Consider the following 56555-nt stretch of genomic DNA (forward strand, 5'->3'; position numbering starts at 1 on the left):
CATGTCACCGAGCTGCTCAACCCCGCCGATTTCCTGGAGGGCGGCGAGCTGGTACTGACGACCGGCATGCCGCATCCCGAGGACGCCTCCGAGCTGCGCGGCTACGTCGACCAGCTCGCGGACGTCGGCGCGGCCGGCCTGATCGTGGAGCTCGGTTACCGGTACGAGAAGGTGCCCCACGAGCTGGTGGCGGCGTGCCGCGCCCGTGACGTGCCGCTGGTCGAGCTGGCCCGTGGCGTCCGGTTCATCGACGTCACGCAGACGGTGCACGCGCTCATCCTCGACGCCCAGGGGGCCCTGTTGCGCCGGGGGAGGGACATCCAGGACATCTTCACGGCCCTGACGCTGCGGGGCGCGGACCCCGAGGAACTGGTACACACCACCGCGGAGCTCACCGGAGCCCCCGTGGTGCTGGAGGATCTCACCCACCGGGTCCTGATGTGCGAGCTGCTCGGCCGGCCGTACGAGCCGGTGGTGTCGGCCTGGTCGCGGCGTTCGCGGGCCGCCCCGACGCCGGAGAGGATCGCGCCGAGCGGCCCGGAGGGGTGGCTGATCGCGCCGGTGCAGGACCACCACGGCCCGTGGGGGCGGCTGGTCCTGCTGGAGGACCGGCTGAGCGCCGAGCCCGACCCGGAACACGTCCTGGTGCTGGAGCGTGCGGCGGTCGCGCTGACCATGGCGCGACTGGCGGGGCAGGCCTGGTGGGAGCGCCGGGCCCACCGCTCCGTACTGCGAGACCTGTACGAACGGCGTTTCCGCTCCCCCGCGGACGCCCGCGCCCGCGCCGAGGCACTAGGGCTGCCCACCCTCGGGCACCGCCTCTTCGCCGTGGTCATCCGCCACCCGTACACCGGCACCGAGGGAGAGCACCACGACGAACGGATCGCGAAGGCGCTGACGCACACCGGTGTCCGCGCCCTGGTCGGCGAGACGGCCCCGGGCCGCATCGGTGTACTCATGGCTCTGGCACAGGCGAGCGCCTGGCAGCCGGTCGCCGAGCGGATCGGCCGCCTGACCCGGGAAGAGCTCGGGCCGCGGGCAGTCGTCGCCGTCGGCCCCGGAGTGACCGACCTCGGCGGGATCGCCCGGTCGTGGCAGGACGCGGAGCAGACGTCCGAGGCCATCACACTGGCCTCCCCGGAGCGGTGGTTCTACGTCCCCGCCGACGTCCGGCTGCCGGAGTTGCTGGGCGTCCTTCGGGAGGACACCCGTCTTCAGCGGTACGCGGAACGGCAACTGACCCGCCTCATCGAACACGACGGCCGCAACGGCGGCGATCTGCTCCCGGCACTGCGCGCCTATCTGGCGGCGGCCGGGAACAAGTCGGTCGCGGCGAAACGCGCCGGCATGTCCCGGCAGGCGTACTACCAGCGCCTGCACACCATCGAGCGGCTCCTCGGCTGCGACCTGGAATCAGGTCTGCAGCGCACGTCCCTACACGTCGCAGTGCTGGTCCTGGACGCGGGAGAAGGAGCTCTTCCCGGCGTGTGACGGGGCGCGTCGGCCGTCACACGCGTCGCCTTCGGCGACCGATGCCATCGTGTCCGACCCCGCGTTCACGTCATGGCCGGGGGCGCTCGAGCGGACTGAGCGACACCGTGACAGCTCTGTGAGACGCATCGCGTCCCCGACCGCTTGCGCGGCGGTCATGGTCCGGCCGTCGCGGCGCGCTCGCGATGGGCACGGATCTCGTCGTGGTGGTCGGCGGCCCAGCCGATCAGCGAGGTGACGATCTCGTGCAGGCCGCGGCCCAGCGGGGCGAGGGTGTACTCGACGCGCGGAGGGACCTCGGCGTAGGCGGTGCGGATGATCAGGCCGTCCTGCTGGAGCCGGCGAAGGGTGAGGCTGAGCATGCGCTGGGAAATGCCGGGGACCTGGCGCTGCAGGTCGGTGTAGCGCAGCGGTCCGGACTCCAGGACCGCGATGATCAGCATGCTCCACTTGTCGCCGACGCGGTCGAGGGTCTGGCGGATGAAGTCCATGTGCTCGGCAGGAATGGCCGCGCAGGGCCCGATCGCCGTCGCTCCTGCCGTCACCTCTGCTCCGTCGGCCGTCTCCATGGCGCACATTCCTCTCCGGCACGCACACCGGTGTGCCTTTTGTACCGCCTTCCATGCTGGTCCATCATGGCGTTACGCACAAGTAGTAAGAAATGGAGGTGCGTGATGAAGGTGGACATTTGACCGAGGTGACCTGCCCCCTGGGACGCGATCTCCGCAACCCACTTCGGCAAGGCCGAGCCGGTCTTCTCCCTGGACGACCTACTGGGGCTCTGCGACGAACTCGGCCTGGACCGCGAGCAGACCCGCCAGGCCCTCACCGACCGCCCCGGTCGTCCATCGCGACCCGGCCGCGACCCCCGTGCCGCACCTGAGCGCGGCCGGCATCACCGCGCGCACCACCGACCCGACCGCCCGCACCCCCGAACAGGTGGGCCGACGCCTCACGCCTGAGCTGACCATGGCCCCGTACGTGCCGATGCTGGCCCCGCTGCTTCCGATGCGCGAGGCGTCCATGACCAAGTCGCACGACGAGGCCCGCCGCCCGGGCTCTGCCCTGACCGGCCGGCCGGCCGCCTGATCCACCCCTGAACTGCCCGAAAGGCATTTGATCACCATGAGCAACCTCCTTGTCCTCGGCGGCAGCGGCCGCACCGGCGCCCACGTCCTGGAGCACGCGGCCCGGCGCGGCCACCACGTCCGCACCCTCGTCCGCAATCCCGACAAGGTGCAGGCACCGGCCGGCGTCGAGCTGATCCAGGGCACCCCCGCGAACATCGACGACATCCGCCGGGCCGCCGAAGGCACCGAGGGGGTGATCAGCGTGCTGAACAACGGCCGCGCCTCCGACAACCCGTGGGCCAAGCCGGTCAGCCCGCCGATGTTCATGACCGACGCCGCCCGCCACACTCTCACCGTCATGGGCGAGCAGGGCATCCGCCGCATCGTGCTGACGTCCACGCAGGGCGCGGGCGCGGACTGGGCCCGGCTCAACCCGCTGGTCAAGGCGTTCATCAAGCTGTCGAACATCAAGGCAGGCTTCGAGGACCACACCGGCGTCGACCAGGTCATCCGCGTCTCGTCCGGCATCGACTGGACCCTGGCCCGTGCCGTCACCCTGACCGACAAGCCCGCCGGTGGCCCCGTGTGGGCCGCCGCGGCCGGCACCGAAAAGCCCGGCACACGGATCAACCGCGCCGACCTCGCCCAGTTCCTCGTCCAGACGATCGAGGACGACGCATGGATCCGCAAAGCGCCCCTGGTCTGGAACACCCGCGGCTGACCCGTCCCGCCAGGCCGCGGGTGGTTTCCCTCATCAGCAGGAATCGTCCGACTCACCTCCTGGCCACTGCTCACCGCCGCCCCGCACGGGACCGACGGGGACCTCCTCCAGCACATCGGGGGAAGCGGCCTTCCCGCGCGAAGGGCTTGACCACGAGCAAGAATCTCCGGGCCGCCGGCCCATCGCGCGGGGAGTGCGGGGCCGGGCGGCACCGGTCGGCGGTCAGGCTCCGGGGTGCAGTCCGAGCCAGCCCGGTGAGGGGTCTCCCCTCACCTCACCGAAGTACAGGGCGAAGGTCTGCTTCCAGCGCTCGATCGCCGCGCGGTCGGCCATGAAGCGAGGGAAGCCGTCGAGGTTCTTGAAGCCGTTGCGGATCCCGTCCGCCTGGGTGGAGACATCGCCGCCGGCGTAGATCACGAGCTTGCCGCCTTCCGCGAGGGCGGCCTGGTAGAGCTCGTCGAGAGTCCGGTTCTCCTCGGCGCCGCCCGTGCCACGCGGCCCGTGGAGGCTTGGCCGGTGGCGGCCTGAGCGGGGGTGACGGAGGCAGCGGCGCCACCGAGTCCGAGAGCGGCGCCCGCTCCGGTGGCAAGCAGGCGGCGGCTGGGAAGGCTGCTCATGGTGGGGGTGAGCCTCTCTGTCCGTTCTGTTCGGTTGTCTGTGTGGTGCGGCTGGAGTCTGTGTGGTGCGGCTGGACCACGGCAGCGGAGCAGCAGGGCGCCCGGGTACGGCACGGGTGCCGTGCTACGGCTGTGGGGTCAGAACATGGGGTTGTCGTTGGCGCTCTTCTCGGGCATCTCCTGGATCACGTCCCAGTGCTCGACGATCTTTCCGTCGGCGACACGCCAGAAGTCCGCGACGGCCATGCCCCGGTCGCCGGGCTTGAGGTGCAGGCTGCTGTGGGTGACCACGAAGTCCGCTTCGGCGATCACGCGCTTGATGTCCAGGCGCAGGTCGGGGAACTGCCCGTGCAGCCAGTGGACATAGCCGACGAAGACACCCGGGCCGTCCTGTGCCTCGGGGTTGTGCTGGGTGTAGCTCTCGCCGAGGTGTGTGGTGGCGGCCGCCTCCGGCTGGTAGTCGTTGAATGCCTGCTCGTAGAAGGCGGTCACGAGTGCCTTGTTGTCCGCAGCGGACATGTCTGTCTCCTGTCTCGCGGTGGGTGCGGTACGACTCAGTCGGTCATGGCGTCGCGGACGAGCGCCGTGTCGACGAACTGTTCGAAGCGGACGATGAGTCCGCCGCGTACGACGAAGTGGTGGGCGACGCGGACGTCGATCGGCTTGCCCGTGGCCTTGTTGGTCGCGGTGTAACGGGCGAGGACGACGACGTTCTCGCCGTCGACGACGTAAGTGTCGTCGTGGGCTGCCCAGCCGTCCCACTCCTTGCCCAGCTGCTCCATGACATTCGAGGTGACGCCCTCGGGCGTGCGATAGGTCCCGGCCAGCGGGAAGCCGGCCGTCTCCGTCCACTCCACGTCGGGGGCGAGGGTGGCGCGCAGGGCGTCCAGGTCGCCGGCGGCCGAGGCCAGGTACTGACGCCGTACGACGTCGGCGGGAGCGGCAGAGGTGGCGAACTCGCTCATGGTCAGCCCCACTTCACCTCGCCCTTGGCGACCTTCGAGCCGATCTGGGCGGCGATCAGCATGCCGACCGACGAGCCGCACTCGCCGTACTGACCGACGAGGGCGGTCAGGCGCTCGACCACGCGCTGACCGCCCACGTCTCCCACCTGCGCAACCACCTCGCCGGACCACTCTCAGCCGAGGACCGCCGCCACCTCGAGCGCATCCTGCGCACGCTCCGCGACGCGAACGCGTAAGTTCCCGTCCTTGATCCGGATCACCGTCGCGGGCTTCGGACGCCGCTCAGAGCCTGCCTCTGACTCCCAGTGACGGTCGTCGGCTCGGTAGACGCCAGGGCGGGTGAGTGGTGGGCGGCGCCGTCCCTCCCGCCCGCCGAGAGGGAAACGGCTCAGAGCAGCTCGATCAGCATGTCGGTGAACTCGGCGGTGGTCGCGGTTCCGCCCAGGTCGCGGGTGCGGGTATCGGTCTTGGCCAGGACCGAAACGATCGCGTCCGTGACGTCCCTGGCCGCGGCGGGATGGCCGAGGTGGTCGAGCATCATGGCCGCGGACCAGATCGCACCCAGCGGGTTGGCGATGCCCTGGCCCGCGATGTCGGGCGCGGAGCCGTGCACCGGCTCGAACATCGAGGGGAAGTCCCGCTCGGGGTTGAGGTTGGCCGCCGGGGCGATGCCGATGGATCCGGCGACCGCGGCCGCGAGGTCGCTGAGGATGTCACCGAAGAGGTTGGAGGCGACGACGACGTCGAAGCGTGCGGGGTCGAGGACGAACTTGGCCGCCAGCGCGTCGATGTGCTCCTGGTCCCAGGCGACGCCGGGGTGCTCGGCGGCCCGCTCGGCGATCAGCTCGTCCCAGAACGGCATGGTGTGGATGATGCCGTTGGACTTGGTGGCGGAGGTGACCTTCCCCCGGCGGCGGGCGGCGAGCGAGAACGCGTAGTCGGCGACACGGGTGACCCCGGCCCGGGTGAACACCGCCTCCTGGACGGCCAGTTCCTCGGACGTGCCCTGGTTCAGCCGTCCGCCGATCTCGCTGTACTCGCCCTCGGCGTTCTCCCGCACGACGACGATGTCGACCTCGCCCGGCCGTGCGCCGCGCACCGGACTGTCGATGCCTTCGAAAACACGGACGGGCCGGAGGTTGACGTACTGGCGGAAGCTGCGCCGGATCGGGATCAGCAGCCCCCACAGCGAGACATGGTCGGGCACCCCCGGATATCCCACGGCGCCCAGCAGGATGGCGTCCTTGTCGCGCAGCTGATCGAGCCCGTCGGCGGGCATCATGGCGCCCTCCCGCAGGTACCGCTCGCACGACCAGTCGTACGACGTGTAGGACAGGCTGAAGCCGTGGCGGCGGCCTAGAACATCGAGCACCTGCTGTGCTGGGGGCAGTACCTCGGCGCCGATGCCGTCGCCGGGGATCAGGGCAATGCGGTGGTTCGTCATGCCGTCGATTGCAGCAAGGCGGTCCGCGGGGCGTCCAAGACGCAAAGCGGATCTGCCTCATAAGCAGTCCCTATCAGCCGTCGGCGGCCGACGTGGCCGCCGTCACGAACGCGGCGGCGGCCGGCGACAGGCTGCCGCGGCGGCTGACGAGGGCGATGTCCAAGGTGGTCTCCGGCTCGATGTCCAGGACGCGGGCGCCCAGCCGCCGGGCGACGTCCCGCCAGGAATCCGTCACCACCGCGAGCCCGACCCCGGCCAGTACCAGAGGCATGAGCGACACACGGTGCTCGGTCTCTGCTGCGACGGCGAACTCGATGCCCTGATCCCGCAGCGCGTCGACATAGGCGCGCATCCCCGTACCCGGCTGCCCGACGATCAGCCGCTGTCCCGCGAGCTCCCGGCACTCCACCGCCGTCCGGCCGGCGAACGGGCCGTCGGCCGGCACCATCAGCACAAAGCGCTGCCGCCCCAGCGCATGGGAGACGACCTCCTTGTCGGAGAGGGGACCGGCAGACGCCAAAAGCCCCAGCTCCACGGCACCCGTGCGCACCATGTCGATCACATCACGCGAGGTGAACGCCGCTTTGATCGCCACGGAGACGCCCGGATACCGGTGGCTGAAGGCACTCACCAGACTCGTCAGCGGCTCCACCGCCTGCGACGGCATCGATGCCACATCCAGGCGCCCCTCACGCAGCTCATGCACCGCCGCCACACTCGCCCGCGCCGTCTCCAGACTCCGCACGGCCTCCCGGGCAGGCTCGATCAAGGCTCTTCCGGCCTCCGTCAGGACCGCCCTGCGCCCGATGCGGTGGAACAGCTCGGAACCCAGATCACGCTCCAGCGCCCGCACGGCCTGAGACAGCGACGGCTGCGACACATACAGAGCGGAGGCCGCGCGGTTGAAACCCCCACGATCAACGATCGCCAGGAAGTACTCCAGCTGCCGAACATCCATTTCGCGTCCTCTGCCCCTCAACAAATCAGCCGACGACTCGATGGGACCCGACCATGGTTGCGTGAAGGACAGCCTCGACGAAGGACGGACCACCGTTGCACTGACCGTAGTCGTCACCGAAACGCGGTCACAGCTGACAGAGGCGCTCAACGGCCGGCTGAGGCGCGCGCAGGCCCCTGCCCGCCCCGTGGCCCCCCGGTACCGGGACGTCACGGCCGGCTGGCGATCGATCCGCGCCATGTCCCGATTCCCCAGATGGTGAAAACCGCAGGTGAGAGGACCTTCCTCCGATGCCGGAACGGCCTTCGCCGGGCCGGAGCGTCAGATGAGCGTCACACCCCCCTGACAACGTCGTTCGCACACTCCGCCCCGGACCACTTCGGCTGCCGTTCGCGATCGAAGTCCTCCCAAGCCGACCGCCGAGGCAGACGGTCTGCCTACTGCCCTTGATCAGCCTGCGTGGTCAAGGCCGCGTGCGCGGCGGCGAGGATCTCTCCGGAGAGCGGGGAGCCCTTGGTGGCCCGGGACAGGACCAGCGCACCGAACAGGGTGCAGAGCCGGACGATGCCGTCCTGGTCGTCACCGGCCAGGAAATCGGCGAAGTCGGCCACCCCCTCGGCGTAGACGCGACGGGCCTCCCTCCCCCCGCCCTCGCGCGCGATGTCGGTGGCGAGCGCGGCGACCGGGCAGCCGTCCGCCGGGTCGTCGCGGTGCTCGACGGAGAGGTAGGCGTCGATCAGCGCCTGCTGGGCGGCGGCGCGCTGCCCGTCGCACCGCTCCAGCCCGGCGCTGTAGCGTCGGGCGAGCTCGGCGAAGGCGTGGGCGGTGGCCTCGTCGACAAGCGCCTCCTTGGAGGCGAACTGCTTGTAGAAGGCGCCGTGAGTCAGACCTGCCTCCTTCATCAGGTCGGCGACGCTGACCTGCATGCCCTGCTCGCGGAACAGCCGGGACGCGGTGCCCACCACCCGCCTGCGATTCTCCTCCGCCTGCGCCTGCGATACGCGGCCCATGGCCACCTCTCATTTGGATGTCGACTGGCATCTATCATAGAGCCGTGTTTAGATTGCGCTCATAATCTAATTGGTGCGGGGGCCGACGGCACCCGCCATGACCAGGAGCGAGCATGGAACTGAAGAACGCGGTCGCGGTAGTCACCGGCGCCAACCGGGGCTTCGGGCGGCACCTGGCCGCCCAGCTCGTCGAGCACGGCGCGAAGGTGTACGGCGCGGCCCGACACCCCGAGACGGTCGACGTGCCGGGCGTCATCCCGCTGCGGCTGGACCTCACGGACGAGGCGTCGATACGAGAGGCCGCGCGCGTGGCGTCCGACGCGACGCTGCTGATCAACAACGCGGGCATCTCCACCGGCGCGTCGCTGATCGGAGGTGACGTGGCTGAGGTGCGCCGGGAGATGGAGACCAACTTCTTCGGCCCGCTCGCCGCGATGCGATCCTTCGCACCCGTCATCGAGGGCAACGGCGGCGGCGCCGTACTCAACGTCCTGTCCGCCCTGTCCTGGTTCCACCCGGCAGGACTCGGCTCCTACGCCGCGTCCAAGGCCGCCGCGTGGGCGCTGACCGATGCCACCCGCGACGAGCTGGCACCCCGCGGCATCGCCGTCTCGGCGCTGCACGTCGGGTACATGGACACCGACATGGCCGCCGCTGTGCCGGCCGATCAGAAGGTCTCCGCCGCCGACGTCGCGGCGCAGGCCCTGTACGGCATCGAGACCGGCATGCCCGAGATCCTCGCCGACGAGACCAGCCGGTACGTCAAGCAGAGCCTGTCCGCGGCACCCCAGCCGAACGCGGACTGACACTCACCCCTCCGCCCCGGCGCGACCACCTCACCCCCCTTCGTGCAAGGACATCTCATGCGTTACACGACCTTCGGCCACCGGACCGGACTGCGCATCTCCGAGTACGCGCTCGGCACCGCGAACTTCGGCACCGGCTGGGGCGCAGGCGCCGAGCCGGACGAGGCACGCCGGATCTTCGACCGGTTCGCCGAGGCCGGCGGCACCTTCCTCGACAGCGCGGACACCTACCAGTTCGGCGAGTCGGAGGAACTGACCGGAAAGCTGATCACCGCCGACCGCGACCACTTCGTCCTGGCCACGAAGTTCGCCCTCGGCGCCGCCCCGCAGCCGGACATCTCCAGGACCGGCAACAGCCGCAAGAACATGGTCGCCTCGGTCGAGGCCAGCCTGAAGCGCCTGAGCACCGACTACATCGACCTGCTGTGGGTGCACTTCCCCGACGAGCTCACGCCGATGGAGGAACTCCTGCGCGGACTCGACGACCTGGTGAGCGCCGGCAAGATCCACCACGCCGCGCTGTCCAACTTCCCCGCCTGGCGCGTCTCGCGCGCGGTGACCCTCGCGGACCTGAAGAACTGGGCCCCGATCGTGGGCATCCAGCACGAGTACAGCCTCGTCGAGCGCACCGCCGACCGTGAGCTCCTGCCCATGGCCGAGAGCCTCGGGCTCGGCGCCGCCCTGTGGTCCCCGCTCGGCGGCGGACTGCTCACCGGCAAATATCGCAGCTCCGCCCAGGGGCGCCTGAGCGACCTGGGCATGGTCATCCACACCGAGAACACGGGCCAGAAGAGTGCCGTCGTCGACACCGTTCTGGCGATCGCCGAGGAGACCGGCACGACGCCCGCCCAGGTGGCGGTGGCCTGGGTGCGCGAGCGCGCCGCCCGTTCCGTGGCCACGCTCGTCCCGATCATCGGCCCGCGCAATCTCTCCCAGCTCGACAGCTACCTCGGCGCCCTCGACGTCCAACTGACCGATGAGCAGTACATCCGCCTGGCCGAGGTCAGCGCGGTGCCGCTCGGTACGCCCCACGAGGGGATCGCCACCTCCCGGGACCGCCTCCAGGGAGGCGCCGCCGACCGCCTCACCGCTCCGGTCGTGCCGGTGGCCTGATGGGTGAACGCGGCTGAGGACGCGGTGCGCCCGCGGGCGGCCAGAGAAACGACACGAACCACCTTGCACTGGGAAAAGCCCGGGGCAAACGGAGACTCCGACCTTCACCGACGGGAAACGGAACGGAGATTGACGATGAAGGCCTTCACGGTCGAGAGATACGGCGACCAAGCCGGGATGCGCGCCGCCGACATACCCGACCCCCAGGTACGTGCCGACGACGTCCTGGTCAAGATCCACGCGGCGAGCGTCAACCCGCTGGACTTCAGGATCCGCAACGGAGACTTCAAGGCGTTCATGCCCTACCGTCTCCCGCTCGTCCTGGGCAACGACCTCGCGGGGACGGTCGTCCGGGTCGGCCCGTCCGTCACCCGCTTCGCGGTGGGCGACGAGGTCTACGCCCGGCCCGACAAGGACCGCATCGGCACCTTCGCCGAACTCATCGCCGTCCACCAGGACGACCTGGCACCCAAACCGGCCACCCTCACCATGGCCGAGGCCGCCTCCCTTCCCCTGGTCGCCCTGACCGCATGGCAGGCACTGGTCGAGCGGGCACGCGTGCAGCCGGGCCAGAAGGTCCTCATCCACGCGGGCGCCGGCGGCCTCGGCTCCATCGCCGTCCAGCTGGCCAAGGCGCTGGGCGCGCACGTGGCCACCACCGTGAGCACCGCCAAGGCCGAATTGGCCAAGGACCTCGGTGCGGACGTCGTCGTCGACTACCGCACCCAGGACTTCGAAGAGGTCCTCGACGGCTATGACGTCGTGCTCGACAGCCTCGGCGGCGAGAACCTCGCCAAGTCCCTTCGCGTTCTCAAGCCCGGCGGCACAGTCATCAGCGTCGCGGGGCCGCCCGACCCGGCCTTCGCCCGCGAACTGGGCGCGAATCCGATCCTCCGCCTGGCCATGACCGCCCTCAGCTTCAGAATCCGGCGCGACGCCAGGCGCCAAGGTGTGACGTACTCGTTCCTGTTCATGCAGGCCAGCGGCGACCAACTGCGCGAACTCAACCCCCTCATCGACACCGGGAAGATCCGCCCCGTCATCGACCGCGTCTTCCCGTTCGAAGAAACCCTCCAGGCCATGGAAATCGTCGAGAAGGGACGGGTAAAGGCCGGCAAAGTCGTCGTCGCCATGACGTGAGGGCGGGCACGAGTCCCAGGCTCCGGCCACCTCCGACAACAACAAGACCCTGCACATCCCACTCCCCCACCACACCACCCAGGACCCGGTCATGAGCACACCGTCCAGTTCCCCCGCCCCGATGTCGTACGAGAAGACGCCGAACCGCTCCGTGTCCGTGCGTGGCGTGCCCTTCGTCTACCGGCGACTCGGCCCGGACGACGGCGTCCCACTGATCCTCCTCAACCACCTGTCCGCAGTCCTGGACGACTGGGATCCCCGCGTCGTCGACGGACTCGCCGCCCGACGACCCGTGGTCACCTTCGACAACCGCGGCGTCGGCGCGTCCGGCGGCTCCACACCCGACACGATCGAGGCGATGGCCCGCGACACCGTGCTGTTCATCCAGGCCCTCGGGTACGACGGGGTCGACCTGCTCGGCCTGTCGATGGGCGGCTTCATCGCCCAGGTCATCGCGGCAGAAGAGCCCGATCTTGTTCGCAAGCTCATCCTCGCGGGCACGGGACCCGCCGGAGGCCCCGGCATCGACAAGGTCACAAGCCTCACCATCAAGGACACCGTCAAGGCCGTCCTGACCCGCAAAGACCCGAAGCAGTACCTCTTCTTCACCGACACCGCAGGCGGCCGACGGGCGGCCCACGCCTTCCTGGACCGGCTGAAGGAACGCACGGACGACCGCGACAGAGCCATCTCGCTCTCATCGTTCCGCGCCCAGCTGAAGGCCATCCACCACTGGGGCCGCCAGGCACGGGCCGATCTGGCGCGTGTCCATCAACCGGCCCTGGTGACCAACGGTGAGAGCGATCGCATGGTCCCGAGCGTCAACTCGGTCGACCTGGCGGCCCGGCTGCCCCAAGGCGAACTCGAACCCCTCTACCCCGACGCCGGGCACGGCGGGATCTTCCAGCACCACGCCAGATTCGTCCCGCGGGCGCTTGAATTCCTGGAACCGTAGCCAGCCGCCTGGCAGGTCCAGGGCCCCGCCCCAGCGTGGCGCCCCGGGGCACGCTGCGGCACCGCTTTCCCGCCATGCGGCAGCCGCCAACTTGGACGTACACCGCGGGACCGGTGCCGATGCCGGCCCTCAGCAGCCAGCCCACTGCGAGCAGCCCGTCCGTCCTTCCGCATCTTCGAGATCACCAGACCGCGAACCGTCTGCACGGCTTTGCACTCGTACTTGATCTCATCGGCCATGCGACTCCCCACCCCCTGCAGCGAACTGGTCACACCAACGGGGCGCGAGCACAGGTGACTCCACGACAGACCGGCATCACGAACTGTCGGCTCATCACCGGAAATCGCAGCACGCTGAACGCGTGTAACGGGAGACCGGAGTCGGCATGCACTTTCGAGGGCACACCTCCTGTGCCGCCTGCTGGAACGGTCGACAGGCTCGGCCTCGCCTTCACTGCGCCAGCGGCCGATCCCTTCAAGACCCGCCAGCGTCAACAACGTTCGTGATCAATACACGTGGCGCGACCGCACCTCCCTGCTGACACAACGCCTCGCGGTGCCCGACCTGACCTCACGGGGACTGCCCCAGCCCGCACGGGCCTGTACACCCGCAGTGCCCGCGAAGGAATCAACCCTGTGCTCGACCACGCTTTCGTGGACGCCGTCCGGTCCGGACAGGTCGAGCCGGTCGCAGCCGTCCAGGCGTTCGACGGGCCCGACGTGGTGCTGGCCGACGGCACACGGCTGCGACCCGACACGGTCATCGCCGCCACCGGGTACCAGCCCGCCCTGCACGACCTGGTCGGGTCCCTGGGTGTACTCAACGAGGAGGGGCAACCCCTCGTCGTAGGGGCACAGACCCGCCCCGAAGCCTCGCGCCTGTACTTCACCGGATACACCAATCCCCTCACGGGTGTCCTTCGTCAGGCCGGCGTCGAAGCGCGCGCCATCGCGCACGCGCTACGACGCGAGACCGTGCGGTCCCCCTTCTCTCTCTCCCCCCCCCGCGTCGGCGACCGCACGACCGACACACTCCACAGAGGGCACGCTTCGAGTTGACGGGGCCTCGGAAGGCTCGGGCCTTCAGTGGCGTCCCCCGCAGGGCGACAGGATGGCATCGCGCCTACGGCGACACAGTCCCTGCCCTCCTGGGCGGCCGACCAGGACCTGCCGGCCTCCCTCTCGTCAGCTGACGCCGACGGGCCGCCGCCATGGAGGCGGCTGGTGGATCGCGCCCATGCCCTGCAGCGGGTGCAGGTCGTCTCGGCGAGGAGAAGACCGGCTGCCCCGACGCGTGAAAGCGTGCGAATGCTCCGCTGAGACGTATCCCGGGGGCTCACCGCGACCTCGGCGCCTCATACGTTGATGACGCTCTGATACACGACCCATCCCACGCACCCGCTGGAGCAGCCTCAGCCACCTGACGCTCCGTCGGACAGTGTCAAATGAGCGTCAGGAAGATCGTTTCGTACGCCCCCGTGGACCCGGGACAGCGCGCCCGTCACCTCGCGAGAGGTCCCACGAGGCAGCAGGTCAAACCACCTCGCGACCGGCATTCGGGACTTCAGGGACGACTTCCCCCTGCGGCACCAGGATGTGCTCGAACAGTCGCAGCAGAGAATACGAGCCTTCGGTGCATGCCGGACTCCGGTTGGGGTACTCGCGTCGATTCGGCCTTGAACAAAGGATGGACATGGACGACGTCGCCCTTCCCGGCAGGGGCAGTGTTCCCCTGTCCGGGGATCAGGCGCATTCCGGCGCCCTGCTCGACGGAACGCTTGAAAACCTGCGGGTGTCCGCCATCGCGGTCGATGACGATGGCGTCATCATCGCGGTCAACAGTGCGGCCCAAAGCCTGCTGGGCAGGGAAGCCTCGGAACTCGTCGGTCAGGACTTCCACGACCTGCTGCACCGGGACAGATACGGGCACCCGGTGCCGCGCACGCGCTGCCGGATACGAAAGGCGCTCCTCACGGGGGACACCAAGCATGGCGACACCGAGTGGTTCGCTCGCGGGGACGGCACTCTCGTACAGCTGTCCTGGCTGGTCACGCCCTACTCACCCGGTCCCGGCGGGACAGGTGCGCTGGCGATGCTGTACGCGCCGGAGCAGCCTGACGTTCGCCCCAGCGACGGCGGGCATTCCGCGCCGCTGACGGAACTGGACCGACTGGCTCTGCTGGCGGAGACGACCACGCAGCTCACATCCACCCTGGACGTCGACGAGGCGCTGCACCGGCTGGCGGCCCTGACCGTACCCCGGCTCGCCGACTGGGCAGTGTTCGACCTGCTCACCGAACGGGACGAAGTACGACGTGTTCTCGTGATGGAGCACAAGGACGGCATTCTCGTCGAGCGGGACGATCTGCAAGGACCGATGCCTCCCGTGCTGGCGGAGTCGCCGATGCCCCTGTCACGGGCCCTGCGCGGCGCCGCCTCCTCCCTCGCCGGCCCCGCCACGTACCATGGTCCGCCCGACTCCGGCATAGCGGTCGAGCAGCAGCGCCTGTTCACCGCGACAGGTATGCACTCCGCCGTCATCGCACCCATTCGCGGGCTGCGCGACGTACTCGGCGCCCTGACCCTGGGCCGCGCCGAGCGTCATGACGCCTTCACCCCTGCCGACCTGCCGCTGCTGGAGGACCTCACTCGCAGGGCGGGCCTGGCGCTGGACAACGCACGCCTGTATCAGCGCCAGCGGAAAGTCGCCGAGACCATGCAACGGCACCTGCTGCCCCAGCTTCCCGTCCTGCCCGGACTGGAGATGACCGCGCGCTACGTACCCGCTCCGGACGCCTCCGCCGTGGGCGGTGACTGGTACGACGCCTTCGCTCTGGCTGCCCCCGCCCACGCACTGGCCATCGGCGACGTCGTCGGACACGATCTCGACGCCGCAGCAGGTATGGCGCAGGTCCGCAACATGCTGCGCGCCTTCGCCTGGTCCCACCCCGAGGCCACACCCAGCGCCGTCGTCACACGGCTCGACGAGGCAGTGATGCACATAGCCGAGGTCCCCATGGCCACCATGATCCTCGCCAGGCTCACCCTCGGCGACGACACACTGTGGCGCCTACGCTGGACGAACGCCGGCCACCCGCCGCCCCTGCTCATCACCCACGACGGCCAGACCCGCTACCTCGACGACGCCCACGGCATACTCCTCGGCACCGGAGTCACCAGCCCTCGCCCCGACGCCGTCACGGTCCTGCCACCCCAGGCCACGCTCCTGCTCTACACCGACGGACTGGTCGAATCCCCTCACCACTCCATCGATCACGGGCTTGACCGGCTGCGCCGACACGCGGCCTCCCTCGCCCACCGCCCCCTCGACTCCTTCTGCGACTTGCTGCTGGACCAGGTACGCCCCAGTGACAACGATGACGACGTCGCCATGATCGCGCTGCGCACACCCCCTCCCGCAGGACCCGCCTGACCGGGCGCGGGCAGATCGAGTGGGCGGAACGGGATACGGTCGAAGCTCCTGAGCCGGTGGGCTGAGGCTTCGAACGCCTCTCTCCACCGCGAGAACGTCGCGCGCCGCGGGCCCCGCACTGCCCCGCCGGTGAGCGGGGCCAGAACGCGGTCCTTGACGTCACCTGGGAAGTCGCCCTGCCGACGAAGGAGGAACTACCGGCGAGCCTCAGCAATATAGAGAAACAGCAAGTCAGAGCCGTTTTGCTGCAGGCTCCAAGATTGCCACGCACTCCACGTGCGACGTCATCGGAAACAGATCAAACGCCCGAAGCATCCGCACCCGATATCCCCCATCCCGGAAATACCCCAAGTCCCGAGCCAACGCCGCCGGATCGCAAGCCACATACGCGATCCGACGCGCCCCCAGCGACGACAGATGCTCCACCGTCTTCCGCCCCGCCCCCGCCCGCGGCGGATCCAGGACGATCAGGTCGACCTCCGTGATGCCCGTGCGCGGCAACACGCTCTCGACCTTGCCCTGTTCGATACGCACGCGGTCGAACTCGGCGAGATTGTGCCGGGCGTCCTCCACCGCGCGCTTTCCGGACTCGATGCCGAGGACCGCCCCGCCCTCGCCGACCCGGTCGGCGAGGGCGCCCGCGAAGAGGCCGACGCCGCAGTAGAGGTCGAGGGCCATGTCGCCCTTGCGCGGCAGCAGGCCCTGCATGACCGCCGTCACCAGAGTGTCGGCGGACTTCGGGTGGACCTGCCAGAAGCCGCCGCCCCCGACCCGGTGGGTCCGGCCGTCCGCGCGCTCGCGGACGAAGGGGCGGCCATGGACACGGTGGACGCCGCCGGAGCGTTCGTCCACCCGCAGGACGGACACGGGGCGGTCCAGTTCGACCAGCGGCAGGCGCGCGCCCGGCTTCGGCGTCAGGACCACCTGGCGGTCCTGGGAGCCCGTCGCCGCGATCGCCTCGACGGAGTCCATGCCGGTCCAGTCGCGCTTCTCGATACCCAACTCGCTGACGCCCTCCGCGGCGATCATGCAGTGGTCGATCGGCTCGACCTCGTGGGAGCGGTGCCGGCGCAGGCCCGCACGGCCGTCGGCGGTGACGGCGTACTGGACTCGGGTGCGCCACGCGGGGACCTGGCCCGCGGGCAGCTTGTCGCCCTCGGCGGGCACCACGGTGCCGTCCCAGCCGGCCTCCTCCGGTGTGAGCCCGGCGAGCCGCTGGAGCTGTTCGGCGATGACGTCGGCCTTCAGGCGCCGCTGCGCGCCCGGCTTGGCGTGCTGCCAGTCGCAGCCGCCGCAGCGGCCGGGGCCGGCGAACGGGCAGGGCACGTCGATCCTGTCCTTGGAGGCGTCCAGGATGTCCACCGCGTCCGCGCGCAGGAAACGGGCGCCCTCCTCGCCCTCCGTCACCCGCGCCACGACCCGCTCACCGGGCAGCGCGTGCCGTACGAACAGCACCTGGCCCTCGGACGTACGGGCGATGCAGTGACCGCCGTGGGCGACGGGGCCGACCTCGACCTCGTGCTCCTCCCCCACCAGCGACTTCCTCGGTTCTGCCTGCATGGCGGGGTGACTCCAAAACACGTGAGGGGGATGGGCCGAACGGAAACGGCCGGACAACAGCCCACCAGTCTACGTGGCTGCGCCCGGCCGCATCACAAGCCGTCTGCCCCGAAGGCCCCCGAAGGCCTGCCTCAGCCCTTCGGCTCCGAGGACTCCTTCGACCGAACCTGCGCCGGCCCCCGCCGCACCGACCCCGGCGCGTTCCAGTCCTGCTGCCTGCGGGCCCGCTTCTTGGCCGCCTCGGAGGACTGGAGCTGGTACGGCACCGAGGTCACCATGATGCCCGGTGTGAAGAGCAGCCGGCCCTTCAGACGCAGCGCGCTCTGGTTGTGCAGCAGGTGCTCGTACCAGTGGCCGACGACGTACTCGGGGATGATCACGGACACCGCGTCGCGCGGCGACTCCTTGCGCAGCCCCTTGACGTATTCGATGATCGGCCGCGTGATCTCGCGGTAGGGCGAGTCCAGGACCTTCAGCGGTACGTCGATGCCGCGCCGCTCCCACTCGGCCCGCAGCGCCTTGGTCTCCGCCGGGTCGACGTTGACGCTCAGCGCCTCCAGGCTGTCCGAGCGCATCAGCTTGGCGTAGGCCAGGGCGCGCAGGGTCGGGCGGTGGATCTTGGAGATCAGGACGACGGAGTGGATCCGGGAGGGCCGCACGCTGTCGTCGCTCGGTCCCTCGGGGGCGGCGATCTCCTCGGCGACCCTGTCGTAGTGCTTACGGATGGCCGTCATCGTCGCGTAGAAGATCACCATGCCGAGCAGGGCGACCCACGCGCCGTGCGTGAACTTGGTGACGAGGACGACGACCAGCACCAGGCCGGTGAAGAAGGCGCCGAAGGCGTTGATCGCGCGGGAGCGGATCATGTGGCGGCGCTTGGCCTGGTCCTTCTCGGTGGCCAGGTGGCGGTTCCAGTGCCGGACCATGCCGGTCTGGCTGAGCGTGAAGGACACGAACACGCCGACGATGTACAGCTGGATCAGGCGCGTGGAGTCGGCGCCGTAGATCCCCACCAGGAGTCCGGCGGCGCCCGCGAGGAGCACGATGCCGTTGGAGAAGGCGAGGCGGTCGCCGCGGGTGTGCAGCTGGCGCGGGAGGTAGCGGTCCTGGGCGAGGATCGAGCCGAGCAGCGGGAAGCCGTTGTAGGCGGTGTTCGCGGCGAGGAACAGCACCAGCGCGGTGGCCGCGGCCAGGATGATGAAGAGGAAGCTGCCCTTGCCGAAGACGGCCTCGGCGACCTGGGAGATCACCGGGTTCTGGACGTAGTCCGCGCCGAGGGGCACGCCGTTGTGGATGAGGTCCTTGGCCGGGTTCTCGGCCATGCGGACGTCGGTGGCGGCGGCCAGCGCGATGATGCCGCAGAACATGGTGACGGCCAGCAGGCCCATCATCGCGAGGGTGGTCGCCGCGTTCTTGGACTTGGGCTTGCGGAAGGCCGGGACGCCGTTGGAGATCGCCTCGACGCCGGTGAGGGCGGCACAGCCGGAGGAGAAGGCCCGTAGCAGCAGGAAGACCAGGGCGAAGCCCGCCAGCCCCTGGTGCTCGGGTTTGATGACGTAGTCCGCCGTCGGGGCCCGCATGGTGTCGTCCAGGACCAGTCCGCGGAAGGCACCCCAGGCGATCATGGTGAAGACGCCCGCGACGAAGACGTACGTCGGAATCGCGAACAGCGAGCCCGACTCCTTCACGCCGCGCAGGTTCATCAGCGTCAGCAGCACGATCACGCCGATCGCGCAGAGCACCTTGTGCTCGACCACGAACGGGATCGCCGAGCCCAGGTTCTCGATGCCGGAGGAGATCGACACCGCGACGGTGAGGACGTAGTCGACGAGCAGCGCGCTGGCGACCGTGAGGCCCGCCTTGGGGCCGAGGTTGGTGTTGGCCACCTCGTAGTCGCCGCCGCCGCTGGGGTAGGCGTGCACGTTCTGCCGGTACGAGGCCACCACGGTGAACATCAATACGACGACCGCGACGGCGATCCACGGACTGAAGTGGTACGCCGTCACGCCCGCGATGGACAGGACCAGCAGCACCTCCCCGGGCGCATACGCCACGGAGGACAGCGGGTCGGAGGCGAAGACGGGGAGTGCGATGCGCTTCGGCAGGAGGGTCTCCCCCAGCCGGTCGCTGCGCAGTGCGCGCCCGATCAGGATCCGCTTGGGCACGTCGGTCAGTTTGGACACAACAGAGGATCGTAAGCGTTCGATTGCGGGCTCGCCCACCCGCCACCCCTCATCGGCCTCCGCTCTGCTCTCCGAGTGAATTCAGAGACCGCTGCGGCTGCGGATTCCGCAGGTCACCCGGTTCCCATGCCTATATGACTAAGCTCCGTCCGCTTCCCGGCCGTTGTCGACCCCGGAGGTCCCATGCACACGCCCGCAGAACTGATCGGCGCCGCGGCCACCGTCATCGCCCTCGGAATCCTGACTCTCGCGAGTGTGCGCAGTATCAGCCGCCGCTGACCAGGCCGGTGACCCGGGCGCGGAGTTCCGCCCGCCCGATGCCGTCGGCCCGGGTCGACGGCACGGTGCAGGCGTACGCCCCCGCCACCGTGCCGTACAGGGCGCAGCGGCGGGGCGGCTCACCGTTCAGCCAGGCGTAGAGGAACGCGGCGGCGAAGGCGTCGCCGGCGCCGTTGGAGTCGACCACCGGCGCCGGGGGTGTCGCGGCGGATACGTGGGTCAGCTCGCCGTCGGCCAGCAGGTAGGCCCCGTCGGCCCCGGCGGTGGCGACGACCACCTGGGCCCGGCCCCGCTCGGTGATCCGCCGCATGGTGCGCTCCGGGTCGGCCAGGGCCGCGCTGGACAGGAAGACCAGGTCGGCCTGGTGCGCGAAGGTCTCGTGGTACGGGTTGGACCCGTCCCAGTCGTGCAGGTCGGTCGAAACGGTCACGCCGGCCTCGCGCAGGGCGGGCAGCGCGTGGCCGCACGGCTGGGTGATGACCACGTGGGCGTGCCGGCTGGCGGCGGCCAGCTCCCGCAGAGTGGCCTCGGGCAGCCGGTCCGTCTCAGCCGAGCGTGTGGCGTCGTAGAGGGAGAGCCGCCTGCCGTCCGGGCCGACGAGGTTGACCGCCCGCTTGGTGCCGAGCGGCTGGTGGACGGCGGTGAGCGCGATGCCGCGGTCGCGGTGCAGGGCCCGGACGAGGTCGCCCTCGGGGTCGTCGCCCAGCAGGTCGAGGTGGTGGGTGCGCAGGCCCAGCGCGCTCGTGCCGACGGCGACGAAGTCTCCGCTCTGGCCCGCGCGCGTCACGATCCCGGGCCGGATCATGTGGCTGTCGGCGAGCGGCACGGGCAGTTCGGGCACGTGCACGATGGTGTCCACGCCGGCGCCGCCCAGGACCAGGACGTCGATCTCGGTGCTCACGTTCTCTTCCTCCCCGCCGAGGGCCGCCGCCCGGGCGCCGGTCGCAGCCCGCTCCTGCCGGGGCGGGGCCCTCGGCAACCCCCTCGACTTTGCCGATACGTTGGAGTCGGGCGGTCGAACGCGGCACGCCCCCGCAGGGCATCATGGCCTGACTCCACCGGCATGATGTTGCACGGCGGTCCGCACGCAGGCCGCGATGTGATGCCCGGCGAGCCGAAAGAGAGACATGATCACGACATTCATGAAGGTCAGAGGGCCTGCAGGAAGCGCGGTGTGACGCGATGCATATTGTCATCATGGGTTGCGGGCGGGTGGGCTCCGCCCTGGCCCAGAACCTGGAGCAACAGGGCCACACGGTCGCCGTGGTCGACCAGGACCCCACCGCCTTCCGCCGCCTGGGGTCCTCCTTCGGCGGCCGCCGGGTCACCGGGGTCGGCTTCGACCAGGACACCCTGCGGGAGGCCGGCATCGAGGAGGCCGGCGCCTTCGCCGCCGTCTCCAGCGGTGACAACTCCAACATCATCGCCGCCCGCGTGGCCCGCGAGATGTTCGGCATCGAGAACGTCGCCGCCCGCATCTACGACCCCCGCCGCGCCGAGGTCTACCAGCGCCTGGGCATCCCCACCGTCGCGACCGTCCGCTGGACGGCGGACCAGATGCTGCGCCGGCTGCTGCCGTCCGGCGCCGAGCCGCTGTGGCGCGACCCCACCGGCGGTGTCCAGCTCGCCGAGGTGCACGCCTCCACCGCCTGGGTCGGCCACAAGATCAGCCGGCTCCAGGAGGAGACCGGCGTGCGCGTGGCGTTTCTGACCAGGCTCGGCGAGGCGGTCCTGCCCACCTCGCAGACGGTGTTGCAGGAGGGCGACCTGGTGCACGTGATGATGCGCACCGACGAGGTCGACACGGTCGAGGCGGCGTTCGCCAAGGGTCCCGAAGAGGAGGGCGGTCACTGATGAGGGTCGCCATTGCCGGAGCCGGCGCGGTCGGCCGCTCGATCGCGGGCGAACTGCTCGAGAACGGCCACGAGGTCCTGCTCATCGACAAGGCGCCGACGGCCATCTCGGTCGAGCGCGTCCCGCAGGCCGAGTGGCTGCTCGCCGACGCCTGCGAGATCACCTCCCTGGACGAGGCGGCGCTCCAGCGCTGCAACGTCGTCATCGCCGCGACCGGCGACGACAAGGTGAACCTGGTCGTCTCGCTCCTCGCGAAGACGGAGTACGGCGTTCCGCGGGTGGTCGCGCGGGTGAACAACCCGAAGAACGAGTGGCTCTTCAACGAGTCCTGGGGCGTGGACGTCGCCGTCTCCACCCCGCGTCTGATGTCCGCCCTGGTCGAGGAGGCGGTGAGCGTGGGCGACCTGGTCCGCCTGCTCCGCTTCAGCCACGGCGACGCCAACCTGGTCGAGCTGACCCTGCCGGAGGAGTCGGCCCTGGCCGGCACGCAGGTCGGCGACGTGGAGTGGCCCGAGGACACGTCCCTGGTCACGATCATCCGCGGCACCCGCGTCCTGACCCCCTCCCGGGAGGACTCCCTGGAGGCGGGCGACGAACTCCTCTTCGTGGCCGCGCAGGCGCGTGAGGAGCAGCTGGAGGACCTGCTGTCGGTGCGCAAGGACAGCGCGAAGAGCTGAGCGGGCCTTCGGGGCATGCAGAAGGGGCGTCCTGGGTTCTCAGGACGCCCCTGTCTCTTGCCTCACTTCTCCAGGCACGAACGCGGGGCACTACTCGGCGGACCGAGCGGCAGCCTCCCGCTCCCTCTCCTCGGCGGCCTTCTCCTCCGCCTCCATCTCCGCGAACACATCGATCGGCGCGGGCGCCTTCGCCAGGAACACCCAGGTCAGCCACACGGCCAGCAGGAACGGCGGGATCTTCAGGGCGATCAGCACCCAGCCCAGCTGCGTGGTGTCGGCCCACCAGTACAGCGGGAAGAGGATCGCGCACTTGGCGAGCAGGATCGCACCCCACGCGTAACTGGCCTTGGCGTAGGCCTTCTTACGGCCGGGGTTGCGCGTGCGCCAGGAGAGGTTCTCCTTGAAGACCGGGCCGAGGATCAGCCCGATCAGCGGGACACCGCACAGCGTGGTGATGATGTACGCGAGTCCGAGGCCCAGCGTGTAGAGCATGCCGGGCAGGTAGAAGTCCTTGGCGTTGCCGGTCATCATCGCGAAGACGACACCGAAGGCCACACCGAAGACACCGCTGAAGGCGTGCTTGACGGTGTCCTTCATCACCAGCCGGACCACGACCAGCACCAGCGACACGGCCAGGGCCGCGATCGCCGACAGATGCAGATCCTTGTTGATCGTGTAGATGCTGACGAAGAGCAGGCCGGGCAGCACCGTCTCGACCATGCCCCGGACGCCGCCGAACGCCTCGAACAGGGCGGCCTCGGTCACCGCCCGGTTGTCGTCCGCAGATGTCTCTTCGGTCGGCTTGTCGAGCGACGTCACCGGCTACTCCCGTCCGAGGGGTCTCAGTTCGTACTTGGGGTTGAACAGCACCCGGCGGCCCCGGCTCATCGAGATCCGGCCCGACGCGATCAGCTTGCGCCCCGGTTCTATGCCCACGATGGAGCGTCTGCCGAGCCACACCACGTCCAGCGCGGCGGAGCCGTCGAAGAGCTCGGCCTCCAGTGCCGGGACTCCCGCGCGCGGCCGCAGGGTGACCGTGCGCAAGGTACCAGTAACCGTCACCATCTGCCGGTCCTGACAGTCTCCGATCCGGATACAGCCCGCCGTCTCGGTGTCCTCACGCAGTTCCTCGGACTCCAGGTCCTCCTGCGACGAGGAGAGCCGGTCGAGTATGCGCCGGAACCGGCCCGCCGGCTTCTGCGAACGAGGAACAGCACTCATGACTAGAGCGTACCGGGGCGCGCTGACAGGCACGCAGCCCTGGGGCAGGAGCGGCGGTGGCTGAGGGAGGCGCTACTTCTCGAACCGGTATCCCATCCCCGGCTCCGTGATGAAGTGCTTCGGATGCGAGGGGTCCGCCTCCAGCTTCCGCCTCAGTTGTGCCATGTACACGCGCAGATAGTTCGTCTCCGTCCCGTACGACGGCCCCCACACCTCCTGGAGCAGCTGCTTCTGCCCGACCAGGCGGCCGCTGTGGCGCACCAGGACCTCCAGCAGATGCCACTCCGTCGGCGTCAGGCGTACGTCCTTCCCCGCGCGGTTGACCTTCTTCGCGGCCAGGTCGACGGTGAACTCGTCGGTCTCCACGATCACGTCGTCCTCACCTCCTCCGGCCGGCTCGGCCCGGCGTACCGCGGCCCGGAGCCGGGCCAGCAGCTCGTCCATGCCGAACGGCTTGGTCACGTAGTCGTCGGCACCCGCGTCCAGCGCCTCCACCTTCTCGTCGGAGGAGTGCCGGGCGGAGAGCACCAGGATCGGTACCCGCGTCCAGCCGCGCAGGCCCCTGATCACCTCGACGCCGTCCATGTCGGGCAGCCCCAGGTCGAGGACGACCACGTCGGGGTGGCGGGCCGCGGCCAGCTCCAGAGCTCCGGCGCCGTCGTGGGCCGCGTCGACCTCGTACTTGCGTGCCTTGAGGTTGATCACGAGAGCGCGCACGATCTGGGGCTCGTCGTCGACCACCAGGACGCGGGTCATGAGACCTGCCTTTCGGGTTCTGCCGCGTGCGGCGGCTCCGGGCGTGTTCCCGCCGCGCGGAGGGTGAGGACCATGGTGAGCCCGCCGCCAGGCGTGTCCTCGGCGTTCAGGGTGCCGCTCATGGCCTCGGCGAAGCCGCGCGCCACCGCGAGCCCCAGTCCCACGCCGGCGCCGCGCGGGGCGTCGCCGTAGCGCTGGAAGGGTTCGAATATGCGGTCCTTGGCCTCGTCGGGGACGCCGGGCCCCCGGTCGACCACCCGCACCTCCACCCGGTCGGCGAGCGCGCTGGCGGCGACCAGCACGGACCCGCCGGGCGGGCTGTACTTGACGGCGTTCTCGACCAGGTTGGCCATCGACCGCTCCAGCAGCCCCGGGTCCACGGCGACCATCGGCAGGGTCTCCGGCACGTCCAGGTCGACGCTGCCGTCCGGCACACCGCCGAGAGCCATGGGCACGACCTCGTCGAGGTCGATCTCGCGGATCAGCGGGGTGACCGTGCCGGTCTGGAGGCGGGACATGTCGAGCAGGTTGCCGACGAGGTGGTCGAGGCGGTCGGCGCCCTCCTCGATGCCCTCCAGCAGCTCCGCCCGGTCCTCCTCGGACCACTCGACGTCCTCGGAGCGCAGCGAGGTCACCGCGGCCTTGATCCCGGCGAGCGGGGTGCGCAGATCGTGGCTGACGGCGGCCAGCAGCGCCGTACGGATGCGGTTGCCCTCGGCGAGCGCGCGGGCCCGGTCGGCCTCCTCCTGGAGCCGGCGGCGGTCCAGTACGACGGCGGCCTGGGCGGCGAAGGCGGCCAGCACCCGGCGGTCCTCGGCGGGCAGGACGCGGCCGGTCAGCGCCAGCGCCATGTGGTCGCCGACCGGCATGTCCACGTCCGCCTGCTCGGGCCGCTCCACGGGATGCCCCTGCCCGACGCGGCCCGCGCAGGTCCACGGCTCGACATCGCTCGCCCGCTCCAGCAGGGCCGCCGACTCCATGCCGAAGGTCTCCCGGACCCGTTCCAGCAGGTCCTCCAGGCCGGTCTCGCCGCGCAGCACGTTGCCCGCGAGGAAGGACAGGATCTCGGACTCGGCCCGCAGCCTGGCCGCCTGGTGGGTGCGGCGGGCCGCGAGGTCGACCACCGAGGCCACCGCCACACCGACGGCCACGAAGATCACGATGGCGACGATGTTCTTCGGGTCGGAGATGGTCCACCGGTGCAGCGGCGGTGTGTAGAAGTAGTTCAGCAGCAGCGACCCCACCGCCGCCGAGGCCAGCGCGGGGAGCAGCCCGCCGAGCAGGGCCGCCGCGACCGTCAGCGCCAGGAACAGCAGCATGTCGTTGGCGAGGCCGAGGTCGACGGCGCTGAGCAGCGCCGCCAGAGCCGGCGGTCCCGCAACTCCGACGATCCAGCCCCACACCCGCCGGGAGCGCCCGAGGCGCGCGTCCCGGGCCACCGGAAGGCCGCGGCCCTTGGCGACCTCGTCGTGGGTGACGATGTGCACGTCGAGGTCGGGCCCGGACTCCCGGGCGACCGTCGCGCCGACGCCGGGCCCGAAGACGTACTGCCAGGTCTTGCGGCGCGAGGAGCCCAGCACGATCTGGGTGGCGTTCACGCCGCGGGCGAAGTCGAGCAGGGCGGCCGGTATGTCGTCGCCCACGACGTGGTGGAAGGTGCCGCCGAGGTCCTCGGCGAGGGTCCGCTGCATCGCCAGTTCCTGGGGCGAGGCCGAGGTCAGCCCGTCGCTGCGGGCTATGTAGACGGCCAGCACCTCGCCACCGGCGCCCTTCTCGGCCAGCCGGGCCGCCCGGCGGATCAGCGTCCGGCCCTCCGGGCCTCCGGTCAGGCCGACCACGATCCGTTCGCGCGAGCCCCAGATCCTCGACACCCGGTGCTCGCTGCGGTACTGGGTGAGGTAGGCGTCGACCCGGTCGGCCACCCACAGCAGCGCGAGCTCGCGCAGGGCGGTCAGGTTGCCGGGCCGGAAGTAGTTGGAGAGGGCCGCGTCGACCTTGTCCGGCTTGTAGATGTTGCCGTGCGCCATCCGCCGCCGCAGCGCCTCGGGCGACATGTCGACCAGCTCGATCTGGTCGGCACGCCGCACCACCTCGTCCGGCACGGTCTCCTGCTGCCGCACCCCCGTGATCGACTCGACGACGTCGCCGAGCGACTCCAGGTGCTGGATGTTGACGGTCGAGATCACGTCGATACCGGCCGCCAGCAGCTCCTCCACGTCCTGCCAGCGCTTGGCGTTGCGGGAGCCGGGGACGTTCGTGTGGGCCAGTTCGTCGACCAGGGCGACCGCGGGGGCGCGCCGCAGGACGGCGTCGAGGTCCATCTCGGGAAAGACGCCGCCGCGGTACTCCAGCTGCCTGCGCGGCACCTGCTCCAGGCCGTGCAGCATCACCTCGGTGCGGGGTCGGTCGTAGTGCTCGACGAAGGCCACCACACAGTCGGTGCCCCGTTCGACACGGCGATGCGCCTCGGAGAGCATCGCGTACGTCTTGCCGACGCCCGGTGCCGCACCGAGGTAGATCCGAAACTTGCCGCGTGCCATGGCCTCATTGTCTTCCGGTCTGCTGCTTGCGCAGCGTCGACCTTACGGCCAGCAAATGCGGCATATGGGTGCCGGGCGTGCCCGCAGACCGTCTTTGACGGAACCCTGACGCGCCCGGCGGGTCAGGGCCTCACGCGGGATTGTCGCCGTGGCTGAGGGTCTCCCAGGCGACGAAGAGGTTGTTGCTGCCGGCCGGGCGGCCCCGCAGGGCCAGGGTCTGGGTGTTGGTCATGGCGTGCCCGAGACGGTTGGCCGGGGCGTTGTGGCCGACCTCGGAGACCGGCCCGAGCCCGGGCTTGAGCGAGCCGCCGCACAGCCATCCCGGGACGGCGGCGCCGAGCTCGTACCTGGCGTGGAAGCCGAGCCCGTGCCGCAGCCGCTCGCCCACGTCGGTGCCGTAGAGGTCATGGCCCTGGATCCGGCTGGTCTCGGCGATGTGCGAGACGGCGGAGAGGCCGTAGCCGGTGTGGGTGAAGTCCCGGCAGGTCTCCTGGCTGAGCCCGTCGGCGAAGGTCGACTGCCCCTGCCAGTACCGGACGATCTTCTCCCGGGTGTCCAGGTTCTGGCTGGGCACGGTCTTCGGCAGCTCACCGTCGGAGGCCAGGTAGACGTAGGCGGCCGTCCGCGTCCGGAACTTCGCCATGGCCTTGGCGTACGACGCCTTGTCCTCCAGGTGGACGGAGACGCCGACGGCGGCCTCCATCATCGACAGCTTCCAGTTCCCGTTGGAGTGGGAGCCGTTGATCACCTCGGGGAGGTAGACGTTGCGGAGCATGGTGGCGGAGCGGCCGGAGTTCGCCCGATCCGGTCGAAGGCGCCTTTCCAGGGCTGGGCACCGGAGTCGACCTTGGAGCGGGCGAAGCCCAGCTGCCCCTTGGAGACGGTGACTCCGGGGTGGACGAAGCTGCTGGGAGCGGCCTCGGCGGGCCGGGCGAGGACACCGGCGACGAGGGCCACCGCGGCCGTCAGCAGTGCGGTTCTGCGCATAGGTGGGAGCCTTCTGTTCTGGTATATGAACGTGAAGCGCCTTTATGAACAGACGCGTGGGACGGAGACAGTAGGTACAGACCAATGACCCGTCAAAGGCTTCACACATGAGCACGCATGCGACACGAGCACGCACGAGAAAGGGCCGCACCCCCTTTGGGGTACGGCCCTGCTGTGTCCAAGCGCCTCAGCGGACCTCGGTGATCTCCGGTCCGCGCTGGAGCTGGCCCATTCCGCCGGCGAAGCGGGAGCCCTCCTCCTGCTGGACGCCCTCGGGGACCATCTGGGCGTCGTTCGGCAGCTTCAGGACGATCGGGTCGCGGGGCGCCATCGGGCCCTCGCCCCGGACCACGACCGTGTCCCGGAAGATCTGCTCGAGCAGCCCGGCCGCCTGCGGCTGCACCGCGCCCTGGCCCGAGATGACCCCGCGCAGGAACCACCGCGGGCCGTCCACGCCGATGAACCGCACGACCTGGAAGCCGCCGGTGCCGTCCGGCAGCTGCACCGGCACCTGGGCCCGCAACTCCCAGCCCAGCGGCCCCTCGACCTCGTCGACGATGCCGCCCTGCTGGGTGATGCCCGAGCCGATCTCCTCGCGCACCTCGCCCCAGATGCCCTCGCGCTTGGGTGCGGCGAAGCCCTGCAGCTGGATGGCGCTGTCCCGCAGCACGACCGTCGCCGCCACGATCGCGTCGCCCGCGACCTCTACCCTGAGCTCCATGCCCTCGACGCCGGGCACGAACAGACCACCCAGGTCGACCCGGCCCTCGGCCGGGTCACGGACCTCGGAGCTGTCCCAGGGCCCGTCGGGCCGCGGCGCCGGCTCGAGCCTCAGGCGCTCGCCCTCGTCCGCCTCACTGTCGACACCGTCGACGACCTGCTCGGTCTCGCCGGCCGCGTCTTCGGCGGCATCCCTATTCTTGCGACGTCCGAACACGTCACTGTCCTTCCCGGTCGGATACGACCGAAGCGTATCGATTCCCACCCGTCCGACCGCCCAGGGCGGCCTGACCGCTTGTGCCGCTCGTCCCGTCCACCGCCGCATGGCCTCCGGTGGACCCGAAGCCCCCCTCGGCCCGCGCCGAGTCGGGAAGTTTTGCCACCTCTTGGAAGCGAACCTTCTCGACCTGCTGGACTACCAGTTGGGCAATCCGGTCGAAGCGCTCGAACCGCACGGCCTCGCGCGGGTCGAGATTCACCACGATCACCTTGATCTCCCCACGGTACCCGGCATCAACCGTCCCCGGGGCATTCACCAGGGCGACGCCGCAGCGCGCGGCCAGACCGGATCGCGGGTGCACGAAGGCCGCGTACCCCTCCGGCAGTGCCACAGACACGCCCGTGGGCAGCACGGCCCGCTCGCCCGGCTCCAGTTGGCACGCCTCGGTGGTGCGCAGATCGGCGCCCGCGTCACCGGGCTGCGCATACGACGGAAGGGGTACGTCCGGGTCGACGCGCCGGATCAGCACGTCCAGGGGCTGACGGCTCACGGGGCTCGTGGGAGTCATGGGGCTTTCCGTGCTCACGGGATCGGTGGGGCTCATGGGGCCGGACGGGCTCACGGGGCCTTCCAGGCTCACGGGTTCACCTCGAAGGCACGGGTGCGCCGGACCTGGTCCGGGTCCTTCATGGCCGCCTGGATCTCCTCCTGGCGACCGTGCTCGACGAAGTGGTCGACCTTCACCTCGACGAAGAGCGCGTCGGCGCGCACGGCGACGGGCCCGTCGGGGCCTCCCACGCGTCCGGTCGCGGTCGAGTAGATCTTCCGCCCGGCCACCGCTGTCACCTCGGCCTGAAGGTGCAGGGTGGTGCCGACGGGCACGGGCCCCATGAAGTCGGTCTCCAGCCGCCCGGTCACGGCGATCGTGCGCAGCAGCCAGTTCAGCGAGCCGAGGGCCTCGTCCAGGGCGGTGGCGAGCACCCCGCCGTGCGCGAGGCCGGGGGCGCCCTGGTGGGCGGGCCGCACGGTGAACTCGGCGGTGAGTGACACGCCCTCGCCGGCCCGCGCCTCCAGGTGCAGCCCGTGCGGCTGGTCTCCGCCGCAGCCGAAGCACTGGCCGTAGTGCGCGCCGAGGAGCTCACCGGGCGCCGGAGCGTCCGGATGCCGCACCGGCCGCACGGCGTCGGCCGGAGGCTGAAGAGCTGTGGAAGTACGACTCACAGCCGGAGACCTTACCCGCGCGTGGGCCCGTTCCGGACACCGTGTCAAGCTTGGCTCCATGCAGCTCTCCGCCGCCCCGTACGAAGAACGCCTCACCGCCCCCCGGACCTGGTGGCTGATCTCGTTCCTCGTCGGCGTCTCGATGGCCCTGATCCTGCTTCCGTTCGGCACGCTGCCCATGCTCGGCGGCCTGGCCGGAGGCACCGCGGTCGCGGCCGTCGCCGCGAGTTCGTACGGCGCGGTCCGCATCCGTGTGGTGGGCGATTCGCTGATCGCGGGCGAGGCGAAGATCCCGCTGGCGGCGCTGGGCGAAGCGGAGATCCTGGACGCGGAGGAGGCGCGCGCCTGGCGCACCCACAAGGCCGACCCGCGCGCCTTTCTGCTGCTGCGCGCCTACATCCCCACGGCCCTGCGCGTGGCGGTCACGGACCCGGAGGACCCGACTCCGTACCTGTATCTGTCCACGCGCGAGCCGGAGCGTCTGGCGGAGGCGCTGCGGACCACGAAGCCGGCGAAGCCGGAGTAGTACATCCGAGCGGGGCTTCACCCGGCGGCGGACGGGCGGGCTTCAGCGCCCGTCGTCGCGCCCCTCGTCGCGCTTGTCGTTCTTGTCGTCGCGTTCCGCGTCCGTGCGGCGGCCCAGCGGGTCGCTGGTGATCTCGCCCATCTCCAGGACGTCCGCCGGACGTTCCAGCGCGGGAAGCTCATCCAGGGCCTCCCAGGGCACCTGGAGCTTGCGCAGGTCCTTCCGGATCCGCGCGGCGAGCTTTCTCGTCTCGCTGCGGTTCATGGCCGCCCCCACGGCGGCGCCCACCAGGAACGGGATCAGGTTCGGCATGCTGCGGACCATCCGCTTCATGATCCGCTGCCGCAGCTCCCGCTTCATGCGGCTGTTCAGCGCCACACTCAGCGTCGACGGCTTGGTCGCGTCGATCCCGCGCTCCCCCGACCACGAGTCGAGGTAGGCCGTGCTGCGCTGCTTGAGGTTGCCGGGCGGCCGTACGCCGTAGACCTCGTGGAGTTCGGCGATCAGCTTCAGCTCGATCGCGGCGACGCCGGTGACCTCGGCGGCCAGTTCCGTCGGCATGGCGGGCGGTACGGGAAGCATCGCGGCCGCGCCGATACCGGCTCCGACCGTCGCTGTCGCGCTCGCCGCGCCCGCCACGAGTTTGTCCGCGAGCTCTTCGGGGCCGAGGCCCGGGAACTGCCTGCGGAGCGTCGCCAGGTCCCGTACGGGGATCCGCGGCGCCAGTTCGATGATCCGGTCGGCAAGGTACGCGAGGCCCGCCCGGGCCCGGACACCGCCCTTGCGGGCGCTCTCTCTGGCCCTTTCCCGGATCGTCCCCGCCCGCCGTCGGACGACGGGTGCGGGGACGTCCACGGACGCCGGGGGGTCATTCCGGTCCGCGGCCGGTTCGAGCGAGGCCGCCCCCGTACCGGTTGGGCCTCGCTCGTCGTCACGCGCGCCGTACTGCGGGCCGTCCATCGGCCCTTCGTCCGCTTTCCGCTTGGAGAAGCGGCGCTTCCAGGGAGGGGTCGAGCCAGTCACGGCCGACCCGTCCTCAGTCGCAGTCGCGGCAGATCGGCTGACCGTTCTTCTCCCGGGCCAGCTGGCTGCGGTGGTGCACCAGGAAGCAGCTCATGCAGGTGAACTCGTCCTGCTGCTTCGGGAGCACCCGGACGGCCAGTTCCTCGTTCGAGAGATCGGCTCCGGGCAGCTCGAGGCCCTCGGCGGCCTCGAATTCGTCGACGTCCACTGCGGAAGCCGACTTGTCGTTCCGCCGGGCCTTCAGTTCTTCGAGGCTGTCCGAGTCAACGTCGTCGTCGGTCTTGCGTGGAGTGTCGTAATCGGTTGCCATGGTCGCTCTCCCCCTCTGGGTGTCTGCGGTGTCTCCAGCGCACGTAACGCGTGAGAGGCCGGACTTGTGCCCGACCTGAGGCGGAGATTTTGCCTCACATCAAGGTCTGTTACTCAATCGACACCCAACCGGACTCCTCACGAGTGATCGGCTTGGATGGCGATGGGGACCGTACACGGTCCGAATGCCGCACCTCAAAGGCGTCTCACCCTGTACTTCCCGTGATCAAGACCCCCGAAAACCGGGATTTTCCCGGCTTTCCGGCAGGACTCATGATCACGGAGAGTAGATGGCCTGAAAGGCGCCCCTGTGATCGATCACACACGGGGCGCCCGAGGTGAGGCCTCAGAAATTCCGCGCAAAGCGAACATCCCCGTGCATCGCCGAGTTGATCGGCGACATGATCTCAGATGGGCAGCGTGACTCGCATCACGAGCCCACCTCCCTCGCGTGGCTGGGCGTAGATGTGCCCGCCGTGCGCCCGGGCCACGGACCGGACGATGGACAGACCGAGTCCGACGCCCTTGTCGCTGCCCGTGCGCTCCGTGCGCAGCCGCCGGAACGGCTCGAAGAGATTGTCGATCTCGTACGCCGGCACGACCGGGCCCGTGTTCGAGACGACCAGGACCGCCTGGCCGTGCTGGACCTCGGTGGTGACCTCGACCCAGCCGTCCTCGGCCACGTTGTAGCGCACGGCATTCTGCACCAGGTTGAGCGCGATCCGCTCCAGCAGCACGCCGTTGCCCTGGACGACCGCGGGCTTCTGTTCGCCACGGATCCGCACGCCCTTGTCCTCGGCCTCGCCGTGCACCTGGTCGATGGCCTGCGAGGCGACCTCGGCCAGGTCCACCGGCCCCCGCTCCACGATCTGGTTGTCGCTGCGGGCGAGCAGCAGCAGCCCCTCGACGAGCTGCTCGCTGCGCTCGTTGGTGGCCAGCAGGGTCTTGCCGAGCTGCTGGAGCTCCACCGGCGCGCCCGGGTCGGACAGGTGCACCTCCAGGAGCGTGCGGTTGATCGCCAGCGGCGTCCGCAGCTCGTGCGAGGCGTTGCCGACGAAGCGCTGCTGGGCGGTGAAGGCGCGCTGGAGCCGCTCCAGCATGTCGTCGAAGGTGTCCGCCAGCTCCTTCAGCTCGTCGTCCGGGCCGTCCAGCTCGATGCGGCGGGACAGGTCGGAGCCCGCCACCGTGCGGGCGGTGCGGGTGATCCGGCCCAGCGGCGACAGGACCCTGCCTGCCATGGCGTAGCCGAAGGCGAAGGCGATGACCGCCAGGCCCAGCAGGGCCAGGAGCGAGCGACTGAGCAGGTTGTCCAGGGCGTGCTGGCGCTGGTCGTTGACGCACTGGTTCATCGCGTCGTTGAACTCGCTGGGCGAGGCCTGGCTGGGCAGGTTGCAGATGTCGCTGGTGACCTTGCCCTCGACGATCTTGAACGGCAGCTCGCTGCCCACGTTGAGCGCCTGCGCGGCGAGCAGGTAGATGATCGACAGCAGCAGGATGCCGGCGATCAGGAACATGCCGCCGTAGAGCAGCGTGAGCCGTATGCGGATGGTCGGGCGCAGCCAGGGAAAGGGCGGCGCGGGCCTCCTGGGGTCCCAGGTGGGCTTCGGGGGCGCCTGCGGGGGCGCTGGAGTCGCTGCCACGGGTATCAGATCCGGTAGCCGGAGCCGGGGACGGTGACGATGACGGGCGGCTCGCCGAGCTTGCGGCGCAGGGTCATGACGGTCACGCGCACGACGTTCGTGAACGGGTCGGTGTTCTCGTCCCAGGCCTTCTCCAGCAGTTGCTCCGCCGAGACGACGGCCCCCTCGCTGCGCATCAGCACCTCCAGGACGGCGAACTCCTTGGGCGCGAGCTGGACCTCCTTGCCGTCGCGGAAGACCTCGCGGCGGTTGGGGTCGAGCTTGATCCCGGCGCGCTCCAGGACCGGCGGCAGGGGCACGCTGGTGCGCCGGCCGAGGGCACGCACACGCGCGATGAGCTCGCTGAAGGCGAAGGGCTTGGGCAGATAGTCGTCGGCGCCGATCTCCAGGCCCTCCACACGGTCGCTGACGTCGCCGGAGGCCGTGAGCATCAGCACCCGCGTGGGCATGCCGAGCTCGACGATCTTGCGACAGACGTCGTCGCCGTGCACGAGCGGGAGGTCGCGGTCGAGGACGACCACGTCGTAGTCGTTGACGCCGATGCGCTCCAGGGCGGCCGCACCGTCGTACACGACGTCGACGGCCATGGCCTCCCGGCGCAGTCCGGTGGCCACCGCATCGGCGAGCAGTTGCTCGTCCTCGACGACGAGTACGCGCACGTCCCTTGTCCTTCCTCATGTCCACCCGCACAGCGCTTCTCGGGCGCGTGCGGGCAGGGGTCTTCGACGGTCTGTTGGTGTGTTGCCCTCCATCCTGCCCTTTTCGGCCATAAGTCGGAGGTAAGGCGGGTGAGGGAGAGGTCGGGCACGGGTGTGACTGCGGGGAATAGGAGATTTTCTCCTCCGGTTAGGTTTCCACGGAAGGGAGCTTGGGGAGGACGGCTTTACATCCCACGATCACACTCTGCTGGTACCGCACCACCATGCGGTGCGCATCAATCCGCTTTTCCGCAGGGCGGGCGTGGGTGCCCGGCACCGTCGCCGCCCAGCTGAGCGGCGCTGGGCATCCACCGGAGACGTGATCGTCCCTTCCGAACGGCACACCCCCGTGCCAACGACCCACGACCCAGGACGAGGGGGCGCAGCATGGACGCATTCACCGCAGGACTTCTGCAGCGCATAAGGGCGACCGAGTCCGATCTGTCCCGGGCTCGCGACGAGGGCGACGACTTCCTCGTCGAAGTGGAGCAGGGCGAGCTCGACGACCTGCGCCGCCTCGCCGCCGAGCACGGTGTGGAGGTCAGCGCAGCGAGCGTCTGATCAGGGCGTACGAAGCGGGCCCCGGCGAATCCAGCGCCGGGGCCCGCTTCGTCGTCGTGCGGTCCTGTTCACCCGGTGTTCAGCACGGCATCGGCCGTCGTACGCCGGTCCGGGCCGTCCTCAGTCGTGCCAGGCGCCGAAGTCTTCCAGGAGGCGCTGGAGGGGTTCGAAGACACCCGGGGTGGCCGCGACCGCCAGATCGCCGGACGGGCCTTCTCCGGGGCGTCCACCGGTCAGGGCGCCCGCCTCCCGGGCGATGAGGTCACCCGCCGCCAGGTCCCAGGGGTGCAGACCCCGCTCGTAGTAGCCGTCCAGGCGTCCCGCGGCCAGGTCGCACAGGTCGACCGCGGCCGAGCCGCCGCGCCGGATGTCGCGCAGCAGCGGGATCAGCCGCTGGGCGACCCCGGCCTGGTGGGCACGGACCTCGGCGACGTAGTTGAAGCCCGTCGAGACGAGTGCCTGGTCCAGGGGCGGCGCGGGGCGGCAGGCCAGCCGGCGCTCGCCGTCCCAGGCGCCCGTGGCCCAGGCACCGCCGCCGAGCACGGCGTGGAACGTCTCGCCGCGCATCGGGGCCGTGACGACTCCGACGACGGTCTCGCCGTCCTGCTCGGCGGCGATGGAGACGGCCCAGGTGGGGAGCCCGTACAGGTAGTTGACCGTGCCGTCGAGCGGGTCGATCACCCAGCGGATGCCGCTGGTGCCCTCCGTGGCGGCGCCCTCCTCGCCGAGGACGCCGTCGTCCGGGCGGCGCTCGGCGATCAGGCCGGTGATCAGCTTCTCGGCCGCGATGTCCATCTCCGTGACGACGTCGATGGGGCTGGACTTGGTCGCGGCGACCGCCAGGTCGGCCGGGCGCCCGTCCCGCAGCAGGGCGCCGGCGCGGCGGGCGGCCTCCTGGGCGAGGTCGAGCAGGTCCGTGTGCAGCGGGTCGGTCACAAGGCTCCTCACGCGTAGGTGCTGTCGGCGCCCGCGGCGGCGGGCCGGGGGGCGCGGGCCGGGCAGCAGCCGACCGGGCAGAGGTCGTGGCTCGCTCCGAGGGCGCCCAGGGCGCACGGGGTGACCTCCTGCCCGCGCTCGGCGGCGGCCCGCTCCACGACGAGTTCGCGGACGGCGGCGGCGAACCTCGGGTCGGCGCCGACGGTGGCCGAGCGGCGCATCGGCAGCCCCAGTTCCCCGGCCTTCGCCTTGGCCTCCGTGTCGAGGTCGTACAGGACCTCCATGTGGTCGGAGACGAACCCGATGGGCGCGATCACCACGGCCGGGACACCGGCCGCGTGCCGCTCCTCCAGGTGGTCGCAGATGTCGGGCTCCAGCCACGGGATGTGCGGGGCTCCGGAGCGGGACTGGTAGACGAGCTGCCAGGGGTGGTCGACGCCGGTGCGCTCGCGGACGGCGTCCGCGATGAGCTTCGCCACGTCCAGGTGCTGCCGGACGTAGGCGCCGCCGTCGCCGTGGTCCTCGACCGGTCCGGAGGTGTCGGCGGAGGCCGTCGGGATCGAGTGGGTCGAGAAGGCGAGGTGCGCCCCGTCCCGGACGTCCTCGTCGAGCTCGGCGAGGGACCGGAGCACCCCGTCGATCATGGGCTCCAGGAAGCCCGGGTGGTTGAAGTAGTGCCGCAGCTTGTCGATCTTCGGCAGCACCAGGCCCTCGGCCTCCAGGGCCGCGAGTGAGTCGGCGAGGTTCTCCCGGTACTGGCGGCAGCCCGAGTACGAGGCGTAGGCGCTGGTGGCGAGGACCAGGATGCGGCGGCGGCCGTCGCGGACCATCTCGCGCAGTGTGTCCGTCAGGTACGGCGCCCAGTTGCGGTTGCCCCAGTAGACCGGCAGGTCGAGGCCGTGGTCGGCGAAGTCCTTGCGCAGGGCGTCCAGCAGGGCGCGGTTCTGGTCGTTGATGGGGCTGACCCCGCCGAACAGGAAGTAGTGCTGCCCGACTTCCTTGAGGCGTTCCTTGGGGATGCCACGCCCGCGCGTCACGTTCTCCAGGAACGGGACCACGTCGTCCGGGCCTTCCGGGCCGCCGAACGAGAGCAGCAGCAGGGCGTCGTAGGGGGTGACATCGCGCGCGTCTGGCATGGGTCGATCCTGCCACCCTGCACCGACAGCCGGGAAACGGCGGGGACGGGCCGTTCCGGGCGTAAGCTGTGTCGACTGCGTTCGCAGCTTACTGAGCCCTCGGAGACCCCGTTGCCCAGCCCCTACCGCGCTCTGTTCGCAGCCCCAGGCTCCAAGGGTTTCTCCGCCGCGGGCTTCCTCGGCCGGATGCCGCTGTCGATGATGGGCATCGGCGTGGTCACGATGGTCTCCCAGCTCACCGGCCGGTACGGCCTGGCCGGTGCTCTCTCGGCGACCATCGCGCTTGCCGCCGCGGTGGCCGGACCGCAGGTCTCGCGGCTGGTCGACCAGCACGGACAGCGGCGGGTGCTGCGCCCGGCGACCCTGGTCTCGCTGACCGCCGCGGCCGTGCTGCTGTTCGCCGCGCACTACGGGTGGCCGGACTGGGTGCTGTTCGTGGCGTGTGCGGGAATCGGCTGCGTACCGAGTGTCGGCGCGATGATCCGGGCCCGCTGGGCGGCCCTGTACCGGGGTACGCCGCAGCTGCACACCGCGTACTCGTTCGAGTCCGTGGTGGACGAGGTGTGCTTCGTCTTCGGGCCGATCATCTCCATCGGTCTGTCCACGGCCTGGTTCCCGGAGGCCGGTCCGCTGCTCGCCGCCTGCTTCCTCGCGGCGGGCGTCTTCTGGCTGACCGCGCAGCGCGCCACCGAGCCCGTGCCGCACCCGCGCGAGCGGCACGGCGGCGGCGGTTCGGCGATCCGCGCGGGGGGCCTTCAGGTCCTGGTGGCCACCTTCGTGGCGACGGGGGCGATCTTCGGGGCGGTCGACGTGGTCACCGTGGCCTTCGCCGACGAGGAGGGACACAAGGCCGCCGCGAGCATCGTCCTCGCGCTGTACGCCACGGGTTCCTGTGTGGCGGGCATGATCTTCGGGCTCCTGCACTTCGCCGGGGCACCGGAACGTCGGTGGTTGCTGGGCGTGTGCGCCATGGCCGTGAGTATGATCCCCCTCCTACTGGTCGGAAACTTGCCGTTTCTGGCCGTGGCGCTGTTCGTTGCGGGTCTGTCCGTCGCTCCGACGATGGTCACGACGATGTCCCTCATCGAAGAGCACGTACCACGTGCGCAGCTCACCGAGGGGATGACCTGGGTGAGCACCGGGCTCGCGGTGGGGGTCGCACTCGGCTCCGCCGCGGCCGGCTGGGTGATCGACGCGGCCGGGGCACGTGCCGGGTACGGGGTTCCGGCGGTGGCCGGGGCCGTCGCGGTCGCGGTGGGTTTCCTGGGATTCCGCCGGCTCAAGCGGCCGGCTCCGGGTCGGGGAGGCTCCGTTGAGCAGCACAGCGAACGGAAAGAACGGCACGTGGCGTAACTGGGGCGGCAACGTCTCCGCGCGTCCCGCGCGGCAGGTCACCCCGGCTTCCGTCGAGGAGCTGGCCGCCGCCGTGCGGCAGGCCGCCGAGGACGGCCTCAGAGTGAAGGCCGTCGGCACCGGGCACTCCTTCACGTCCATAGCCGCGACGGACGGTGTGTTGATCCGCCCTCAACTGTTGACCGGCATACGTGGCATTGACCGCGCCTCCATGACGGTCACGGTGGAGGCGGGCACCCCGCTCAAGAGGCTCAACATGGCCCTCGCGCGTGAGGGCCTGTCGCTCACGAACATGGGCGACATCATGGAGCAGACCGTCTCCGGGGCCGTCAGCACGGGCACGCACGGCACGGGCCGCGACTCCGCCTCGATCGCCGCCCAGATCCGGGGCCTCGAACTGGTCACCGCCGACGGCTCGGTCCTCACCTGCTCCGAGAAGGAGAACCCGGAGGTCTTCGCGGCGGCCCGTATCGGCCTCGGGGCACTGGGCATCGTCACCGCGATCACGTTCGCCGTCGAGCCGGTCTTCCTGCTCACGGCCCGCGAGGAACCGATGCCGTTCGACAGGGTCCTGGCAGACTTCGAGGAACTCTGGGCCGAGAACGAGCACTTCGAGTTCTACTGGTTCCCGCACACCGGCAGCACCAACACCAAGCGCAACAACCGCAGTGCGGGCCCGGAGAAGCCCGTGCCGCAGCTCCAGGGCTGGTTCGAGGACGAGTTCCTCTCCAACGGCGTCTTCCAGGTCGCTAACTGGGTCGGCCGCGCGGTGCCCGCCACGATCCCCGCGATCGCGCAGATCTCCAGCAAGGCCCTGTCCGCGCGGAGCTACACCGACATTCCTTACAAGGTCTTCACGTCTCCGCGCCGGGTGCGCTTCGTGGAGATGGAGTACGCCGTTCCGCGCGCGGCCGTAGGCGACGCGCTGCGCGAGCTGAAGGCCATGGTCGACCGCTCCGGGCTGAGGGTGAGCTTCCCCGTCGAGGTGCGCACCGCTCCCGCCGACGACATCACGCTGTCCACCGCCTCCGGCCGCGACACCGCGTACATCGCCGTCCACATGTTCCAGGGCACGCCCTACCAGCGGTACTTCACCGCGGCCGAGCGCATCTTCACCGCCCACGAGGGACGTCCGCACTGGGGCAAGGTCCACACCAGGGACGCCGAGTACTTCTCCCGGGTGTATCCGCGCTTCGGCGAGTTCACGGCGCTGCGGGACCGTCTCGACCCTGATCGGCGGTTCCAGAACGACTACTTGCGGCGGGCTCTGGGGGCGTAGACGACGCGCTGGGGGTTGCGCTCCCGGGGCCCTCACTCCCCCCGTCGCTCGGCGTGGGCGCCGATCCGGTCGCCGTACCGGTGCCCTCGCCGGGAGAGGGCGAGGCTTCCTCCTCGCCCCGCGGGGTACTGGTGGCCTCGCCCGTGCCTGACGGGCTGGGCATCGTGGTGCCGCCGCCGGAATCGGAGCCCTGGGAGTCGTCGGCGGTCCCGGAGTCCTCCGCGCCTCGGCCGCCCGAACGCCCGGAGCCCGGCGCGGCATTGCCGCCACCGGAGAAGGCGTCGCCGACGGTCGTGCTGCGTCCGCCGCTGAGGCTGTGGCCCGAGGCCAGCTCGTAGGTGGTGATTCCGGCCATCGTGACACCGAAGACCACGGCCGCCGCGAGCACCGGCCGCTTCCACCCCCTGACCCGGGCGCGGTAGACGGTGCCCTCGGTGAACTCACCGGGCGCCGGAGGCGCTTGCCCAGCGGGCCCGTCCGCCGGCCTGGAAGGCACGGTCGTGGCACCGCGGATCTGCTCGCCGGTCTGCTTGAAGAAGTGCTGGAAGAGGGAGCCGCCGCAGGTGGCGACGACACTGACGACGCCGGCGCCCAGGATCGTGCCGTACACCCCGAAGCAGGAAGCCAGTTTGGCGGCCAGGACCGCCGCGAGGGCACCGCCCGCGACCTGGGGCATGTTCAGGTCGATCCGCTTGCGCCCCTCCGCCTCCGGAGCGCTCGTTCCACCGACACCATCGGGCCTTTCACGCATCCCCGGATCTTGCCTGCCTTTCCCGTACACGGTCGTTCATCTGCACAAGAAGGGGACGGCTGACCGAAAGCGATAGTTCCGTTTCTGGTGATTACGTGAACTTCCCCACGTTCAAGATCACGAATTGGGGGCATGGGGCGACCAAGTCCCCCCTCTTGTCAGAAGTTGGGCGGCGTGCCAATCCACGCACGTGGCCCAAATGGAGTACTGTGGCGAGCCCTGGGTCCGGTCTCCCACCAGGGTGTACGGGGCCTTTAAGGACCGCCGGGAGGGGGCTAGTTGCACAGGGTGACAGAGTTCGTCACTTAGCGTTGCGAATAGGTAACCGTGCCATAACGGCGATCCAGGGCCCGCGCCCGACACGCCGGGCAACTCGGCAAGGTTGTGGCAGGCTGCACCCGGGCAGGCCACACTCGACTAGCGGAAGCAGCGACGCACGTGACGTCGGCAGGCACCACCCGGGAGGTCCCCATGCCCGAACTGCGTGTCGTGGCCGTCTCGAATGACGGCACACGGCTGGTGCTGAAGGCTGCGGACAGCACGGAGTACACGCTTCCGATCGACGAACGGCTCCGCGCCGCCGTGCGTGGCGACCGTCCCCGCCTCGGCCAGATCGAGATCGAGGTGGAGAGCCATCTCCGCCCCCGCGACATCCAGGCGCGTATACGAGCCGGCGCGACCGCGGAAGAGGTCGCGCAAATGGCAGGCATCCCCGTCGACCGGGTGCGCCGCTTCGAGGGCCCGGTGCTCGCCGAGCGTGCGTTCATGGCCGAGCGGGCCCGCAAGACCCCGGTCCGCCGCCCCGGCGAGAACTCCGGTCCGCCGCTGGGCGAGGCCGTGCAGGAACGGCTGATGGTGCGCGGCGTCGACAAGGACACCGTCCAGTGGGACTCGTGGCGTCGCGACGACGGCACCTGGGAGGTCCTGCTGGTCTACCGCGTCGCGAGCGAGCCCCACTCGGCGAGCTGGACCTACGACCCGCCGCGGCGGCTGGTCCAGGCCGTCGACGACGAGGCGCGCATGCTCATCGGCGAGACCGACGACCTGGCCGCGCCCGAGCCCAGCTTCCCGTTCGTCCCGCGGATCGCCCGGCTGCCGCGCGACCGGCCGCTGGACCGGCCCGCCGACCGCGACCGTGAGCGGCCCGCCCTGCCCGCGCAGGCGTCCGAGCCGCTCGAGGAGAGCACGACCGCCACGGGCGAGCGGGACTCGCTGACCAGCCTGCTGGAGGCGGTGCCCAGCTTCCGTGGCGATCTGGTGGTGCCGGAGCGTCCGGCACCGGAGCTCGAGGACGAGGAGCCCCTCGTCCTCGAACCCGAGGAGGAGGAGCCCCCGGCCCCCGCCGCCTCGGCCGGTTCCGCCTACGCGGACGTCCTCATGCCGCGCTCCGTCGGCAGCCACCGCGACCGGCTCATCGGTTCCACCGACCGCCAGGCCGAGGCCGACGGAGTCCGTCCGGGCCGCAGAGCCGCCGTCCCGAGCTGGGACGAGATCGTGTTCGGGACGCGGCGCAAGAAGCAGGAGTAGCCGGGAGCAGCCCGGACACACGGCGTTGACGCCGAACGTACGGTCATGAGGGCCGCGCCTTCCGGGCGCGGCCCTTCTGCGCGCACCTGGCTACTGGGGGTCCGGCCCCACAGCGACCGGCCGGTCCGGGTCGGAGGACCACTCCGACCACGACCCCACGTACAGCTCAGCCGGAATGCCCGCGATCGCCAGCGCCAGGACCTCATGGGCCGCGGACACCCCCGACCCGCAGTACACACCGACCCGCGAGCCTTCGGACACCCCGAGCCCCTTGAAGCGCTCCCGCAGTTCCCGGGCGGGGAGGTAGCGCCCGTCCGCCCCCACGTTCTCGGTGGTGGGCGCCGACACCGCGCCCGGAATGTGCCCGGCCACCCGGTCGATCGGCTCCACCTCACCCCGGTACCGCTCCCCCGCCCGCGCGTCCAGCAGCACCCCGGACCTCGCCAACTCCGCGGCGGTGTCGGCGTCGAGCAGCCCCGCCCCGGGCTCGGGCACGAAGTCGCCCTCCGCCGGGGCGGGCACGGACGTGTCCAACGACCCCTCCCAGGCCGGCAACCCGCCGTCGAGGACCCGCACGTCCGGGTGACCCGTCCAACGCAGCATCCACCACGCCCGGGCGGCCGCCCAGCCCTGGCCGCCGTCGTAGACGACCACCGGCGTCCCGGACGACACGCCCGCCCGGCGCATCGCGGCGCCGAAGTGCGCGAGGTCGGGCAGTGGGTGCCGACCGCCCTCGCCCGGCGCGGAGGCCAACTCCCGGTCCAGGTCGACGTAGACGGCCCCCGGCAGGTGCCCTGTCTCGTACTCGGCCCGGCCGTCGTACGGCGGCTCACCGGCCGCCTTGGCCGCGGTGAGCTGCCAGCGCACATCGAGCAGGACCGGCGGGGTGGCGCCCTTCAGGTCGTTCGCGAGGTCGGATGCGGAGATGATGGCGTTCATGGCCCCATCCTCGCGCACGGGGGTGGCCGAGCCGTCCGTGTCCGGCTACTCTGCTCGGCCGGACCGGGACGATCACGCGGCGTACGGGAACGAGCACATGCTGTACAGCTGAACGACACGTGCCGCTAAGCGCGCCGCAAGGGACAGCGCCCCGCGCATCGGGCATTCTCCCGGACACGGGTCGTCCCACAGGGCGGGCCCCACAAGGGCTGCGGAGAGCACGGCCACCGCGAGGCCGAGAAGAGAGTGACGATGACCGACGCACGGGGGTCCGCCGGCCCTGACGGCGAAGCGCCCGCCCGGCACGCGCCCGGCGCACCCTGCTGGGTGAGCCTGATGGTGCACGGGCTGGACGCGACCGAGGAGTTCTACGGGGCGCTGTTCGGCTGGGAGTTCCGGCCCGGACCCCAGCAACTCGGCCCGTACGTACGTGCGCTGCTCGACGGGCGCGAGGTCGCGGGCCTCGGCCGGCTGCCGCCCGACCGTCAGCTGCCCATCGCGTGGACCCCCTACTTCGCCTCCCGGAACGCGGACTTGACGGCCGCGACGGTGCGCAGTCGTGGCGGCACGATCGGCGTCGGCCCGCTCGACGCCTCCGACGCCGGCCGCCTCGCGATCGGCTCCGACCCCTCGGGCGCGGTCTTCGGCATCTGGCAGGCCGCCGCGCACCTCGGCACGGCCGTCTCGGGCGTCCCCGGGACACCCGCCTGGAACGAGTTGCTGACCTTCGAGACGGCGAGCGTCGCGAAGTTCTACCAGACCGTGTTCGGCTACGAGGAGGAGCCGGTGGTCTCCGCCGACTTCGACTACGTGACCCTGCTCCGCGACGGCGAACCCGTCGCCGGCATCCACGGCCTGGGGCAGGCACTGCCGCGCGACCGGGGCCCCCACTGGGTGACGTACTTCCAGGTCGCCGACGTCGACGACACGCTGGACCATCTCGTCCACCTGGGCGGGCACGTCCTCAGGCCGGCCCACGACACCCCACACGGCCGGGTCGCGACCGTGGCGGATCAGGAGGGGGCGCGGTTCGCTGTGCTGCAGCGCTGACGTACCGCCGGGGCGGTCAGGCCGACGACATCGGCAGCACGTCCGGTGACAGCGCCGCCGCGCGGGCCGACGCCGCGGTCATCCGGCGGCGGTGGTGGCGGCGGCACAGCACCTCGTACCCGACCTCGTCGCCGGAGTGGGTGACATCGCCGACGACCACCTGGGCGCCCTCGACGACCATGGCGCCGCCTATCGTGCGGGCGTTGTGCGTGGCCCGGGCGCCGCACCAGCACAAGGCCTCGACCTGGAGCACCTCGACCCGGTCGGCCAGTTCGACCAGCCGCTGGGAGCCGGGGAACAGCTTGGAGCGGAAGTCCGTCGTGATGCCGAAGGCGTAGACGTCGAGGCTCAGGTCGTCGACCACGCGCGCGAGCTGGTCGATCTGCTCCGGCGCGAGGAACTGCGCCTCGTCGGCGATCACGTAGTCCGCGCGGCCGCCCTGGGAGAGGTGGTCGACGAGGTAGGCGTAGAGGTCCTGCCCGTCCTCGACCTCCACCGCGTCCGTGACCAGGCCGAGGCGCGAGGACAACTTGCCCTCGCCGGCGCGGTCGTCGCGCGAGAAGATCATGCCCGCCAGGCCGCGCGCCGAGCGGTTGTGCTCGATCTGGAGAGCCAGGGTCGACTTCCCGCAGTCCATCGTTCCGGAGAAGAACACCAGCTCGGGCATGGGAAGGTGAGCACCTTTCGGTGAAGCGGGATGTGGCGGGACAGCGGGGATGTGGCGGGACGTCAGGAGCGTACTTCGAGCAGGGGGACCAGCTGCTCGGCAGGGGTCATCGAACCGTGGTTGCCGACCATCGCCGACTCGTTCGGCTCCCGCTCGGAGGCGATGATCAGGACATCGTCCCGCGCGGCAGCGACCACGTCGCCGATCCGGCCGTACACCCGCTCGTCGATCCGCGGGCCGAACCAGCCCGCCGCGATGGCCTCGTCACGTGAGGCGATCCAGAACTGCTCGCCGAGCACCTCGCGCCAGCAGGTCAGGACGTCGTTCGCGGCACCGGGTACCGCGTAGACGTGCCGGGCGCGGCCCTCGCCGCCGAGCAGGGCGACGCCGGCGCTCAGCTCCCAGTCCTCGTCGAAGTCGATGCGGTGCTGCTCGTCGAAGGGCACGTCGATCATGCCGTGGTCGGCGGTGACGTAGAGGGCGCTGCGGGGCGGCAGTTGCTCGGCGAGGCGCTGGACCAGGCGGTCGGCGTACATGAGCTGGCCGCGCCAGGTGTCGGAGTCGACGCCGTAGCGGTGGCCGGCGCCGTCGACCTCGGCGAAGTACGTGTACACCAGGGAGCGGTCGCCCGCGGCCAGTTGCTCGGCCGCCAGGTCGACGCGGTCCTCGCCGGGCAGCCGCCCGAGGAACCTTCCGCCGCTGAGCGCGACCTTGGTCAGCGGGGTGTTCTCGAAGGTCGGGGACGACACCTGCGCGGCGTGCACACCCGCCTCGTGCGCCAGCTGGAACACCGTCGGGTACGGCTGCCAGGGGCCGGGCGGGGCCCACGGCTGCCAGCGCAGCTGGTTCATCAGCTCGCCGGTGTCCGGGTTGCGCACCGTGTAGCCGGGCAGGCCGTGCGCGCCGGGCGGCAGGCCGGTGCCGACGGAGGCGAGGGAGGTCGCGGTGGTCGCCGGGTAGCCGGCGGTGAGCGGGCGCCCGGTGCCGCCGCGCGAGGTGGCGAGCAGGGACGCCATGAACGGGGCGTCCTCGGGGTGCGCCCTCAGCTGCTCCCAGCCGAGGCCGTCGATCAGGAACACGCAGTTCCGGTCGGCGGGGGTCAGCTCGGAGATCGCGGCGGTCATTCCCGGCACGCCCATGCCGGCGGCCAGCGTGGGCAGCAGGTCGGCGAGGGAGCCGCTGCCGTACTCGGGGACCGGTGCGGAGGCGACGGTGAGCGGTTCGGGGTAGTGGTCCCAGGCCGTCGTGGGCTGTGCCATCAGCGGGTGGCGTCCGCGGTCGCCTCGGAGAGGGCCTGCGCGAAGGCGAGTGCCTGGCGCACGGTCTCCGGTCCGTCCCCGGCCTCGCTGACGCGCAGGCTGAGGTCGTCCGCCGTCGAGTTGCCGGTATAGCCGTGGTCCGCCTCGCAGTTGGGGTCGCCGCAGGCGGCCGGCTCCAGGTCGATGCGGGAGACGGCGCCCCATCCGATGGTGAGGACGACCTCGCGGGGCAGGGTGCCCGGCTTGTACGACTCCGGGTTGGCGACGACCCGGCTGACCACGATCGACGAGATACGGCCGATCTTCACGGACTCCGTCGACGTCGTGGCGTAGGGCGTCGGGGAGGTGCTGTCGGCGGCCTGCTCGTCGGTGTGGCTGACGATGAAGCGGTTGTCGGTGAGGACGAGCACCGTCACATGCCGCCGCACCTCGTTCTGGTCGAACGTCGTCTCCTGGTGGACCAGGTACGACCGCATGGGCTCGCCGCCCACGGCGGCCTCCACCGCCTCGGCCACGAGGGCCGGGTAGTAGCCGCTGCGCTCGATCGCCGCCCGCAGCCCCTGGGTCGTCGTACTGGTCTTGGCCATGACGCCCATCCTACGGGGGCCCACTGACTGCGAGGCACAGCTCGCCCCCTGTCAGTACGCGGGGAGGGTCCGCGGGCCGAGGTCGTCGCGGGCGGGCGGGGTCGCCAGGCGGACGGAGGCGCCCAGGACGCTCAGGCCGTGCGAGGCGACGACGACCGGTTCCAGGGTGACCGCGACGACCTCGGGGTGGTCGTCCACCAGCCGGGACACCCGCAGCAGCAGTTCCTCCAGTGCGCGGGTGTCGGCCGGTGCGGAGCCGCGCCAGCCGAACAGCAGGGGTGCCGTGCGGATCGACCGCACCAGCGAGCCCGCCTCCCGGTCGGTGACCGGGATCAGCCGGTGCGCCGTGTCCCCGAGCAGCTGTGAGGCGGCGCCGGCCAGCCCGAAGGAGAGCACCGCTCCGGCCGCGGGGTCGATGACGGCTCGTACGACGACGTCCACGCCCCGCGGAGCCATCCGCTGCACCACGGGGCGCAGCTCGTCCGGTGCGCCGAACAGCTCGGTCAACTCGGTGTATGAGCGGCGCAGTTGGTCCTCGTCCGCGAGGTCGAGGCGGACGCCGCCCAGGTCGGCGCGGTGGCGCAGGTGCGGGGCGGTGGCCTTGAGGGCCACGGGGTAGCCGAGGGTGCGGGCGGCCTCGGCGGCGGCGTCGGGTGTCGGGGCGGGCAGGGCGCGGTGGACGTGGATGCCGTAGTGGCCGAGCAGGTCGCAGGTCTCTTCCGTGCCCAGCGTGAGTCCCTGCCCGCGCGCGAGCAGCCCGTCGATCAGCGTGGCGGCGCCTCTCTCGTCGATGTCGTCGTACTCGGGCACCTTGCCGGGCTCGGCGGCGTCGCGCCGCCACTGCGCGTAGGTGACGGCCTGGGCGAGGGCGCGGACGGCGCGCTCGGCGGCGGGGTAGGCGGGGATGAGATGGGCGCCTTCGGGGGCCTCTGCAGCGGGGGGTCGCTCTTCGGTGAGCGACGGCCGGGGAGCGGTTTGCGGTGGGGTGCCCGACTCTGCCTGGGGTGCCGTGCTCGCCGCCGCCGACAGGGCCTCGGCCAGACCGCCGAGCTCCACGTGCACGACCAGGACGGGCTTGGCCGGGGCGGCGGCCGCCGCCGAGCGCAGGGCCTCGGCGAGGGCCGCGTCCGCGACCGAGACCTCGCCCACGGCGGGTATGGCCGTGACGACGACCGCGTCGCACCGGTCGTCCGCCAGTGCGCGCGAGAGGGCCGCGTGGAAGTCCGCAGCGGAGGCCGCCGTGGTCAGGTCCTGCGGGGGGTGCGGCCTCAGGCCCTCGGCGAGGCAGGCGTCGTAGGTGAGCAGGCCGAGCGACTCGGAGTTGCCGAGGATCGCCACCCGGGGCCCGGCCGGCAGGGGCTGGCGGGCCAGGAGCAGGCCCGCGTCCACCAGGTCGGTGATGGTGTCGACGCGGATGACGCCGGCCTGCCGCAGCAGGGCCGAGACGGTCTCGTGCGGCAGCCGGGTCGCCCGGACGGCGTGCCCCTGGGGAGCGGCCGCGTGCCGCGCGCCCTGGACCACGACCAGCGGTTTCGCCGCGGCCGTCCGGCGGGCGAGGCGGGTGAACTTGCGGGGGTTGCCGATGGACTCCAAATACATCAGGACGACGTCGGTGTCGGGGTCCTCGTACCAGTACTGGAGTACGTCGTTGCCGGAGACGTCGGCCCGGTTGCCGGAGGAGACGAAGGTGGAGACGCCGGTCACACCCGTGACGCCGCCGCCGCGGCGGTGCAGCCGGGAGAGCAGCGCGATGCCGATGGCGCCGGACTGGGCGAACAGGCCGATCCGGCCCGGGCGGGGCGTCTCGGGGGCGAGGGAGGCGTTGAGCCGTACCCGCGGGGAGGTGTTGATGACACCGAAGGCGTTCGGCCCGATGATCCGCATGCCGTACGTGCGGGCCTGCCGCACGAGTGCGCGCTGGCTCTCGCGCCCCTCAAGGCCGCTCTCGGCGTACCCGGCGGAGACCACGACGAGCCCCTGCACGCCGTGCTCGCCGCACTCGGTGACGACCTCGGGGACGTACTCGGCCGGTACGGCGACGACCGCGACGTCGACCGGGCCGTCGATGTCGCGCACCGAGCGGTGGGCCGGCACGCCGTCCAGATCCTTCTGGCCCTCGGGGAGAGCCTTGTTCACGGCGTACAGGCGGCCGGTGAAGCCGGCGTCGCGGATGTTGCCGAGGACGCTGCGGCCCACGCCGCCCGGTGTACGCCCGGCGCCGATGACGGCGACCGAGCCGGGCGCGAGCAGCCGCTGCACGGACCGGGCCTCGGCGCGGTGTTCGCGCGCGTACTGCACGGCGAGGGAGCGGTCGGTGGGTTCGAGGTCGAACTCCAGACGGACCACGCCGTCCTCGAAGCTGCGCTTCTGGGTGTACCCGGCGTCCGTGAACACCTTGATCATCTTGTTGTTGGCGGGCAGCACCTCGGCGGCGAAGCGGCGGATGCCGCGCTCCCGGGCGACGGCGCCGATGTGCTCCAGCAGCGCGGAGGCGACGCCGCGGCCCTGGTGGGCGTCCTGGACCAGGAAGGCGACCTCGGCCTCGTCGGCCGGTGCCGACGCGGGCGTTCCGTCGGCGCCGATCCGGTCGTAGCGTACGGTGGCGATGAACTCGCCGCCGACCGTGGCCGCGAGTCCCACCCGGTCCACAAAGTCGTGGTGCGTGAAGCGGTGGACGTCCTTGGCGGACAGGCGAGGGTACGGCGCGAAGAAGCGGTAGTACTTCGACTCGTCGGAGACCTGCTCGTAGAAGCTGACCAGGCGATCGGCGTCATCAACGGTGATGGGCCGGATGCGCGCGGTGCCCCCGTCGCGCAGCACCACGTCGGCTTCCCAGTGGGCGGGATACTCGTGCCGGTCCGGCGAGGTCTGCATGGGCCCCAGAGTACGGCTAGCGTCCGACAGCGGACGCGAGGCAGTCTGTGGAGGGCGTCAGTCGGGTCGAGGCCGCGATCCGACGGCACCCCGGGGCGGTCACCAGGACCGCTTCGGCACAACTTCACGCTGTGGGAAACTGGTCTAGACAACCCTGAACACCGAAGGGCAGCAACACATGGCTGAGCGCCGCGTCAACGTCGGCTGGGCCGAGGGCCTCCACGCCCGCCCCGCTTCCATCTTCGTCCGAGCCGCCACGGCCGCAGGCGTCCCGGTGACGATCGCCAAGGCTGACGGCAACCCCGTCAACGCGGCCTCCATGCTGGCCGTCCTCGGCCTCGGCGCCCAGGGAGGCGAGGAGATCGTCCTCGCCTCCGACGCCGAGGGCGCGGACATCGCCCTGGACCGGCTCGCAAAGCTGGTCTCCGAGGGCCTCGAGGAGCTTCCCGAGACCGTTTGAGTATTTCTCCGCGCTTGATCCGGCGCACCCTGAAGGGCTCGTCCGAATTCATCGGGCGAGCCCTTCGCCTTTCCAGCGATTTCCCCGTCGGCGGGCAGCAGAAATAACCCCCCGCGAATTACCCACTCTTTGTATACGGCTCCTGTGTTAATGCCGCAGGCTTGCCGTGTTTACGGCATGTTGCGAGTTCCTCACACGCTCGGCGCGCTCCCCCGCGGAGCCGAAACGCAGCCGGTGCGCGGCCGTCGCGCGCTCGGTGTGCAGCGCCGTGACCGCCCGCGCGCGCTCGCCGTCCCCGCGCGCCACCGCGTCCACGATCGCGCCGTGCTCGGCCCAGCACTCCACGGGCCCGGACGGTGCCTCCACGGCGTACATCCAGGCGATCTTGTGCCGGAGCTGGGTGAGCATCGAGGTCAGCGCGGGGCTGCCGGAAGCCTGGGCCAGTGTCTCGTGGAACCAGCCGCCCAGAGAGCGCAGGTCGTCGCTGTTGCCCCGGCGGGCGCGCTCCTGGCCGAGCCGGACCAGGCCGCGCAGGACCTTCAGATGGGCCTCGGTGCGGCGCTGGGCGGCGCGGGCGGCGCCCAGCGGCTCCAGCAGCATGCGCATCTCCAGCAGGTCGGCGGCCTCCTGCTCGGTGGGCTCGGCGACGCACGCACCCGCGTGCCGCCGGGTGACCACGAAGCCCTCGGCCTCCAGGGTGCGCAGAGCCTCCCGGACGGGGACGCGCGAGACGCCGTAGCGGCGCGCGAGGAGTTCCTCGGTGAGCCGGCTGCCGCGCTCGTAGACACCCGCGACGATGTCGTCCCGGATGGCCGTGCACACCGAGTGCGCGGGAATACGCATGACCGACCTCCGCTTAATCCCCGTGAAACGTCGACTGGTGACGTGTGTTCCGTGACTCTATTGCAATGAGCCGGAATTTCCGACGGCAGGCAGGAAATCAGGGATATTTTTTGGACAGTCGGCCGTGGCGAACGCCGAAAGCCCCGGCTCGGGGAGCCGGGGCTTTCGGGAAGAACAGTCGCCGTCGGATGTTCAGACGTTCACGCCGTGCGAGCGGAGGTAGGCGACGGGGTCGATGTCGGAGCCGTAGTCGGGACCGGTGCGGGCCTCGAAGTGCAGATGCGGGCCGGTGACGTTGCCGGTCGCGCCGGACAGGCCGATCTGCTGGCCCGGGGTGACCTTCTGGCCCACCGAGACGCTGCTGGACGACAGGTGGCCGTACTGGGTGTACGTCCCGTCGTTCATCTTGATCACGACCTGGTTGCCGTAGGAACCGCCCCAGCCGGCCTCGACGACCTCACCCATGCCGACCGAGTGGACGGCCGTGCCGCTGGCGGCGTGGAAGTCGACGCCCGTGTGGCTGCCGGAGGACCAGACGGCGCCGCCGGACTTGTAGCCGGTGGAGACGTACGAGCCGGAGATCGGGGACACGAAGGTGTTGAGACGCTTGCGCTCGGCCTCGCGAGCGGCGCGCTCCTTGGCCTCGCGGGCCTTCTCGGCGCGCTCCTTGGCCTCCTTGGCCGCCTCGGCGGCGCGCTCGCGGGCGGCCTCCTCGGCCTTCTTCTTGGCGGCGGCCTCTTCGGCCGCCTGCTTCTGGGCGATGGCCTGGGCGTCGATCTTCTGGGCCACGGTGTCGCCCATGGTGACGACCGGGGTGAGGCCCGTCTGCTCGGCGGCGGGCTCCGCGGCGAGGGCCGGGGCGGCCACGGCGCCGACGACACCGGTGGTGGCGAGGGCCGCGACGCCCGCGGCGCGGGCCGTGCGGCGCTGGATCCGGCTGGGACGACGGTGCTTCCCGGTGGCGCGCGTGAACGCCATGTGGTGGCTGGTCCTTTCCTTCCCTCTCGCCTACCGGGTTAGCTGACGGGTTCGGAGCAGGAAGGTCTCCTACGGACCCCCTCGCGACTCGCGCGGGCGTCCGATTCACCCCAGGGACTGCGGTGGGTCCCCGGCTCCCCTGGCTCGCGCCGTACGGGGACTCGGCGATGACTGTCCGGTGCCGCGGGTGCGGCGCACTGCCTGACGAACAGCCCGGACGACGCTAAGCGGCGCCACTTTCAATTCCCAAACGGATCCCGGCTTTTGTAGCGCATCCCACAGGGCAGACAGGCAACTCCCACCCCAATTCGGACATAGAGGAGCCCTGGTGCCTTAGAAGACAACCAGGGCCCCTACGCGCGCGTGGCGTTCGGCTCCCGCTACTCGGCGGCGACCACGGCGACTTCACCGATGCCGAGGGCCTCGACCGGGCCCTTGATCTGCGCCGCGTCTCCGACCAGGACGGTCACCAGACGGTCCACCGGGAAGGCGCTGACGGCCGCCGCGGTGGCCTCCACGGTGCCGGTCGCGGCGAGCTGCCGGTAGAGCGCGGCCTGGTAGTCGTCGGGCAGGTGCTGCTCGACCTGGTCCGCCAGCGTGCTCGCGACGGCCGCCGCCGTCTCGTACTTGAGCGGCGCCACGCCGACCAGGTTCTGCACGGCGACATCCCGCTCGGCGTCGGTCAGCCCCTCGGCGGCGAGGGTGCGCAGCACCGTCCAGAGGTCCTCGAGGGCGGGGCCGGTGTTGGGGGTGTCCACGGAGCCGCTGATCGCGAGCATCGCGGCACCGGTCCCGTCCGGGGCGGACCTGAGGACCTGGGCGAACGCCCGCACGCCGTAGGTGTAGCCCTTCTCCTCACGCAGGACGCGGTCCAGACGGGAGGTGAGGGTGCCGCCGAGGCAGTACGTGCCGAGCACCTGCGCGGGCCAGACGCGGTCGTGCCGGTCCGAGCCGATCCGGCCGATGAGCAACTGCGTCTGGACAGCGCCCGGGCGGTCCACGATGACGACCCGGCCGGTGTCGTCGGCGGTCACCGGCGGAACCGGCCGCGGCTCGGCCGAGGAGCCGGTCCAGGCGCCCAGTGTGTCGCCGAGCAGCGCGTCGAGGTCGATGCCGGTGAGGTCGCCGACGACCACGGCGGTCGCGGTCGCCGGGCGGACGTGCTTCTCGTAGTAGGCGCGTACGGCCGCGGAGTCGATCGCGGCGACCGTCTCCTCGGTGCCCTGCCGGGGCCGCGACATGCGCGAGTCCGCCGGGAACAGCTCCTTGGAGAGCTCCTTGGCGGCACGCCGGGCCGGGTTGGCCAGCTCGTGCGGGATCTCGTCCAGGCGGTTGGCGACCAGCCGCTCGACCTCGCTGTCCGCGAACGCGGGCGCCCTGAGGGCGTCGGCGAGCAGTCCGAGGCCCTTGACGAGCCGGGAGGCGGGGACCTCCAGGCTCAGCCGGACGCCCGGGTGGTCGGCGTGCGCGTCGAGGGTGGCGCCGGCGCGCTCCAGCTCGGCGGCGAAGTCCTCGGCGGAGTGCTTGTCGGTGCCCTCGGAGAAGGCCCGGGCCATGATCGTGGCGACACCGTCGAGACCGGCCGGCTCGGCGTCCAGGGGTGCGTCCAGCAGCACCTCGACGGCGACGACCTGCTGGCCGGGGCGGTGGCAGCGCAGCACCGTGAGGCCGTTGTCGAGCGTGCCGCGCTCGGGGGCCGGGAAGGCCCAGGGCTTGGCCTCGCCCGCCTGGGGCCGGGGGTGGAAGTCCATCGTGGCGAGCTCGGTCACTTGGCCGCCTCCTCGTTCTCGTTCGTGGCCGCGGCTGCGGTGTCCTCGATGCTGTCGGCGTCCTCGCCGGTCTCGTCGGCGACGGGCTCGTAGACGAGCACCGCGCGGTTGTCGGGCCGCAGACGGGCCTTGGCGACCTCCTGGACCTCCTCCGCCGTGACCTCCAGCACACGCTGCACGGCGGTCAGGGCGAGCTGCGGGTCACCGAACAGCACGGCGTACCGGCACAGTTCGTCGGCCCGGCCGGAGACCGTGCCGAGCCGGTCCAGCCACTCGCGCTCCAACTGGGCCTGGGCGCGCTCCATCTCCTCGGCCGTGGGGCCCTCCTCGGCGAACCGGGCGAGTTCCTCGTCGATGGCGGTCTCGATCACCGGCACCTCCACGTCTCCGGACGCCTTCACGTCCAGCCACCCCAGGGAGGGCGCCCCGGCGAGCCGCAGCAGGCCGAAGCCGGCCGCCACGGCCGTACGGTCCCGTCGTACGAGGCGGTTGTAGAGCCGGGAGGACTCACCGCCGCCGAGGACGGTGAGGGCCAGGTCGGCCGCGTCGCACGCGCGTGTGCCGTCGTGCGGCAGCCGGTAGGCGGCCATCAGGGCGCGCGCCGGGACCTCCTCCTCGACGACCTCGCGCAGCTGCTCGCCGATGGTCTCCGGCAGCGAGCCGTCCCGGGGCGGGTGCTTGCCGTCGTGGCCGGGGATGGAGCCGAAGTACTTCTCGATCCAGGCCAGGGTCTGCTCCGGGTCGATGTCGCCGACCACGGAGAGCACGGCGTTGTTCGGCGCGTAGTAGGTCCGGAAGAACGCGCGCGCGTCCTCCAGGGTCGCCGCGTCCAGGTCGGCCATCGAGCCGATCGGGGTGTGGTGGTAGGGGTGGCCCTCCGGGTAGGCGAGGGCGGTCAGCTTCTCGAAGGCGGTGCCGTAGGGCACGTTGTCGTAGCGCTGGCGGCGCTCGTTCTTGACGACGTCACGCTGGTTCTCCATCGACTCGTCGTCGAGGGCGGTCAGCAGGGAGCCCATGCGGTCGGCCTCCAGCCAGAGGGCGAGCTCCAGCTCGTGGGCGGGCATGGTCTCGAAGTAGTTGGTGCGCTCGAAGCTGGTGGTGCCGTTCAGCGAGCCGCCCGCGCCCTGGACGAACTCGAAGTGGCCGTTGCCCTTCACCTGGGCGGAACCCTGGAACATCAGATGCTCGAAAAGGTGAGCCAGGCCGGTACGCCCCTTGACTTCGTGGCGTGAGCCGACGTCGTACCAGAGGCACACCGCCGCGACCGGGGTCAGGTGGTCCTCGGAGAGCACCACGCGCAGGCCGTTGGCCAGGCGGTGCTCGGTCGCTGTCAGGCCCCCGGAGCCTGCCTGGGCTGTGGCCGTGTGACCCATGGGCATGTACGTCCCTTCGATCGCGGTGCGGTCGTTCCGACCGCGGATTCCTGCCGGTCCTGCCACTGTATGCAAGCGTGCGGAGCGCTGGTGAAGTTCCCGGGCGCGTACGCGGAGAGCGAGATCGAGTGACCCGCTGTGCCGGGCCCGGACGGCGCGGCGGGCGTCGGAGACCGGGTCCTGGTCCCGGTTGTCAGTGCGGCGGTCCACAATGGTCGGCGTCAGATCCGGATCGCAGAGGCAAGGAGCCGGCAGCGATGGCCCGCCGCAGCACGAAGACCCCGCCGCCCGACGACTCGTACGAGGAGAGGATCCTCGACATCGACGTCGTCGACGAGATGCAGGGCTCCTTCCTCGAGTACGCGTACTCGGTCATCTACTCCCGCGCCCTGCCGGACGCACGCGACGGCCTCAAGCCGGTGCACCGCCGCATCGTCTACCAGATGAGCGAGATGGGCCTGCGTCCCGAGCGCGGGTACGTCAAGTGCGCCCGCGTCGTCGGCGAGGTGATGGGCAAGCTGCACCCGCACGGCGACGCGTCGATCTACGACGCCCTCGTGCGCATGGCCCAGCCGTTCTCGATGCGTGTCCCCCTGGTCGACGGCCACGGCAACTTCGGCTCGCTGGGCAACGACGACCCGCCGGCCGCCATGCGGTACACGGAGTGCCGGATGGCCGAGGCGACGAGCCTGATGACGGATTCCATCGACGAGGACACCGTCGACTTCAACCCCAACTACGACGGCCAGGAGCGGGAGCCGGTGGCCCTGCCCGCCGCCTTCCCGAACCTCCTGGTCAACGGCGCCTCGGGCATCGCCGTCGGCATGGCCACGAACATGCCGCCGCACAACCTGCGCGAGGTCATCGCGGCCGCCCGCCACCTGATCAGGTATCCGAACGCGGATCTGGACGCGCTGATGAAGCACGTCCCGGGCCCCGACCTGCCCACCGGCGGCCGGATCGTCGGCCTGCCCGGCATCCGGGACGCGTACGAGACGGGCCGCGGCACGTTCAAGATGCGGGCGACCGTCGCCGTGGAGACCGTGACGGCGCGCCGCAAGGGCCTGGTCGTCACGCAGCTGCCCTTCACGGTCGGCCCGGAGAAGGTGATCGCCAAGATCAAGGACCTGGTCGGCTCGAAGAAGCTCCAGGGCATCGCCGACGTCAAGGACCTCACCGACCGCGAGCACGGCCTGCGCCTGGTCATCGAGATCAAGAACGGCTTCGTGCCGGAGGCGGTCCTGGAGCAGCTGTACAAGCTGACGCCGATGGAGGAGTCCTTCGGCATCAACAACGTGGCGCTGGTCGACGGCCAGCCGCTCACGCTGGGCCTCAAGGAACTCCTGGAGGTCTACCTCGACCACCGCTTCACCGTCGTACGGCGGCGTTCGGAGTTCCGCCGCGGCAAGAAGCGCGACCGGCTGCACCTGGTCGAGGGCCTGCTGACGGCCCTGCTGGACATCGACGAGGTCATCCGCCTCATCCGCTCCAGCGAGAACTCCGCGCAGGCGAAGCAGCGCCTGATGGAGCAGTTCTCGCTGAGCGAGGTGCAGACGCAGTACATCCTCGACACGCCGCTGCGCCGCCTGACCAAGTTCGACCGCATCGAGCTGGAGGCGGAGAAGGACCGGCTCAACGCGGAGATCGAGGAACTGACCCGGATCCTCGACTCGGACGCCGAGCTGCGCAAGCTGGTCTCCTCCGAACTGGCCACCGTCGCCAAGAAGTTCGGCACCGACCGGCGTACGGACCTGCTGGAGGCCGGCGGTACTCCGGTGGCGACCGTGCCGCTCCAGGTGGCCGACGACCCGTGCCGGGTACTGCTGTCCTCGACGGGGCTGCTGGCCCGTACGGCGAACGGCGAGCCGTTCACGGCGGACGCCGGCGCCGAGCGCGTGAAGCACGACGTGATCCTCTCGGCGGTGCCTGCCACCGCCCGTGGCGAAGTGGGCGCGGTCACCTCGACGGGCCGGCTGCTGCGGCTGAACGTGATCGACCTGCCCCAGCTCCCGGAGTCGCTGTCGACGCCGAATCTGGCGGGAGGTGCCCCGCTGGCCGAGTTCGTCTCCCTGGAGGA

At 70.9% G+C, this 56555-nt stretch carries 52 protein-coding genes, 2 pseudogenes and 1 riboswitch (2 of these 55 running past the window's edge); of the genes and pseudogenes, 19 read left to right on the plus strand and 35 right to left on the minus strand.

Translation table 11 applies throughout. The features are described from left to right. A protein-coding gene (locus ACFZBT_RS10920) for a PucR family transcriptional regulator ligand-binding domain-containing protein (RefSeq protein ID WP_391101164.1) crosses the window boundary here: on the plus strand, nt 1-1491 show its 3' portion. It extends 147 nt beyond the left edge of the window; only the last 1491 of its 1638 coding nucleotides appear in the window; its start codon lies beyond the left edge, outside the window; the stop codon is at nt 1489-1491. A 155-nt stretch (nt 1492-1646) separates the two neighbouring features. Here the strand turns inward: ACFZBT_RS10920 and ACFZBT_RS10925 are convergent, their stop codons facing one another. Beyond that, a complete protein-coding gene (locus ACFZBT_RS10925) occupies nt 1647-2060 on the minus strand; it encodes a winged helix-turn-helix transcriptional regulator (RefSeq protein ID WP_391101166.1) in 414 nt (137 codons plus the stop codon). Between the two features lie 301 nt (nt 2061-2361). Between ACFZBT_RS10925 and ACFZBT_RS10930 the strand changes: the two genes are divergently transcribed. Then, nucleotides 2362-2580 carry a hypothetical protein gene (locus ACFZBT_RS10930; RefSeq protein ID WP_391101168.1) on the plus strand — a complete coding sequence of 73 codons (219 nt, stop codon included), beginning with the start codon at nt 2362-2364 and terminating at the stop codon, nt 2578-2580. Between the two features lie 36 nt (nt 2581-2616). Further along, a complete protein-coding gene (locus ACFZBT_RS10935) occupies nt 2617-3282 on the plus strand; it encodes an NAD(P)H-binding protein (protein ID WP_391101171.1) in 666 nt (221 codons plus the stop codon). Nucleotides 3283-3504: 222 nt separating this feature from the next. Here the strand turns inward: ACFZBT_RS10935 and ACFZBT_RS10940 are convergent. The 7 genes and pseudogenes from ACFZBT_RS10940 to ACFZBT_RS10970 all read right to left on the minus strand — a co-directional run. Beyond that, a pseudogene (locus ACFZBT_RS10940) lies at nt 3505-3639 on the minus strand (ABC transporter substrate-binding protein); the annotation flags it as partial. Between the two features lie 398 nt (nt 3640-4037). After that, nucleotides 4038-4418: a nuclear transport factor 2 family protein gene (locus ACFZBT_RS10945; RefSeq protein ID WP_391101173.1), complete on the minus strand. Its 381-nt coding sequence runs from the start codon at nt 4416-4418 to the stop codon at nt 4038-4040. A gap of 35 nt (nt 4419-4453) precedes the next feature. After that, nucleotides 4454-4864 carry a nuclear transport factor 2 family protein gene (locus ACFZBT_RS10950; protein WP_391101176.1) on the minus strand — a complete coding sequence of 137 codons (411 nt, stop codon included), beginning with the start codon at nt 4862-4864 and terminating at the stop codon, nt 4454-4456. A gap of 2 nt (nt 4865-4866) precedes the next feature. Beyond that, a complete protein-coding gene (locus tag ACFZBT_RS10955; RefSeq protein ID WP_391101178.1) occupies nt 4867-5001 on the minus strand; it encodes a hypothetical protein in 135 nt (44 codons plus the stop codon). A gap of 251 nt (nt 5002-5252) precedes the next feature. Beyond that, a complete protein-coding gene (locus ACFZBT_RS10960) occupies nt 5253-6308 on the minus strand; it encodes a tartrate dehydrogenase (protein ID WP_391101180.1) in 1056 nt (351 codons plus the stop codon). Between the two features lie 73 nt (nt 6309-6381). Further along, the gene (locus ACFZBT_RS10965) at nt 6382-7266 is read right to left on the minus strand and encodes a LysR substrate-binding domain-containing protein (protein ID WP_391101182.1); all 885 of its coding nucleotides are present in this window, start codon (nt 7264-7266) and stop codon (nt 6382-6384) included. 437 nt (nt 7267-7703) lie between these two features. Then, complete coding sequence (locus tag ACFZBT_RS10970; RefSeq protein ID WP_391101184.1) at nt 7704-8276, minus strand: TetR family transcriptional regulator; 573 nt, start codon at nt 8274-8276, stop codon at nt 7704-7706. 113 nt (nt 8277-8389) lie between these two features. Between ACFZBT_RS10970 and ACFZBT_RS10975 the strand changes: the two genes are divergently transcribed. The 6 genes from ACFZBT_RS10975 (at nt 8390) to ACFZBT_RS11000 (ending at nt 15722) form a co-directional block, all read left to right on the plus strand. Continuing rightward, complete coding sequence (locus ACFZBT_RS10975; protein ID WP_391101187.1) at nt 8390-9082, plus strand: SDR family oxidoreductase; 693 nt, start codon at nt 8390-8392, stop codon at nt 9080-9082. 57 nt (nt 9083-9139) lie between these two features. Further along, entirely contained in the window at nt 9140-10195 is a 1056-nt protein-coding gene (locus ACFZBT_RS10980) for an aldo/keto reductase (protein ID WP_391101189.1), read from the plus strand. Between the two features lie 135 nt (nt 10196-10330). Next, nucleotides 10331-11335, plus strand: coding sequence for a zinc-binding dehydrogenase (locus tag ACFZBT_RS10985; protein ID WP_391101192.1), 1005 nt, complete (start codon nt 10331-10333; stop codon nt 11333-11335). A gap of 91 nt (nt 11336-11426) precedes the next feature. Beyond that, complete coding sequence (locus tag ACFZBT_RS10990; protein ID WP_391101194.1) at nt 11427-12290, plus strand: alpha/beta fold hydrolase; 864 nt, start codon at nt 11427-11429, stop codon at nt 12288-12290. A gap of 635 nt (nt 12291-12925) precedes the next feature. Further along, nucleotides 12926-13348: a hypothetical protein gene (locus ACFZBT_RS10995; protein ID WP_391101197.1), complete on the plus strand. Its 423-nt coding sequence runs from the start codon at nt 12926-12928 to the stop codon at nt 13346-13348. 634 nt (nt 13349-13982) lie between these two features. After that, nucleotides 13983-15722, plus strand: coding sequence for a SpoIIE family protein phosphatase (locus tag ACFZBT_RS11000; RefSeq protein ID WP_391101199.1), 1740 nt, complete (start codon nt 13983-13985; stop codon nt 15720-15722). Between the two features lie 231 nt (nt 15723-15953). Here the strand turns inward: ACFZBT_RS11000 and ACFZBT_RS11005 are convergent, their stop codons facing one another. The 3 genes from ACFZBT_RS11005 to ACFZBT_RS11015 form a co-directional block, all read right to left on the minus strand. Further along, complete coding sequence (locus ACFZBT_RS11005) at nt 15954-17282, minus strand: TRAM domain-containing protein (protein ID WP_391101202.1); 1329 nt, start codon at nt 17280-17282, stop codon at nt 15954-15956. A gap of 131 nt (nt 17283-17413) precedes the next feature. Continuing rightward, nucleotides 17414-19465 (minus strand): amino acid permease, encoded by a 2052-nt coding sequence (locus tag ACFZBT_RS11010; RefSeq protein WP_391101204.1) that lies wholly within the window; start codon nt 19463-19465, stop codon nt 17414-17416. Between the two features lie 265 nt (nt 19466-19730). Further along, on the minus strand, nt 19731-20645 hold the full coding sequence (locus tag ACFZBT_RS11015) for a PfkB family carbohydrate kinase (protein ID WP_391101207.1): 915 nt from the start codon (nt 20643-20645) through the stop codon (nt 19731-19733). A 281-nt stretch (nt 20646-20926) separates the two neighbouring features. On the opposite strand from ACFZBT_RS11015, the gene ACFZBT_RS11020 reads away from it, so the two are divergent. Beyond that, nucleotides 20927-21598 carry a TrkA family potassium uptake protein gene (locus tag ACFZBT_RS11020; RefSeq protein ID WP_215118079.1) on the plus strand — a complete coding sequence of 224 codons (672 nt, stop codon included), beginning with the start codon at nt 20927-20929 and terminating at the stop codon, nt 21596-21598. Further along, nucleotides 21598-22275 (plus strand): TrkA family potassium uptake protein, encoded by a 678-nt coding sequence (locus tag ACFZBT_RS11025; RefSeq protein WP_215118080.1) that lies wholly within the window; start codon nt 21598-21600, stop codon nt 22273-22275. The genes ACFZBT_RS11020 and ACFZBT_RS11025 overlap by 1 nt, the downstream gene beginning before the upstream one ends. A 90-nt stretch (nt 22276-22365) precedes the next feature. On the opposite strand, the gene ACFZBT_RS11030 is transcribed toward ACFZBT_RS11025, so the two are convergent. The 8 genes and pseudogenes from ACFZBT_RS11030 to ACFZBT_RS11065 all read right to left on the minus strand — a co-directional run bounded on the left by ACFZBT_RS11030 (nt 22366) and on the right by ACFZBT_RS11065 (nt 29940). Further along, complete coding sequence (locus ACFZBT_RS11030) at nt 22366-23094, minus strand: DUF3159 domain-containing protein (protein ID WP_391101211.1); 729 nt, start codon at nt 23092-23094, stop codon at nt 22366-22368. 3 nt (nt 23095-23097) lie between these two features. After that, nucleotides 23098-23496: an OB-fold nucleic acid binding domain-containing protein gene (locus ACFZBT_RS11035; RefSeq protein ID WP_391101214.1), complete on the minus strand. Its 399-nt coding sequence runs from the start codon at nt 23494-23496 to the stop codon at nt 23098-23100. 72 nt (nt 23497-23568) lie between these two features. Further along, nucleotides 23569-24252 (minus strand): response regulator, encoded by a 684-nt coding sequence (locus ACFZBT_RS11040; protein WP_391101216.1) that lies wholly within the window; start codon nt 24250-24252, stop codon nt 23569-23571. Continuing rightward, complete coding sequence (locus tag ACFZBT_RS11045) at nt 24249-26792, minus strand: ATP-binding protein (protein ID WP_391101219.1); 2544 nt, start codon at nt 26790-26792, stop codon at nt 24249-24251. The genes ACFZBT_RS11040 and ACFZBT_RS11045 overlap by 4 nt, the downstream gene beginning before the upstream one ends. A gap of 130 nt (nt 26793-26922) precedes the next feature. Beyond that, a pseudogene (locus tag ACFZBT_RS11050) lies at nt 26923-27779 on the minus strand (hypothetical protein). Between the two features lie 187 nt (nt 27780-27966). Beyond that, nucleotides 27967-28716 carry a DUF3710 domain-containing protein gene (locus tag ACFZBT_RS11055; protein WP_391101222.1) on the minus strand — a complete coding sequence of 250 codons (750 nt, stop codon included), beginning with the start codon at nt 28714-28716 and terminating at the stop codon, nt 27967-27969. A 1-nt stretch (nt 28717) separates the two neighbouring features. Beyond that, the gene (gene dut, locus ACFZBT_RS11060) at nt 28718-29269 is read right to left on the minus strand and encodes a dUTP diphosphatase (protein ID WP_391101478.1); all 552 of its coding nucleotides are present in this window, start codon (nt 29267-29269) and stop codon (nt 28718-28720) included. An 86-nt stretch (nt 29270-29355) separates the two neighbouring features. After that, nucleotides 29356-29940: a hotdog domain-containing protein gene (locus tag ACFZBT_RS11065; protein ID WP_391101225.1), complete on the minus strand. Its 585-nt coding sequence runs from the start codon at nt 29938-29940 to the stop codon at nt 29356-29358. Between the two features lie 58 nt (nt 29941-29998). Between ACFZBT_RS11065 and ACFZBT_RS11070 the strand changes: the two genes are divergently transcribed. Next, nucleotides 29999-30466: a DUF3093 family protein gene (locus ACFZBT_RS11070; RefSeq protein ID WP_391101227.1), complete on the plus strand. Its 468-nt coding sequence runs from the start codon at nt 29999-30001 to the stop codon at nt 30464-30466. 42 nt (nt 30467-30508) lie between these two features. Here ACFZBT_RS11070 and ACFZBT_RS11075 read toward each other — a convergent pair whose 3' ends face one another. The 4 genes from ACFZBT_RS11075 to ACFZBT_RS11090 form a co-directional block, all read right to left on the minus strand. Next, the gene (locus tag ACFZBT_RS11075; RefSeq protein WP_391101229.1) at nt 30509-31489 is read right to left on the minus strand and encodes a hypothetical protein; all 981 of its coding nucleotides are present in this window, start codon (nt 31487-31489) and stop codon (nt 30509-30511) included. Nucleotides 31490-31502: 13 nt separating this feature from the next. Beyond that, entirely contained in the window at nt 31503-31799 is a 297-nt protein-coding gene (locus ACFZBT_RS11080) for a DUF4193 domain-containing protein (protein ID WP_003993510.1), read from the minus strand. Nucleotides 31800-32205: 406 nt separating this feature from the next. Then, complete coding sequence (locus ACFZBT_RS11085) at nt 32206-33438, minus strand: ATP-binding protein (RefSeq protein WP_391101231.1); 1233 nt, start codon at nt 33436-33438, stop codon at nt 32206-32208. 5 nt (nt 33439-33443) lie between these two features. After that, complete coding sequence (locus ACFZBT_RS11090; RefSeq protein ID WP_003993508.1) at nt 33444-34097, minus strand: response regulator transcription factor; 654 nt, start codon at nt 34095-34097, stop codon at nt 33444-33446. 426 nt (nt 34098-34523) lie between these two features. Here ACFZBT_RS11090 and ACFZBT_RS11095 point away from each other — a divergent pair, with 426 nt between their 5' ends. Next, nucleotides 34524-34697, plus strand: a complete 174-nt coding sequence (locus ACFZBT_RS11095) for a hypothetical protein (RefSeq protein WP_215118091.1) — start codon at nt 34524-34526, stop codon at nt 34695-34697. A gap of 120 nt (nt 34698-34817) precedes the next feature. Here ACFZBT_RS11095 and ACFZBT_RS11100 read toward each other — a convergent pair whose 3' ends face one another. Both ACFZBT_RS11100 and ACFZBT_RS11105 read right to left on the minus strand, forming a co-directional pair. Beyond that, nucleotides 34818-35633, minus strand: coding sequence for an inositol monophosphatase family protein (locus ACFZBT_RS11100; protein ID WP_391101234.1), 816 nt, complete (start codon nt 35631-35633; stop codon nt 34818-34820). An 8-nt stretch (nt 35634-35641) separates the two neighbouring features. Then, the gene (locus tag ACFZBT_RS11105; protein WP_391101237.1) at nt 35642-36769 is read right to left on the minus strand and encodes a ferrochelatase; all 1128 of its coding nucleotides are present in this window, start codon (nt 36767-36769) and stop codon (nt 35642-35644) included. Nucleotides 36770-36880: 111 nt separating this feature from the next. On the opposite strand from ACFZBT_RS11105, the gene ACFZBT_RS11110 reads away from it, so the two are divergent. Beyond that, complete coding sequence (locus ACFZBT_RS11110) at nt 36881-38122, plus strand: MFS transporter (RefSeq protein ID WP_391101239.1); 1242 nt, start codon at nt 36881-36883, stop codon at nt 38120-38122. Further along, entirely contained in the window at nt 38082-39401 is a 1320-nt protein-coding gene (locus tag ACFZBT_RS11115; RefSeq protein ID WP_391101241.1) for a D-arabinono-1,4-lactone oxidase, read from the plus strand. Before ACFZBT_RS11110 ends, ACFZBT_RS11115 begins: the two co-directional genes overlap by 41 nt. On the opposite strand, the gene ACFZBT_RS11120 is transcribed toward ACFZBT_RS11115, so the two are convergent. Further along, complete coding sequence (locus ACFZBT_RS11120; protein ID WP_391101243.1) at nt 39325-40152, minus strand: hypothetical protein; 828 nt, start codon at nt 40150-40152, stop codon at nt 39325-39327. The genes ACFZBT_RS11115 and ACFZBT_RS11120 overlap by 77 nt on opposite strands. A gap of 471 nt (nt 40153-40623) precedes the next feature. On the opposite strand from ACFZBT_RS11120, the gene sepH reads away from it, so the two are divergent. Next, entirely contained in the window at nt 40624-41679 is a 1056-nt protein-coding gene (gene sepH / locus ACFZBT_RS11125; RefSeq protein WP_391101247.1) for a septation protein SepH, read from the plus strand. Between the two features lie 90 nt (nt 41680-41769). On the opposite strand, the gene ACFZBT_RS11130 is transcribed toward sepH, so the two are convergent. Then, nucleotides 41770-42618 (minus strand): rhodanese-like domain-containing protein, encoded by an 849-nt coding sequence (locus ACFZBT_RS11130; protein ID WP_391101249.1) that lies wholly within the window; start codon nt 42616-42618, stop codon nt 41770-41772. A 252-nt stretch (nt 42619-42870) separates the two neighbouring features. Here ACFZBT_RS11130 and ACFZBT_RS11135 point away from each other — a divergent pair, with 252 nt between their 5' ends. Next, nucleotides 42871-43668, plus strand: coding sequence for a VOC family protein (locus ACFZBT_RS11135; protein ID WP_391101252.1), 798 nt, complete (start codon nt 42871-42873; stop codon nt 43666-43668). Between the two features lie 16 nt (nt 43669-43684). On the opposite strand, the gene ACFZBT_RS11140 is transcribed toward ACFZBT_RS11135, so the two are convergent. From ACFZBT_RS11140 to ACFZBT_RS11155, 4 genes are all read right to left on the minus strand, one after another. Next, on the minus strand, nt 43685-44335 hold the full coding sequence (locus tag ACFZBT_RS11140) for a thymidine kinase (protein ID WP_391101254.1): 651 nt from the start codon (nt 44333-44335) through the stop codon (nt 43685-43687). Nucleotides 44336-44397: 62 nt separating this feature from the next. Further along, nucleotides 44398-45594, minus strand: coding sequence for an alkaline phosphatase family protein (locus tag ACFZBT_RS11145; protein ID WP_391101257.1), 1197 nt, complete (start codon nt 45592-45594; stop codon nt 44398-44400). Continuing rightward, complete coding sequence (locus ACFZBT_RS11150) at nt 45594-46181, minus strand: DUF5998 family protein (RefSeq protein WP_382591913.1); 588 nt, start codon at nt 46179-46181, stop codon at nt 45594-45596. Before ACFZBT_RS11150 ends, ACFZBT_RS11145 begins: the two co-directional genes overlap by 1 nt. Nucleotides 46182-46232: 51 nt before the next feature. Beyond that, on the minus strand, nt 46233-49055 hold the full coding sequence (locus tag ACFZBT_RS11155) for a GNAT family N-acetyltransferase (RefSeq protein WP_391101261.1): 2823 nt from the start codon (nt 49053-49055) through the stop codon (nt 46233-46235). Between the two features lie 178 nt (nt 49056-49233). Between ACFZBT_RS11155 and ACFZBT_RS11160 the strand changes: the two genes are divergently transcribed. Beyond that, entirely contained in the window at nt 49234-49515 is a 282-nt protein-coding gene (locus ACFZBT_RS11160) for an HPr family phosphocarrier protein (RefSeq protein ID WP_071381868.1), read from the plus strand. Between the two features lie 147 nt (nt 49516-49662). On the opposite strand, the gene ACFZBT_RS11165 is transcribed toward ACFZBT_RS11160, so the two are convergent. The 4 genes from ACFZBT_RS11165 to ACFZBT_RS11180 all read right to left on the minus strand — a co-directional run bounded on the left by ACFZBT_RS11165 (nt 49663) and on the right by ACFZBT_RS11180 (nt 54478). Continuing rightward, nucleotides 49663-50358 (minus strand): FCD domain-containing protein, encoded by a 696-nt coding sequence (locus ACFZBT_RS11165; RefSeq protein ID WP_391101263.1) that lies wholly within the window; start codon nt 50356-50358, stop codon nt 49663-49665. A gap of 192 nt (nt 50359-50550) precedes the next feature. Continuing rightward, nucleotides 50551-51336: a peptidoglycan DD-metalloendopeptidase family protein gene (locus tag ACFZBT_RS11170; protein ID WP_391101265.1), complete on the minus strand. Its 786-nt coding sequence runs from the start codon at nt 51334-51336 to the stop codon at nt 50551-50553. Nucleotides 51337-51348: 12 nt separating this feature from the next. Next, a riboswitch (cyclic di-AMP (ydaO/yuaA leader) is annotated at nt 51349-51513 on the minus strand. A gap of 203 nt (nt 51514-51716) precedes the next feature. After that, the gene (locus ACFZBT_RS11175) at nt 51717-53105 is read right to left on the minus strand and encodes an insulinase family protein (protein WP_391101267.1); all 1389 of its coding nucleotides are present in this window, start codon (nt 53103-53105) and stop codon (nt 51717-51719) included. Then, a complete protein-coding gene (locus ACFZBT_RS11180; protein WP_391101480.1) occupies nt 53102-54478 on the minus strand; it encodes an insulinase family protein in 1377 nt (458 codons plus the stop codon). Before ACFZBT_RS11180 ends, ACFZBT_RS11175 begins: the two co-directional genes overlap by 4 nt. Before the next feature lie 257 nt (nt 54479-54735). Here ACFZBT_RS11180 and ACFZBT_RS11185 point away from each other — a divergent pair, with 257 nt between their 5' ends. Continuing rightward, nucleotides 54736-56555: the 5' portion of a DNA topoisomerase (ATP-hydrolyzing) gene (locus ACFZBT_RS11185; protein WP_391101269.1), read on the plus strand. It continues 637 nt past the right edge of the window; only the first 1820 of its 2457 coding nucleotides appear in the window; it begins with the start codon at nt 54736-54738; its stop codon lies off the right edge, out of view.

Origin of the sequence: Streptomyces sp. NPDC008137 (genome assembly GCF_042957035.1) — a bacterium.
Lineage (GTDB): Bacteria > Actinomycetota > Actinomycetes > Streptomycetales > Streptomycetaceae > Streptomyces.

Coding starts and splice junctions, on each gene's coding strand:
- ACFZBT_RS10925 (WP_391101166.1), bottom strand. CDS start 2,060: ATGGAGACGGCCGACGGAGCAGAGGTGACGGCAGGAGCGACGGCGATC.
- ACFZBT_RS10935 (WP_391101171.1), top strand. CDS start 2,617: ATGAGCAACCTCCTTGTCCTCGGCGGCAGCGGCCGCACCGGCGCCCAC.
- ACFZBT_RS10945 (WP_391101173.1), bottom strand. CDS start 4,418: ATGTCCGCTGCGGACAACAAGGCACTCGTGACCGCCTTCTACGAGCAG.
- ACFZBT_RS10950 (WP_391101176.1), bottom strand. CDS start 4,864: ATGAGCGAGTTCGCCACCTCTGCCGCTCCCGCCGACGTCGTACGGCGT.
- ACFZBT_RS10960 (WP_391101180.1), bottom strand. CDS start 6,308: ATGACGAACCACCGCATTGCCCTGATCCCCGGCGACGGCATCGGCGCC.
- ACFZBT_RS10965 (WP_391101182.1), bottom strand. CDS start 7,266: ATGGATGTTCGGCAGCTGGAGTACTTCCTGGCGATCGTTGATCGTGGG.
- ACFZBT_RS10970 (WP_391101184.1), bottom strand. CDS start 8,276: ATGGGCCGCGTATCGCAGGCGCAGGCGGAGGAGAATCGCAGGCGGGTG.
- ACFZBT_RS10975 (WP_391101187.1), top strand. CDS start 8,390: ATGGAACTGAAGAACGCGGTCGCGGTAGTCACCGGCGCCAACCGGGGC.
- ACFZBT_RS10980 (WP_391101189.1), top strand. CDS start 9,140: ATGCGTTACACGACCTTCGGCCACCGGACCGGACTGCGCATCTCCGAG.
- ACFZBT_RS10985 (WP_391101192.1), top strand. CDS start 10,331: ATGAAGGCCTTCACGGTCGAGAGATACGGCGACCAAGCCGGGATGCGC.
- ACFZBT_RS10990 (WP_391101194.1), top strand. CDS start 11,427: ATGAGCACACCGTCCAGTTCCCCCGCCCCGATGTCGTACGAGAAGACG.
- ACFZBT_RS11000 (WP_391101199.1), top strand. CDS start 13,983: ATGGACGACGTCGCCCTTCCCGGCAGGGGCAGTGTTCCCCTGTCCGGG.
- ACFZBT_RS11005 (WP_391101202.1), bottom strand. CDS start 17,282: ATGCAGGCAGAACCGAGGAAGTCGCTGGTGGGGGAGGAGCACGAGGTC.
- ACFZBT_RS11020 (WP_215118079.1), top strand. CDS start 20,927: ATGCATATTGTCATCATGGGTTGCGGGCGGGTGGGCTCCGCCCTGGCC.
- ACFZBT_RS11025 (WP_215118080.1), top strand. CDS start 21,598: ATGAGGGTCGCCATTGCCGGAGCCGGCGCGGTCGGCCGCTCGATCGCG.
- ACFZBT_RS11035 (WP_391101214.1), bottom strand. CDS start 23,496: ATGAGTGCTGTTCCTCGTTCGCAGAAGCCGGCGGGCCGGTTCCGGCGC.
- ACFZBT_RS11040 (WP_391101216.1), bottom strand. CDS start 24,252: ATGACCCGCGTCCTGGTGGTCGACGACGAGCCCCAGATCGTGCGCGCT.
- ACFZBT_RS11045 (WP_391101219.1), bottom strand. CDS start 26,792: ATGGCACGCGGCAAGTTTCGGATCTACCTCGGTGCGGCACCGGGCGTC.
- ACFZBT_RS11070 (WP_391101227.1), top strand. CDS start 29,999: ATGCAGCTCTCCGCCGCCCCGTACGAAGAACGCCTCACCGCCCCCCGG.
- ACFZBT_RS11080 (WP_003993510.1), bottom strand. CDS start 31,799: ATGGCAACCGATTACGACACTCCACGCAAGACCGACGACGACGTTGAC.
- ACFZBT_RS11095 (WP_215118091.1), top strand. CDS start 34,524: ATGGACGCATTCACCGCAGGACTTCTGCAGCGCATAAGGGCGACCGAG.
- ACFZBT_RS11105 (WP_391101237.1), bottom strand. CDS start 36,769: ATGCCAGACGCGCGCGATGTCACCCCCTACGACGCCCTGCTGCTGCTC.
- ACFZBT_RS11120 (WP_391101243.1), bottom strand. CDS start 40,152: ATGCGTGAAAGGCCCGATGGTGTCGGTGGAACGAGCGCTCCGGAGGCG.
- sepH (WP_391101247.1), top strand. CDS start 40,624: ATGCCCGAACTGCGTGTCGTGGCCGTCTCGAATGACGGCACACGGCTG.
- ACFZBT_RS11130 (WP_391101249.1), bottom strand. CDS start 42,618: ATGAACGCCATCATCTCCGCATCCGACCTCGCGAACGACCTGAAGGGC.
- ACFZBT_RS11135 (WP_391101252.1), top strand. CDS start 42,871: ATGACCGACGCACGGGGGTCCGCCGGCCCTGACGGCGAAGCGCCCGCC.
- ACFZBT_RS11140 (WP_391101254.1), bottom strand. CDS start 44,335: ATGCCCGAGCTGGTGTTCTTCTCCGGAACGATGGACTGCGGGAAGTCG.
- ACFZBT_RS11145 (WP_391101257.1), bottom strand. CDS start 45,594: ATGGCACAGCCCACGACGGCCTGGGACCACTACCCCGAACCGCTCACC.
- ACFZBT_RS11150 (WP_382591913.1), bottom strand. CDS start 46,181: ATGGCCAAGACCAGTACGACGACCCAGGGGCTGCGGGCGGCGATCGAG.
- ACFZBT_RS11155 (WP_391101261.1), bottom strand. CDS start 49,055: ATGCAGACCTCGCCGGACCGGCACGAGTATCCCGCCCACTGGGAAGCC.
- ACFZBT_RS11160 (WP_071381868.1), top strand. CDS start 49,234: ATGGCTGAGCGCCGCGTCAACGTCGGCTGGGCCGAGGGCCTCCACGCC.
- ACFZBT_RS11165 (WP_391101263.1), bottom strand. CDS start 50,358: ATGCGTATTCCCGCGCACTCGGTGTGCACGGCCATCCGGGACGACATC.
- ACFZBT_RS11170 (WP_391101265.1), bottom strand. CDS start 51,336: ATGGCGTTCACGCGCGCCACCGGGAAGCACCGTCGTCCCAGCCGGATC.
- ACFZBT_RS11180 (WP_391101480.1), bottom strand. CDS start 54,478: ATGGGTCACACGGCCACAGCCCAGGCAGGCTCCGGGGGCCTGACAGCG.